Genomic DNA, 54463 nt, shown 5'->3' with positions numbered 1-54463 from the left:
ATTGCTGGAAGTACCGACTATAGGAGGGGATAATTATGAAAAGGTTGATGCTAAACTTACTCAAGACTTCGAGGATGTGGAATGGAATCCTTCTACACAAAAATCGGCGCTTCGTGCGAATGTGACCGGAATCCCGACAAAGGATCAGGTAAATATTCTGCGCTTTACCCCACTTGACAAGAGTAATTATGAATCGGTAGATTATTCAATGCCGGTTGGTGAAGTAAAAACGTTTTCTTTAAGTACCTCAAATACGGAGGTTACGAATGGAGGCTTGGTTATTAGCGATTATTCGGAAGTTCCGGAGAATACGGTTTTAAAGTTGCGAGCGGTAGCTCCTAGCGAGAATCAGCGTTTTGATTCTTGGAGTGATAATGTCTCAAGCGCCGATAGAAAGAAACCAGAGATCACGGTTACTTTGGCGGCTGATGCGACATACACCCCGAATTTTGTGGATAAACCTAAAATAACGGCGAATCCTTCAGATTTGGAGTTTGTTTATAATGGTTCCGTAAGGCTTGTGGAATTGAAAGACATTTTGAGCGGTAGTTATCCGACAGATGTAAATATTAAATATTCAAATACGGATGGATCGGTTGCTACCCCATTGAACGCAGGTACTTATCTTGTGACTGTAACACGTACCGGGGATGAGAACTGGCGATCTTTCGAGGCAACCAAGAAATTAGTGATAAAGAAAGCGAAGGTCGTAAAGGTAGTGGCTCCTACCGCATCTACGATCACGGAAGGTCAGTCCTTGTCGGAATCCCTATTATCCGGTGGTGTTGCGAAAGGTGCCGATGGGACTACCATATCCGGTAAATTTGAATGGGCTGACGCGTCAGCTATATTGAAACCCGGCAATAGCCAGAAAAAGGAAGTGATCTTCACGTCGTATGATCCGAATTATGAGGATGCGACTACGGAAGCGGAGGTTACGGTGAAAAGTTCGGATGCGTTAGTTGTCACGTTCGCTCAACCGGAAAATGGTTCTTTGAAAGTCTATATGTTGAAGGGTGAGGGCGAGAAGACCGAGATAACGAGTGGAACCGCTGTGGCGAAAGCGACTAAGCTAACCATTGAGGCGGAAGCCAATCCGGATTATGAATTGACCGTTATTCAAATAGGCGAAGAGAAGTATATGACTTCGCCTGTAGAGATTGAAGTCGATAAGTCCTTGGCTATTATGGCAGAGTTCAAGCCGGTTTCTACACCTCCGGGAACAGATGTGGCTGTTACGGGAGTTTCTTTGAATATCACGTCCAAGGCATTGGCCGTAGGTGAATCTTTTGCCTTGCAAGCGAAAGTTACCCCTAATAACGCCACGATGAAAACTGTCTCTTGGAGCAGCAGCGACGAGACGGTGGCTACTGTTGACGCGGATGGTGTCGTTACCGCGCTGAAGATCGGTACCTGCAAGATTACCGTGGCTACCGATGATGGAAACAAGACGGCGTCTTGTGTGGTAACTGTCTCCGGCACGGTAGGTATCGAGCAAATCATCAACGATCATCAAATCTATTGCGAGCGAGGTGCGATAACCGTTCATCCGGCCCGTCCAATCTCGATCCGTATCATAGCGGTGACTGGAGTTAGCCTGTATGGCGACTCAATTATCGGAACTACCCGCATCCCGGTATCGACAGGAATCTATCTGATAGAGATCAACGAGAATGGCAAGCGTATAACAGTGAAAGTAAACGTTCGCTAACAACCTTATTTTAAGAAACTAACCCTTGAGTCTTTAATGTTGGGGAAGGCCGCTAGGAATACTCAGTTCCGGCGGTCTTCTTTTTTATCCTATAAGCTTTACTTTATCTGTTTTTGTTCTGATATAATTAAATAAAACGTTATCTTTGTATCATAGAAAATTAAAACAGAAAGCCTTATGGAAAAAAATGAAGAAAAGAAAAAGGAAGAAAATGCCAAAACTAAAACAACTGTGGCGAAGACTGGAAAAAGAAAGGTAAGTAAGACATGGGAAGCAGCAATGAGGCTTAAAGGATCTTTGATTGTAAATGATCCTCAATTCTTATTGTAAGGCATGAGATATCTTATAGATACCAATATTTTCGTTTATTTATCTACGGATGTGGAATGCTTAAGTAAAGATGTCGCGGCTATTATCCAAGAACCGGAAACCCTTCTTTATATAAGTGCCGAGTCCATACGTGAGCTGATTGTCGCTTATCGAAATAAAGGACTGTGTTCTAAACGATGGAAGTCGGCAGAAGCGATGATCGTCGCCATAGAAAAGGAGTTTTATGTGAAAATATTGCCATTGAAAAAAGAACATATGCAAACGTATGCGCATATGGAGATCAATGAGGCGCAGGGACACAAAGATCCCTCAGACCACGTAATTATTGCGCATGCCATAACGGAACATCTACCGCTTATTTCAAGTGATACCCGTTTCGGATTCTATAGAAGTCAAGGGTTGGACTTGGTATTCAATCAGAAATAATCTATATATTGTATATGTACGAATAGCCTTTGTTAGAGTTGTAGAGGTTAAATATTCTAAAACCCTTTCGGCTTACTTATTTTATTCGTTCTTTTGCAAGAAAATTGGGAGGTGTGTTCTCTGTACGCATCTCCTTAATTTATTTAACGTTAATAAGTGAGAGTCTGATGGCTGAAAATAAAAAAGTTAGTTCTGTTTCTTTCTTTAACTCCCGGCTTACGTCTGTTATTAGTATCTCCTTGGTACTATTCTTGCTAGGACTCATTCTATTGATAGGGATGTTGGGTAATAAACTCTCCGTTTATGTGAAAGAGAACTTATCTTTCTCCATCGTGCTGAAAGATAACCAAAAAGAAACTGAAATAAAGAAAATGCAGAAGAGCTTGGATGCTCTTCCTTTTATAAAATCAACCGAGTATATATCGAAAGAGCAAGCCGCGAAAGAGTTGGAAGAAGAACTGGGCGAGAATCCGGAAACCTTCTTAGGCTTTAACCCTTTACAGGCCTCGATTGAGGTGAAACTGCATTCGGAGTACGCCAACCCCGATAGCCTCCAAGTGATAGAGAAGAAGATTAGAAACTATACGTCGGTCTCGGAGCTGCTTTACCGAAAGGATATGATGGAGATGGTCCATAATAATATGAAGCGGTTGGGCTTGATCCTGCTAACCTTGGCTGCGGTACTGATGATTATCTCGTTCGTGTTGATCAGTAATACGATCCGCCTGTTGATTTATTCCAAACGATTCTTAATTCATACGATGAAGCTAGTGGGGGCTACTTCCGGCTTTATACGTAGGCCTTTTGTGAAATATAACATAGTAAGTGGCATTTTCGCCTCTATCTTGGCAATATTGATGCTAACCGGAGCGTTATATTACTTGCAAAATGAATTGAAAGGTTTTATCCAGATATTGGATATGCAAACATTATTATTGGTTTATGTGGCAGTGTTTGCTTTAGGTATTGTCTTGTCCGTGATCGCGACCATTTTTGCCGTGAATAAATATTTGCGGATGGGGGTCGATAAGTTGTATTATATTTAATGTACGAATAATAAAGAGTTGAGAAAGATGGCTAAAAGAGATTTTGCTTTCGGAAAAGAGAATTTTATACTGATTGCGGTAGCGGTTGCCTGCATCGTGCTTGGTTTCATATTGATGAGTGGTGGAGGTTCCGGGGATAATACGTTCAATCCCGATATATTCAGCGCCCGCCGTATCGTGGTAGCTCCGGTGGTTACGGTTATCGGTTTCGTGATGATGATTTTTGGAATCTTGAAGAATAGCAAAGATAAAGAAGTAACAGAATGAGTTGGTTTGAGGCCTTGATACTGGGTATCGTACAGGGATTGACCGAATATCTGCCGGTGAGCAGTAGCGGTCATTTAGCGATTGGCTCAGCTTTGTTTGGTATAGAGGGAGAGGAGAATCTCGCGTTTACGATCGTCGTACATGTGGCGACCGTATTTAGTACGTTAGTGGTTTTATGGAAGGAAATCGATTGGATATTCCGTGGTTTGTTTAAATTTCAGATGAACGCGGAGACGAAGTATGTGATCAATATCTTGATTTCCATGATTCCGATCGGGATCGTTGGGGTATTCTTTAAAGATACGGTAGAACAAATCTTTGGATCGGGTTTATTGGTCGTTGGTTGTATGCTGCTATTGACGGCGGCTTTGCTGGCATTTTCGTATTATGCCAAACCACGCCAGAAAGAGTCGATCTCGATGAAAGACGCTTTTATTATCGGTCTGGCTCAGGCTTGCGCCGTGATGCCGGGTTTGTCACGTTCCGGATCAACGATCGCTACCGGTTTGTTATTGGGAAATAATAAGGCGAAACTAGCCCAGTTCTCTTTCTTGATGGTAATACCTCCGATCTTGGGAGAGGCTTTGTTGGATGTGATGAAGATGGTGAAAGGTGAAGATGTGGCCGGGAGCATTCCCGCGTTATCATTAGCGGTAGGTTTCGTGGCCGCTTTTGTTTCCGGTTGCGTGGCCTGTAAATGGATGATCAACATCGTGAAAAAGGGGAAACTGATTTATTTCGCTATCTATTGCGCGATCGCGGGATTGGTGACAATTGCTTGTACATTACTGAAATAAAGAATGGATTTTATAGCTGGAGAGATTTTATATTTTAATAAACCGCTAACGTGGACTTCTTTTGACCTAGTTAATAAATTTCGCTATAAGCTAAGTCGGAAACTGAAGGTAAAGAAGATTAAAGTTGGACATGCGGGGACACTGGATCCCTTGGCTACAGGTGTGATGATCGTTTGTACCGGAAGGGCTACGAAGCGGATCGATGAGTTTCAATATCAGACGAAGGAATATATCGCTACGTTGAAGTTGGGAGAGACTACCCCGTCTTTCGATTTGGAGAAAGAGATAGACGCCGTGTATCCCACGGAACATATAACCCGTGAGCTCGTGGAGGAGGTTTTAAAGACATTCGTGGGTACGATCCAACAGATTCCCCCGGTGTTCTCCGCTTGCAAAATCGAAGGTAAACGTGCTTATGAGCTAGCCCGGAAAGGAGAGGAGGTTGAACTAAAATCCAAGACATTGGTTATAGACGAACTGGAGTTGCTGGAGTGTGATTTGCCTGTTATAAAGATACGGGTGGTATGTAGCAAAGGTACCTATATTCGTGCGTTGGCTCGTGATATCGGGAAGGCCTTGGATTCTGGCGCTCATTTGATTGGATTGGAACGGACTCGCATCGGAGAGGTAACCTTGGATATGTGTATGTCTCCGGAGGAGATCGATGATTTCTTAGAGAAGAATGTGGTAAAAATAGAAGAAGAAAAATAAATAGAGTGCATTATGAAGCTTTCGAAATTCAAATTTAACTTACCGTCGGAATTAATCGCTTTACATCCGGCGAAGAACAGAGATGAGTCGAGGTTGATGGTCGTTCATCGTGATACAGGTGAGATCGAGCATCGCGAATTCAAGGATATTCTAGACTATTATGGAAAAGGTGACGTGTTTATCTTTAATAACACGAAAGTGTTCCCCGCTCGCTTGTACGGTAACAAGGAGAAAACAGGGGCGCGTATCGAGGTGTTCTTGTTGCGCGAGCTGAACGAGGACTTACGTTTGTGGGACGTATTGGTGGATCCGGCTCGTAAGATCCGTATCGGTAATAAGTTATACTTTGGCGAGGATGATTCCATGGTCGCGGAGGTAATTGATAATACGACTTCGCGTGGTCGTACGCTCCGTTTCTTATATGACGGGAACCACGACGAGTTTAAGAAGGCTTTGTATGCCTTGGGCGAGACTCCGCTGCCTAAGTATATCGAACGTGAGGTGGAACCGGAAGACGAGGATCGTTATCAGAATATTTTCGCCGCGGAAGAAGGTGCGGTTGTGGCTCCTGCCGCAGGATTGCATTTTAGCCGTGAGTTGATGAAACGCTTGGAGATCAAGGATTGCCAGTTCGCTTTCTTGACATTGCATTCGGGCTTGGGTAATTTCCGTGAGATCGACGTGGAAGATTTGACAAAGCATAAGATGGATTCTGAGCAAATGGTCGTAAATGCCGATGTAGTGGATATCGTGAACAAGGGAAAGGATGAGGGGCACAAGGTTTGTGCGGTTGGAACTTCCGTGATGCGTGCGATCGAGACGGCCGTAAGTACGGATGGTCATCTGAAAGAGTTCGAGGGCTGGACGAATAAGTTTATCTTCCCTCCGTATGATTTCAGCGTGGCTACCAGCATGGTGACAAATTTCCACATGCCGTTGTCTACATTATTGATGATGACAGCTTCTTTCGGTGGTTATGAGTTGATCATGGACGCTTACGATATCGCTTTGAAAGAGAAATATCGTTTCGGTGCTTACGGCGACGCTATGCTAATCCTTTAATCCGGTTTCTATGGCGACAGCTTACCTTGGATTAGGTACGAACGTAGGCAATAAACGAGGAAATTTGGTGACAGCGGCGGCGCTGTTGGCTGAAAGGGTGGGAGATGTTCTTGCCCTTTCTGATATGTATGAGACGGAGCCTTGGGGATTTGAATCGGACAACACTTTCTTGAACGCCGTGATCGTTATGACGACGGAACTTTCCCCTATGGAATTATTAGACGCTACCTGTTTGATCGAGATCGAGATGGGACGTATCGAAAAAAGTGACGGTGCGTATCATGACCGTATCATCGATATTGATCTGTTAATGGTGGATGAGCAAATCCTGCATACGGAGCGGCTGACGCTACCGCACCCTCTGATGCACAAACGGTCGTTTGTTATGGAACCGTTGGCAGAAGTAGCTCCGTTGGTGAAACATCCTGTGTTTGGCAAGACGATGCGTGAACTTTTATCCGAATTATAAGTTTTAATTATGAACTACGAGATTTGAGTTATGAATAAAGAAATTAATAAAGCGATGACGCAAGGGATCGTCTTCAAGAAAGCGAAAGGCGAAGCGGAAGATCCGAATGGTAAGAAAATCAAGTTCTCTGATTTTCTGAAAGGGACACATGGCTCTGATTCAGCGAAATGGAAGGCCGGTTTTAAATATAAAAAAGCCTTACGTAATTCCAAAAAGAAGAAATAATTTTCAATTTTCAACTTTCAATTCTCAATTATTGCGTATCTTTGCGAATGAATTGACGTGGATAGATTTGTATTGCTTGCAACCACGGGAAAAAATGCTAAAAACATATCCTTTTCGTTGCCGTCCGGCAGAAAAATCCTTCCAAGTTCAATTCAGTCATAGATTAGTAATCTTTTCAATTTAAAACGATGAGTTATTTATTCACCTCCGAATCGGTGTCTGAAGGGCACCCCGATAAAGTAGCCGATCAAATATCGGATGCTTTGCTGGATGAGTTCTTGGCGTACGACAAGAATTCGAAAGTTGCTTGCGAAACCCTTGTTACAACCGGACAGGTTGTCTTGGCTGGAGAAGTTAAATCAAGTGCGTATGTGGATGTGCAGGAAGTGGCACGTGGCGTGATCGAGAAGATTGGTTACACGAAAAGCGAGTACCAGTTTGAAGCGAAGTCATGTGGTGTGTTCTCTTCTATCCATGAGCAGAGTGGCGACATCAACCGTGGCGTAGAGCGTGCGGATCCCTATGAGCAGGGTGCCGGCGACCAAGGTATGATGTTCGGTTATGCTACTAATGAGACTGAGAATTACATGCCTTTGGCGTTGGACTTATCTCATAGTTTATTATGGGAATTGGCGAAGATCCGTAAGGAAGAACCGGATTTGATGCCTTATTTACGTCCGGACGCTAAGAGTCAGGTTACGATTGAATACGATGATAACGGTAAGCCATTGCGTATCGATACGATTGTGGTATCCACGCAGCATGATGAGTTTATCGGTCCGAAAGGTATTTCACAGAAGGAAGCGGATGAGGCTATGCAAAAGAGGATTGCCTTAGACGTGAAGAAGATATTGATACCTCGTGTGAAGGCTCAATATCCGGCTCATGTACAGGCTTTGTTTAATGATAATATCATTTATCACGTGAACCCGACCGGTAAGTTCGTGATCGGTGGTCCTCACGGTGATACCGGTTTGACCGGCCGTAAGATCATCGTGGATACATACGGTGGTAAAGGTGCTCATGGCGGTGGTGCTTTCTCTGGAAAGGACCCTTCTAAGGTAGATCGTTCGGCTGCTTATGCCGCTCGTCATATCGCTAAGAATATGGTTGCTGCCGGTGTGGCGGATGAGATGCTGGTACAGGTGTCTTATGCGATCGGTGTGGCTAAACCGATGAATATTTTCGTGAATACTTTTGGCCGTGCAAAGGTGAATATGACAGACGGAGAGATCGCCGCTAAGATCTGGGATATCTTCGATATGCGTCCGAAAGCGATCGAGGAGCGTTTGAAATTGCGTAACCCGATTTATTTCGAGACCGCTTCTTATGGTCATATGGGACGCAAACCCCAGACGGTGACGAAGACATTCTCTTCCCGTTATTTGCAGAAGCCGGTTACTTGTGATGTGGAGTTATTCACATGGGAGAAATTGGATTATGCAGATAAGATCAAGGACGTGTTTGGTCTATAAAAAATAAGTGGAAAAGGTAAGCTGGCTTAAATGGCGAAGTATGTTAAGATACTTTGCCATTTAAGTTAAGATACTTAGCCGATGAAGTTAAGATACTTTGCCAAGTATGTTAACTTACCCTTCCTCTTGGAGCATTTCTACTTCTTTTACTTTCCTGAACAGGTCGGACGCAAAGATGAAATCGTTCAACGCTTGGTTATTAGAGGTGATTACCTGCTCTTTTGTTCCTTGCCATTCCTTCACGCCTTCCTTAATAAAGATGATATTATCACCAATATTCATCACGGAGTTCATGTCGTGGGTATTGATAACGGTCGTCATATTGTACTCCACCGTAATGTCGTGAATCAAATCATCAATCAATAGAGAAGTCTTGGGGTCTAGTCCGGAGTTCGGCTCATCGCAGAACAGGTATTTAGGATTTAGGGAGATCGCTCTTGCGATGGCGGCACGTTTCATCATACCTCCACTGATCTCGGAAGGATATAGATGTCCGGCCTCGGACAGGTTTACACGTTCCAAACAGAATTCCGCACGTTTCCTGCGCTCTTTCGTTGAGTCTTTAGAGAACATATCTAAAGGAAACATTACGTTTTCCATTACCGTCATGCTGTCGAATAAAGCGGAACCTTGGAACAACATACCCATTTCCCGACGCAGCATATTTAACTCATGCTTGTTCATCGTGATCAAGTCTCTGCCGTCGTATAATATCTGTCCGGTATCAGGTTTCATTAACCCGATGATATTCTTGATCATTACCGTTTTACCCGAACCGCTTCGTCCGATGATCAGATTCGTCTTACCATCCTCGAACGTCGTACTTATATCTTTCAAGACGACACGTCCATCGAAAGACTTCGTTATATTCTTAACTTCGATCATTTTTAAGTAAGCATTAAATGGGTTAATATTACGTCGGCAAGTAAAATCATGATACTGCTCATGACCACGGCATTCGTACTTGCCTTACCTACCTCTAGGGCGCCTCCCTTTACGTTATAGCCAAAATAGGCGGCGATGGATGAGATGATGAACGCATATACTACGGATTTGATAATAGAATACCAAATGTAAAACTCGTTGAAGTAGAATTGCAAACCGTACTCGAACGAGGAAGGAGTCATTCCCGTACTCGTTGAGTAACTGGCGAATATGCCGCCCATGATACCGGTGAACATACTGAAGATAACCAATACCGGAATAAAGATCATCAAACCGAGCATTTTCGGAAGGATCAGGAAATTGGCGGAATTAACACCCATGATTTCCATGGCGTCTATCTGCTCGGTGACTCGCATGGTTCCGATCTCGGAGGCGATATTACTGCCTACTTTACCCGCTAGGATTAGTGCCATGATAGAGGAAGAGAATTCCAGCAAGATAATCTCACGGGTGGTATAGCCGATCGTAAACTTAGGAATCAAGGGGGAACTGATATTCAAGGAGATCTGGATGGCGATAACCGTACCGATAAAGACCGAGATGATTATGACAATCCAAAGAGAATCCACGCCTAGCTTGTATATCTCTTTGATCAATTGCTTAAAGAACATACTCCACCGGTCTGGAAGTGTTATACTCTTCATCATCAGTAGGGTATACTCACCCATTCTGTGTAATGCTTTATTCATTTTTATCTTGATAAATTTCTGATTTCAATTTGCAAAGATAGCGTAAAATCCACTAATAACCATATAACATCTTAGAAACAAGATTGGTTTTATTTGTAAATCCTATGATATTAAAGTTTGCCACATCCCTCTTTTTTAACTATATTTGCTTTCTTAAATACTAAAAAATACTTTTATGAAGCGAATTCTTTTAGGAGTGATCGGCTTGCTGTGTTTATGTGTGGCTTGCCAGCGGAAGGATCTTTCTTTTAAGCCGGGGGAAGTTTGGCCGGATGATAAAGGGGTACATATAAACGCTCATGGTGGCGGTATTCTACGGGTCGGGGATACTTATTATTGGTTTGGTGAGCATAAAACGGAGGGCTCGGCTGGAAATCTGGCTCAAGTAGGCGTTCATTGCTATTCGTCGAAAGATTTATATAATTGGAAAGACGAGGGAATCGCCTTATCGGTCGTGCCGGATGATACGACGAGCCATATTGCTAAGGGATGCGTGTTGGAGCGTCCGAAAGTGATTTATAATAAAAAGAATGATCAATATGTAATGTGGTTTCATTTAGAGCCGAGAGGTGCTGGCTATTCGGGAGCATTGAGTGGAGTGGCTGTCAGTAAAAACGTGGCGGGGCCTTACTCGTTCGTAAACGCTTTCCGTCCGAATGCCGGTTTTTGGCCGGTTAATGTACAGGAACTACATAAGCAACCTTGTACGCTTTCCGCAGATCTACGTTTTAGCGGTGGAGAGTTACCAGCCCATCCGGATAGCTTGAATTTATTGGGGCGTGACCAGATCTCCGGACAAATGGCTAGGGATATGAACCTTTTCGTGGATGACGATGGCATCGCTTATCATATTTATTCCTCGGAAGAGAATAGTACCTTGCATATATCGCAGCTGACCGATGATTATACGAGTTATTCCGGTAAGTACGCCCGTTTCTTCCCGGGGCGTTTCATGGAAGCTCCAGCCTTGTTCAAACAGAAGGGGAAATATTATTTGATTATGTCCGGCTGTACGGGCTGGGCTCCGAATGCGGGACGATCGGCGGTCGCTACCTCGATTTGGGGACCTTGGAAGGAATTGGAAAATCCGTTTAGGGGAGAGAACTCGGAGGTGTCGTTTTATTCTCAGAGCACGTACGTATTGCCTGTACCCGGCCATGCGGATCGCTTTATTTATATGGGAGATCGTTGGACTCCGGAGAACGCTATAGACGGACGTTATATCTGGCTTCCTATCCGATTCGAGGGGGAGCAACCCGTGATCGAGTGGCAATCTGAGTGGAGTTATTAAATTCTCTTATCGCTTTTTTGCGAATGTATGTGATGTAGATCTGCGGATTATCACGTACATTCGCGTTAAATTTTTAAGTAGCTTATGTCAGACGAACAACGAATGGTGCTCCGTACGGAGGACTTGGTAAAGAAATATAGGACTCGTACGGTCGTGAATCATGTATCGATTAACGTGAAACAAGGGGAGATCGTTGGTTTGCTTGGTCCGAACGGAGCGGGAAAGACGACCACCTTTTATATGACAGTAGGTTTGGTCACTCCTAACGAGGGTAAGATCTTCTTGAATGACATGGAGATTACGAAATTCCCGGTCTATAAGCGGGCTCGCAACGGCATTGGCTATCTGGCGCAAGAGGCTTCGATTTTCCGGAAAATGACGGTGGAAGATAATATCCGCTCGGTCTTGGAGATGACGGGACGTAGCGTTGAGTACCAAAAAGAGAAACTGGAAAGTTTGATTTCAGAGTTCGGTTTGAATAAGGTTCGTAAAAACTTGGGAGACCAGCTTTCGGGTGGAGAGCGGCGTCGTGCGGAAATTGCCCGCTGTCTGGCGATCGATCCGAAGTTCATTATGTTGGATGAGCCTTTCGCCGGTGTAGACCCGATCGCCGTACAAGATATCCAGACAATCGTGGCTCGCTTGAAACATAAGAATATCGGAATCTTGATTACCGACCACAATGTATACGAGACATTGAGTATTTGTGACCGGGCCTATCTTTTGTTCGAGGGAAAAGTCCTTTTCCAAGGAACCGCCGAACAACTAGCCGAGAACGAGATCGTGCGCGAGAAATATTTGGGAAAAGACTTCGTGCTGCGTAAGAAAGACTTATAGCAGCCGTTTCAATCGCCTGTTTACCAGTATGAACAGCAGGAAAGATAAGGCGGCGATAAGACAAAAGTCCAAAAGATGCTCGGCGGGAATATTGCCTGTGATAAACTCGTTATCCTTGAGACGACTGTCCGACATCCCTATTACGGCGAAAGCATTATTGACAAAGTGGGCGAACACCGGTATCCAGATGCTTTTGCTCCAATAGAGTAGATAGCCGAAATAGGCTCCGAGTATCATCCGGGGCAAGAATCCGTAAAATTGTAAATGGAAGGCGCTAAATAGTATGGCGGCGACCCATATGATCGTATGAGGGTTGGAGGTCCATTTCCCGATCACTCGTTGCAAGGCTCCTCTGAACAGGAACTCCTCGGTTATCCCGGCCGTAACGGCGATAACGATAAGGTTGGCCAGGATTACCCAAACGCTATCGCTGGATAACAGGATCGTCGTCAGTTGTTCGGCGAGGGTTTCTTGCGCCCGCATCCATTCCTCGATAGGAGCCATAAACGCGGGTAACTCCATCTGCTTGTTGAGCAATCCTAGCAAATTGATAACCGGAGAAAATAAGAACATGCAAACTAAGGTGAGAATCCAGATCCTGCCGTCTGTGATTTTCTTGACTGATAGATAATGGCGGGGATTGTCACTACATGTCCAAGCCATGGCGATAGATGGTAGCAAAAAGGTACAGATCGCCGAGATGAACTGAATGAGCCTCATTAAATTAGCGTCTTGGGTTATATCAGCCTGTAAACCGTGGGTCGCGAGTAATAAGCCCGTGGATATAATAGATGATAAAACGGCTCCAGCCAATAAGAATAGCAGGAGGATCAAAAGTTGGATTACCGCCGGACGGGTAGCATATATTCCTTTTATTCTCATAATGATTCATTCAAAGGGTAAATAATTGCCGCCAAATATAAACAAAAGAATAAAAACAGATCAAAATTTGCACGATTAAAAGAATAAGTCTAATTTTGCGACCTAAAATTCGATACGACTATTAATTAAATAAATCATTCAGAATGAACGTTTCGCTTAAAAACAATGATGCCGTAAGCGGTATCGTGAAATTAGAAATAGTGAAAGCTGACTATGCTGATCAGGTAGACAAGAGCCTGCGTAGCCTTCGTCAGAAAGCCAATGTACCGGGTTTCCGTAAGGGCATGGTTCCTATGGGCATGGTTAAAAAAATGTACGGAAAGCACGTGCTGGTAGAGGAGATAAACAAATTAGTTTCTGAGAATCTGTTCAAGTATATCCGTGAGAACGATTTGCATATCTTAGGCGAGCCGATGCCTAACGAGACAGAGCAAAAGCCGTTGGATTTCGATAAGGAAGAGGATTTCGAATTCTGTTTTGACGTGGCTTTGGCTCCGGAGATCAATATCGAGTTGAGCAAGAACGATAAACTTCCGTTCTATCAAGTCGCTATCGATGAAGAAATGCTAAATAACCAAGTAAACGCTTATCGCTCAAACTTCGGTTCTTACGACAAGGTAGACGAGGTTGAGGAAAAAGATATGGTAAAAGGTACGGTAGCCGAGCTTGAGAATGGTGCCCCGAAAGAAGGTGGTATCGTTGTGGAGGACGCTGTCTTGATGCCTATGTATATCAAGGATGAGGAAGAAAAAGCTAAGTTTATCGGTGCTAAAGTAAATGCCGTAGTGGTATTCAACCCGAATAAGGCTTATGAGGGTGCTGAGGCAGAGATCGCTTCTTTCTTGAAGATCGATAAGGAGAAAGTGGCTGAGACTACAGGCGACTTCAGCTTCGAGATCAAGGAGATCACCCGTCATAAAGATGCTGAGATGAACCAAGAGTTGTTCGACAAGGTATTTGGCGAGAACGTGGTTACTAGCGAGGAAGAGTTCAAGAACAAGATCAAGGAAGCTTTGGCTGAGCAATTCGCTCCTCAGAGTGACTTCAAGTTCTTGACAGACACTCGTGATATGTTGGTTGAGAGAGCTGGCGAGTTGAATTTCGCTGACGATTTATTGAAACGCTGGTTGCTTGCCGCTAACGAGAAGAATACGAAAGAGAAGATCGACGAGGACTTCCCTCAGATCCTTCAGGATTTGAAATATCAGTTGATCAAGGAGAACTTGGTTAAGAAGAACGGCTTGAAGGTTGAGGACGCTGACATCGAGAACTTCGCTAAACGTGTGGCTAAGGCTCAGTTCGCTCAATACGGCATGTTGTCTGTACCGGAAGATGTACTTGACAACTACGCTAAAGACATGTTGAAAAATAAGCAAACACTTCAGAACATCATCGACCGTGCGGTTGAGGAGAAATTGGCTGCTTGGTTGAAAGAGCAAGTGGAACTTGATGTTAAGGAGGTAACCGCTGACGAGTTCAACAAACTTTTTGAATAAAAAGATCTTTACTCGGCCTCTTAGGAGGTTGTTTTATATCAAAAAAGGGATTTCTCTCTAAAAATATCTTAGCGGATAGCGAAATAAATTGTTTCTTTCAGAAATTTATTTATAACTTTGTTTTTCCGTTAAGTCACAGAGGGAAATCCCTTTTTACGTCTTCTCGGTAAATAAAAGATAGGAGAAAATATGGAAGATTTTAGAAAGTATGCTACAAAGCATTTAGGTATGAGTGGTACGGCTCTGGATAGTTATATGAACATCTCCAGTAGCTATATCTCCCCGACAATTATAGAGGAACGACAGCTGAATGTCGCTCAAATGGATGTCTTCTCTCGGTTGATGATGGACCGTATTATTTTCTTGGGCACGCAAGTGGATGATTATACCGCTAACGTGATTCAAGCGCAGTTGTTGTATCTGGATTCCAGTGATCCCGGAAAGGACATCTCTATTTATATCAATTCGCCGGGTGGCTCTGTATATGCGGGCTACGGCATTTACGACACGATGCAGTTTATTTCCAGCGACGTATCTACGATTTGTACGGGTATGGCCGCCTCTATGGCGTCTGTCTTATTGGTGGCGGGAACCAAGGGAAAACGTTTCGGCTTGAAGCACTCCCGTGTAATGATCCATCAACCGCTTGGCGGCGTACAAGGACAGGCCTCAGACATCGAGATTACCGCTCGCGAGATCTTGAAGGTTAAGAAAGAACTGTACACCATAATCTCGGATCATTCAGGTAGACCCTATGAGGAGATCGAGCGCGATGGCGACCGTGATTTCTGGATGACTGCGGAGGAAGCGAAAAAGTATGGCATGATCGACGATGTTTTAACACGTAAATAACAAAAACAACAATAAGAAACTATGGCCAAAACAACAGGCGATACATGTACGTTTTGCGGCAGGAGTAGCCGTGATGTTAATTTGCTTATCAATGGGATCTCTGGTTGTATTTGCGATGATTGTGCCCGGCAGGCGTATGAGATCGTAAAGGAGCAGACAGGAGGTAAGAAAACTTCTTTTGGTTTGAAGCAGAAAGATCTGCCTAAACCGGAAGATATCAAGACTTTCTTGGATCAGTACGTGATCGGGCAGGATGACGCGAAGCGTTATCTGTCGGTATCGGTGTACAACCATTACAAGCGTTTACTTCAAAAGGTTACCGCCGACGATGTGGAGATTGAGAAATCTAATATTATCATGGTGGGCGCTACCGGTACGGGCAAGACTTTGTTAGCCCGTACGATCGCTAAGTTATTGCATGTCCCGTTCGCTATCGTGGACGCTACGGTACTTACCGAGGCAGGTTACGTGGGGGAGGATATCGAGAGTATCTTGACCCGGCTATTGCAAGCGGCGGATTATGATGTGGAGGCGGCCCAACGGGGTATTGTCTTCATCGATGAGATCGATAAGATCGCACGTAAGAGCGATAATCCGTCTATCACTCGGGATGTCAGCGGTGAGGGTGTACAGCAAGGTTTGCTGAAACTTCTAGAAGGATCGATCGTGAATGTGCCTCCTCAGGGGGGACGTAAGCATCCGGAGCAAAAGATGATTGCGGTGGATACGAAGAATATCCTGTTCGTTTGCGGTGGTGCTTTCGATGGAATCGAAAAGAAGATTGCTCAACGCTTAAATACCCGTGTGGTCGGTTATTCGGCTAGTTTGGGTACGGCTACCGTAGACCGGAATAATTTACTGAAATACATCACCCCGACTGATTTGAAGTCGTTTGGCTTGATCCCGGAGATTATCGGTCGTTTACCTATCCTCACGTATCTGAATCCGCTGGATCGTGATACGCTTCGTAGCATCTTGACCGAGCCGAAGAACTCCATTATCAAGCAATATGTCAAATTGTTCGAGATGGATGGCATTAAGCTGACGTTCGATGAGAAAGTCTATGAGTTTATCGTGGATAAGGCGCTTGAGTTTAAGCTGGGTGCCCGTGGGTTACGTTCAATCGTAGAAGCCGTGATGATGGACGCTATGTACAGTATGCCATCTCAAAAAGTAAAGGAACTCCATGTAACGTTGGAGTATGCGAAAGAGAAATTTGAAAAATCGGACGTGAACCGTTTACAGGTCGCGTAAACGTAGGCGGTTTACTATAAATAATACGAAGTATGGCAAAGAAGGATCATTTAACAGAAGAGCTAAATCGGCACTTTGGCTTCGGTACCTTTAAGGGGAACCAGAAGGCTATTATTGAGAACGTGCTGGCCGGGAAGGATACTTTTGTATTAATGCCGACGGGGGGAGGTAAATCCCTTTGTTATCAATTACCATCCATACTAATGGAAGGAACCGCGATCGTGATATCTCCGTTGATCGCTTTGATGAAGAATCAGGTGGACGCGATGCGGAATTTCAGTGAGGAAGATGGGGTCGCCCATTTTATCAATTCCTCTTTGAATAAGTCGGCTATCGACCAGGTGAAATCGGATATATTATCAGGACGTACCAAGTTGCTGTATGTAGCACCGGAGTCCTTGACCAAGGAAGAGAACGTGGATTTTCTGCGTCAGGTAAAGATCTCTTTCTATGCGGTGGACGAGGCGCATTGTATCTCGGAATGGGGACATGATTTCCGTCCGGAATATCGAAGAATCCGTCCGATTATCAATGAGATCGGTAAACGTCCGTTAATCGCTCTGACCGCTACCGCCACACCTAAGGTGCAGCACGATATCCAGAAGAATCTGGGTATGATAGACGCTACAGTCTTTAAATCATCCTTCAACCGCTCTAATTTGTATTATGAGGTTCGTCCGAAAGGAACGAATATAGACCGCGAGATCATTAAGTATATTAAAGCCAACGAGGGTAAATCGGGTATCGTATATTGTTTGAGCCGTAAAAAGGTGGAGGAATTTGCCGACATCTTGAAAGCCAACGGGATAAAGGCGTTGCCTTACCATGCGGGAATGGATTCGCAAGTACGTTCCGCCAATCAGGATGCCTTCCTGATGGAACAGGCGGATGTGATCGTGGCTACGATCGCTTTCGGTATGGGTATCGACAAGCCGGATGTCCGTTATGTGATTCATTACGATATCCCGAAGAGCCTAGAAGGTTATTACCAGGAAACCGGTCGTGCCGGTAGGGATGGCGGAGAAGGCCAATGTATCGCTTTCTATGCTTATAAGGACTTGCAAAAATTGGAGAAATTCATGCAAGGAAAGCCCGTGGCCGAACAGGAAATCGGCAAACAGTTGCTTTTAGAGACTGCGGCCTATGCCGAGACTTCCGTCTGCCGGAGAAAAGTGCTATTGCATTATTTCGGTGAGGAATACCTGGAAGATAATTGTGGTAATTGTGATAATTGTTTGAACCCAAAGAAGCAGGTGGAAGCGAAGGAATTGTTAAGTGCGGTACTGGAGGTTATCAGTACGTTGAAAGAAAAGTTTAAGGCAGATTATATCGTAAATATTTTGGTAGGTAACGAAACCTCCGAAATCCAAAATTACAAGCACAATGAATTAGAGGTCTTCGGTTCCGGACAGGACGAGGATGATAAAACTTGGAACGCCGTTATTCGCCAGGCTTTAATCGCTGGCTATTTAGCGAAGGATATTGAGAATTATGGTTTGCTGAAAATCACGGAAAAAGGTAAGGGGTTCATAAAGAAGCCGGTATCGTTCAAGATTACCGAGGACAATGAATTCGAGGAAGAGGAAGAGGAAGTTCCGGTTCGTGGGGGAGCCTCTTGTGCGGTAGACCCGGTTCTTTATTCCATGATGAAGGATTTGCGTAAGAAATTATCCAAGCGGTTGGAAGTTCCGCCTTTCGTGATTTTCCAAGATCCCTCTTTGGAGGCTATGGCTACTACTTATCCGATCACGTTGGACGAGTTGCAGAATATCCCGGGAGTGGGCGCTGGTAAGGCGAAACGTTATGGCAAGGAGTTCATTGAGTTGATCAAGAAACATGTAGAGGAGAACGAGATTGAGCGTCCGGAGGATTTGCGCGTACGTACGGTCGCTAATAAGTCCAAGTTGAAGGTCTCAATCATTCAGCGGATCGACCGTAAGGTGGCGCTGGACGAGATCGCGTTGACTAACGGACTTGAGTTCACCGAGCTTTTGGATGAGATCGAGGCGATCGTATATTCCGGTACACGTATCAATATCGATTATTTCTTGAATGATGTGATGGATGAGGATCATATCGAGGATATTTACGAGTATTTCAAGGATTCGGAGACCGACGGTCTGGAAGACGCCATCGAGGAATTAGGCGGTGACTATACGGAAGAGGAGATTCGCTTGGTCCGTATCAAGTTCTTGTCTGAAATGGCAAACTAATGGAAGGGTGGCCCGGTTCCACTCTAAAGAAAAAACAAATAAAGAAGCTTATTGTTCCTTCCGAAAGAGATTTATTTTTCCTTCGGAAGGAATTTTGTTTTCGTTCGGATGAAAGTTTATTTCCTTCCGAATCGAATTTTTAATTTCTCCCGTATCGATTTATTGCGTGAAAAGTCGTATATTTGCGCGCAATAATTTTTAAAGCATAAGTTCTATGTCATTTATTGCAGACAGGGTAGTTATGGATGGGTTAACGTTTGACGATGTATTGTTAATCCCAGCTTATTCGGAAGTTCTTCCTCGTAATGTCGATCTCACGACAAAGTTTTCACGTAATATCACATTGAATATACCGATGGTGTCGGCCGCTATGGATACGGTTACCGAGGCCAAGTTGGCTATCGCTATCGCCCGTGAGGGAGGTATTGGTGTGATTCATAAAAACATGACGATCGCCGAGCAGGCAAAGCAGGTCCAGACCGTTAAACGTGCGGAGAATGGAATGATCTATGATCCGGTGACTATCACGAAGGGCAAACGTGTGGCGGATGCCTTGGCAATGATGGCTGAATATAAGATTGGCGGTATTCCCGTGGTGGATGAAGGCGGGTATTTGGTTGGTATCGTGACGAACCGTGACTTGCGTTTCGAAAAGGATATGAACCGCTCTATCGATGAGGTGATGACGAAAGAGAATTTGGTCGTAACCGGACAATCTACGGATATGGAGGCCGCCGCTCAGATCCTTCAGGAACATAAGATCGAGAAGTTACCGGTGGTCGATAGCCATAATAAGTTGATCGGCTTGATTACCTATAAAGATATAACGAAAGCGAAAGATAAACCGAAGGCTTGCAAGGATTCGAAAGGTCGTTTGCGTGTAGCTGCCGGTGTAGGCGTTACGTTCAATACCTTCGAGCGTGTAGCCGCTTTGGTGGATGCCGGGGTGGATGCTTTGGTGATCGACACGGCACATGGTCACTCAAAAGGTGTGGTGGATGTCTTGAAACAGATTAAGGCGCAATATCCGCATATTGATTGTGTGGTCGGTAATATCGCTACGGGCGAGGCTGCTAAATATTTAGTGGAAGCCGGGGCGGACGCCGTGAAGGTAGGTATCGGTCCGGGTTCGATTTGTACAACTCGTGTGATCGCTGGTGTGGGTGTTCCCCAGTTGTCGGCTATTTACGATGTGGCGAAGGCGTTGGAAGGAACTGGTGTGCCTTTGATCGCCGACGGTGGCTTGCGTTACTCCGGTGATATCGTGAAGGCGATCGCCGCTGGTGGATCTTCCGTGATGATGGGATCTCTGTTGGCGGGTGTAGAGGAGTCGCCGGGCGATACGATTATCTTCAATGGTCGAAAGTTTAAGTCTTACCGTGGAATGGGGTCGTTGGAAGCTATGCAAAAGGGGTCCAAGGATCGGTATTTCCAAGATGTGGAGGATGACGTGAAGAAGCTGGTTCCGGAGGGAATCGCTGCCCGTGTTCCGTTTAAGGGTTCTTTGTATGAGGTCATTTACCAAATGGTAGGTGGTTTACGTGCGGGAATGGGTTATTGCGGGGCTCATAATATCGAGGAGTTGCATAAAGCTCGTTTTACTCGAATCACCAACGCTGGTGTGCAAGAGAGCCATCCGCATGACGTAGCGATTACGCAAGAGGCTCCGAATTATAGCCGCGGTGAATAGTAATACAAGTTTTACGTTTTATAAAAAACACTAATTTAATGGGATAGCATACTTTTCTTGTCGGCTCTCCGTTAGATTAGTGTTATTTTTGTAATGTATATTCGTGCTATGGTAAAAGAATTTTTGATGAAAAAGTTACTTATTTCATTAGGGGTATTCGCTTGTGTGACAGTTAACGCTCAAATCGCATCCGATTCGGTCGTTATGACGGTCGCTGGAAAACAAGTGCCTTTATCTGAATTTATTTTTATCGCGGAGAAGAATGGAGAGGTAGATTTATCGAGTACAAAGTCCGTCAAAAGCTATGTCGAGCTATTTAAAAATTTTAAGCTAAAAGTAGCGGAGGCGGAATCTTTAGGGATCGACCAGACATCCTCATTCAAAAGTGAGCTAGATGGATACCGGGCTCAGTTGATCGATAGCTATATGTCGGATAAGGAGGGTGAGAAAGCGGCTGCTCGTGCGGTATATGACCGGGGAGATCACTCGGTAGAGTTGACCCACATCTTATTCCGTTTGCCGGAGAAGACGGTCTCCAAAGATACGGTAGCTGTATATCAAGAAGCCATGCGAGTATACGAACGTCTCCAGAAAGGAGAGGATATGGAAACAGTCGGAAAAGCTTTGGCCGAGAAGGATAAGGAGCATGTCGCTTGCGAATATGTACGTTGCTTGCTCCCGATGCAATCCCTAAAAGTGTTTGAGGATGCCGCCTATTCCTTGCCGATTGGCGTGGTGTCTGAACCGGTTCGCACGAAATTAGGATTTCATTTGATAAAAGTCCATAGTCGTAAACCCAATCCGGGGCGGGTACATGTCGCTCATATCTTGATCGCCTTCCCGAAAGATTCCGCTATTCAGGACTCATCGGCTTTTCTGGCAAAAGCGCAAGCTATCTATAAGCAAGTACAAGAGGGTGCGGATTTCGGTGAGTTGGCGAAAGAGTATTCGGGGGATGCGGCTTCCGCTAAAAAAGGGGGGGTATTACCTTGGTTCGGGATCGGCGAGATGGTCCAGCCTTTTGAGCAAGCCGCTTTTGCGTTGAGCAAGCCGGGTGATTTATCCGGGGTGGTGGAAACTCGTTTTGGTTACCATATCATTAAGTTGATCGATAAGAAAGGACGCCCTTCGTTTGAGGAAGAGGAAAAAGCCTTGTCGAGACGTATGGGGCAGGGTGAACGTAACTTCGAGTTATATAAAGCTTTCGACGATCGTATGAAGAAAGAATACGGATACGTTTTCTATCCGGAAGCCTATGCGGAGCTGCAAGCGTTATGTAATGATTGTTTCCCCACGGACGAGGCGTTTTATGAGAAAGCGAAGGATATGAACAAGACGCTTATGCAATTGGATGGAAAGGATTTCCCGCAAGCGGAGTTCGCTTATTATATCCAACGTTGCCCGTTCTCGACAAAAACGTATGCGGGTGATTTTATGCAAGAGGTCTATGATTTGTTTATCCGCGATATCGTAACGACCGCCGAGCGTAAGAATCTGGAGACAAAACATCCGGAGATCCCTCATTTGATGCAGGAGTACCGGGATGGGATTCTGTTGTTTGAGGTCAGCAACCGGGAGATCTGGAGCAAACCCTCCGCCCAGCAGAAGGTGTTGGAAGCGAAGTGGATCGCGGATTTGAATAAAAAATATCCGGTGACTGTCAACTGGAAATTATTGAAGAAACTAAAGAAATAAAATAAAGATAGATATGAGGATAGTCTTCATGTTCCTAGCGTTCGTTGTGTTGTTGGGTGCCTGTAAAGGTTCTCAGCCAGCTGATACTACGGATGTCTTGGTTAGCGTGAAAGGACGTACCCTAAATCGTTCGGAGGTGAATAAGCTAATACCCCGGGGGATTTCCTCCGCAGATAGTCTGTTGCTGGCCGAGAGCTTTACCAAGAAATGGGTAAAGGATGTATTGGTGTACGATGTGGCTTTGCGTAACTTGGGGGATGAGAAAGAGGAGGTCGATAAATTGGTAGAGGAGTACAGGCGTTCCTTGGTTCGTTACCGTTATCAGGAACGATTGGTGGAGGAGAAGCTGAAAACTGATATCCGGGAAAGTGATAAATTAAACTATTACGAGGAAAACCAGAAAAAGTTTATCTTGGATAAAGGCTTGATCAAGGGATTATTCTTGAAAATCCCGGTTGATGCCCCGGGACTTACCGACGTCAAAAAGTGGTACAAATCCACAGATGTGGCCTCTTTAGAAAAAATTGAGAAATATAGTGTGCAAAATGCCACGATTTATGAGTACTTTTACGACAAATGGGTTGATTTCGATGAGGTAATGGATAATATACCGATCCATGTGTCGAATCCGAATGCGTTTTTGAAGGCGAATAAGTATGTTGAGGTGGCGGATAGCAGTTATTGTTATCTGTTGAATATCAAGGAATATTTGCCTTCCGGCAGTGTGGAGCCATATGATTATGCCAGTCCGCACGTCACGGAAATGCTGGTCAACCAACGAAAAGTTGAATTCTTGAAAAAATTTGAAGACGAGTTATATAACGATGCGATCCGGAGCGGTGACGTGGAATTCCATTCCGAGCCGTGATCTCTAATTTTATAAATGGGTAGACATGATGAAAAAGATTTTAAGTGTATTCTTTCTTGCCTGTTGTTCTTGCATTGTAATGGCGCAAGACAATGTGATCGATGAAATTGTGTGGGTGGTAGGAGATGACGCTATTTTACGTTCGGATATTGAGACGCAGCGTTTGTATAATCAAAACGAGGGGGTCCGTTTGGATGGTGACCCGTATTGCGTGATCCCGGAGCAGATGGCGATACAGAAACTATATCTGAATCAAGCTAAGATCGATAGTATTACCGTGAACGAGAACCAAGTGATCCAGAGCGTGGATCAATGGATGAACATGGCTGTGAACCAAATCGGGTCTCGCGAGAAATTGGAGGAATATTTCGGTAAGAAATTTTCCCAGATCAAGGATGAGCGTAAGGAGATGGTGCGGGAGCAGCAGGTAGTGAAACAGATGCAGCATCAATTGATCGGCGAGATCAAGCTGACACCTTCCGAGGTGCGTAAATATTTCAGCCAGTTGTCTCAGGATAGCCTGCCGAACATCCCTACGACTGTAGAGGTGCAAATCGTTACCTTGGAACCGAAGATTCCGTTTGAGGAAACAGACGCTATCAAGGCCCGCTTACGTGATTTCACGGAGCAAGTTAATTCCGGTAAGATGGAATTCTCTACGTTGGCTCGTTTGTACTCGGAAGATCCGGGTTCGGCGTCTCGAGGAGGGGAGTTAGGTTTCATGAGCAAGACACAGCTGTTGCCGGAGTTCGCGAACGTTGCGTTCAACTTGAAAGACCCGAAACGTGTCTCCCAGATCGTACAGACGGAGTATGGTTACCATATCATCCAATTGATCGAGAAGCGTGGAGACCGTATCAACTGCCGCCATATCTTATTGAAACCGAAGGTTTCCGATAAGGAGTTGGCGGATGCTACCACTCGTCTGGATTCATTGTACAATGATTTGCAGGCGAATAAGTTCACGTTTGAGGAAGCCGCTACATTCGTCTCTTATGACAAGGATACACGTAATAATAAGGGTTTGATGGTAAACCAAGATTACGAGAGCAGCAATATGGGAACCCCTAAGTTCGAGATGCAAGAACTTCCGCAGGAAATCGGTAAGGTGGTATATGGCATGAAAGTCGGAGAGATCTCCAAGCCATTTACCATGTTGACGAACAAGCAGAAAGAGGTAGTAGCTATTGTTAAGCTGAAAGCTCGGACGGAAGGACATAAGGCGAATTTGGCCGATGACTTCCAAGCTTTGAAAGCGATCGTAGAGGCTAAGAAACGTGAGGAATTATTGAACGACTGGATCACGAAGAAACAAAAATCAACCTACGTGCGTATTAGTGACGGTTGGAGGAATTGTGATTTCAAATATCCGGGTTGGATTAAGGAATGAGACTAATTAACAGGTTATTTCTAGCGCTCTTATCGTGTGCTTTATCGGTTGGCGTATTTGCGCAAACGCAAGATAGCACGGTGGTAGCCGCCAAAGATAGTGTCGCTCCCAAGAAGACGAAGGTCTTTTTGGAGCATGCGAATACGCTTTCGTTCGATAAGGAGAGGAACGCCGAGGCTCAAGTACTGAATGGTGATGTTTGTTTTCGCCATGATAGTTCGTATATGTATTGCGATAGCGCATATTTCTTTGAGCAGACCAATTCCTTGGAAGCGTTTAGTAATGTCCGGATGGAACAAGGGGATACCTTGTTCGTGTATGGAAATTACCTGTTTTACGATGGAAATACCCAGATCGCTTATTTGCGGGAGAATGTCCGCATGGAGAATGGGCAGGTTACCCTGTTTACGGATAGCTTGAACTATGAGCGAATCCCGGATATCGGATATTATTTCGACGGAGGTCTGATTGTCGATTCCTTGAATCAGCTCTCTTCTTTTTACGGGCAATATTCGCCTAGTACGAAATTGGCTATCTTCAATGATAGCGTCCGTTTGGAGAATGAGCAATTCACGTTGTATTCCGATACCTTGCATTATAATACGGACTCGAAGATCGCCACGATCCTCGGACCATCCATTATCGTGTCGGATAGCGGCACGATCTATTCTTCCAGAGGTTGGTACGATACCGTGAATAATACCTCTTTGCTATTGGATCGTTCTCAGGTGGTTTCCGGCGACCGTATCTTGACGGGCGACTCTATCGCCTACAACCGGGAACTGGGTTTTGGGGAAGCGTTCGGTAATATGAGTCTGCAAGACACGGCGCAGCATGTCATGCTGGAAGGCCAATATGGCTTTTACAATGAGAAGACCGAGTATGCTTTCGCTACGGATAGCGCCCGTTTCTTGGAATTCAGCCAAGGGGATACATTGTTTCTGCATGGTGATACCTTGAAGATGACTACGGTGGACTCCCTTTACCGGGAAGTAAAAGCTTATTATGGCGTCCGTTTCTATCGGACGGATATGCAAGGTGTTTGCGATTCGATGCAGTTTAATACAAGAGACTCTATATTATATATGTATACGGACCCTATCGTTTGGAATGAACAGTATCAGATCTATGGGGATACGATCTTGATATTTATGAATGATAGCTCGATTGATTTCGCTCACGTGAAGCAATTCGCTTTCGCGATACAGCAAATCGATTCTACCGCGTTCAATCAATTAAAGGGAAATGACTTGAAGGCTTATTTCGAGGGACAGGTCGTGAATCAGATCGATGTGTCGGGTAACGCCGAATCGATTTTCTTCCCATTGGAGAAGGACGGTTCGATGGTCGGCATGAACGAGACCAAGAGCGGTTTCCTTACGATCTGGCTAAAAGACAATAAGTTGGATAAACTGAAAATCTGGCCGACTCCAACAGGTATGATGACCCCTATTCCTGATTTGAAGCCCGACCAGAAATACTTGAAAGACTTTTATTGGTTTGATTATATCCGTCCGAAAGATAAGGATGATATTTATCAGGTCGTGAAAAGAAAAGCTCAAGATGCTCCGAAAAGAAGCAATAAATTCGTACATTAGCGTCGTATTCATAATTAATAGGTAAAGCTATGGCACTTTTCTCGTTTTATAACATGCGTAAACCGCGTCAATATGATCATAAGCCTATTTATTGGGACCCCCATAAGGAAGCCTTGGAGGAACGTATAAGTAAGGTCAAACGTGAAATGGGTGTAGAGGAATCGTTGGAGGAATATAAGCCGCATATCAAGGGAACCTTCATTGAAGGTACCTCGCATCTGAAGAAAAGCGTGGGGCGAGGCGAGGATTCACGGGCTCGTAGGTATAAGAATGTGAAACTGGCGGTGGCCTTGGCGGTCTTGGCTGCTTTCTTTTGGTATTTGTTCTGGTAATGAGCGATATCATTCATTTACTTCCGGACCATATCGCGAACCAAATCGCGGCGGGAGAGGTGATTCAACGTCCGGCCTCTGTCGTTAAAGAGTTGGTCGAGAATGCGGTGGACGCTGGCGCTTCCAATATCCAAGTGAACATTAAGGATGCGGGTAAGACATTGATACAGGTGATCGATGACGGGAAAGGTATGTCCGAGACGGATGCTCGCATGGCTTTTGAGCGGCACGCTACTTCTAAGATTTCTACGGCCGAGGATTTATTCTCTTTGCATACGATGGGTTTCCGAGGTGAGGCATTGGCCTCTATCGCCGCTGTCGCCCATATAGAGTTGCGTACCCGGGCTAGAGGGACCGAGCTTGGCACTTGCCTATCCATCGCGGGTTCCAATTTGGAGAGTATCGAGCCGGAGGCTTGTAACGAGGGAAGTATCTTCTCGGTAAAGAATCTTTTCTTTAATGTTCCCGCCCGCCGGAAATTCTTGAAGTCGAATGAGACGGAATTCCGGAATATCATCAATGAGTTCGAGCGAATCGCCTTGGTGAATCCGCAGGTGGGTATGTCTCTTTATCATAATGACGCGGAGATATTCAATCTGCCCGAGTCGGGGTTACGTCAGCGCATCATTAATATATATGGTAAGAGTTTAAACCAGAAGTTGCTCTCTCTGGATGCCCAAAGTTCCATGGTGACTATTTCCGGTTTCGTGGGGCGTCCGGACTCGGCGAAGAAGCGAGGGGCATTGCAGTTCTTTTTTGTGAATGGTCGTTATATGAAGCATCCTTATTTCCATAAGGCGATCATGCAGGCCTATGAGCAATTGATTCCTGCCGGGGATATGCCGAATTATTTTGTTTATTTCACGTTGGATCCCTCCTCGATCGATGTCAATATCCATCCGACAAAGACGGAGATTAAGTTTGAGAACGAGCAACCGATCTGGCAGATCTTGATGGCCGCTACCCGGGAGGCGTTGGCTAAATCGAGTGCTATCCCTACGATTGATTTCGACGTGGAGGATGCGATCGATATTCCTGTTTACAACCCGGTCAAGAAAAGTGAGCCTAGTACTTATAAGGCCCCGAAAGTGCAAGTGGATTCCAGTTATAATCCGTTTGACACTACTTCCTATAAAAAACCGGAATTCGATTGGTCTAAATTATATCAAGGGTTTGAGAACGATCGAGTGGCTGCCCAACTGGAGTCCGAGAGTTTCGAGGATGCCCCGATCGAGGAATTGCCGGCCGAGGCTTCGAACCCGGAAAACCTGTTTACGGAGGTAAGCAATCCTTGCTATCAATATAAAGGGCGATATATCGTGACATCCTTGAAATCGGGTCTGGCGATTATTGACCAGCATCGTGCGCATGTGCGTATCTTGTTTGACCAATACCTGTCGAATATCCGTCAGCAGCAAGGTGTATCCCAACAAGTCTTATTCCCGGAGATCGTAGAGTTTACCGCTGCCGAGGCGGCTGTACTGCCTTCCTTATTGGAGGATTTGCGCTTCGTCGGCTTTGATCTGAGCAATCTGGGAAATGACAATTACGCGATCAATGGCCTGCCCGCTGGTATAGAGAACCTTGATCCGGTGAACTTGGTAAAGGATATCGTGGACCGGGCGATCGAGACCGGATGCGAGGTGCATGAGAAGATCTGCGAAGCCATCGCCTTGTCTTTAGCGAAAGCCGCCGCTATCCGTCCCGGCAAATCCTTATCCTCGGAAGAGATGGATCATCTGATCGCCTCCCTATTCTCTTGTCCGGACTCGAATCTGACCCCGGATGGAAAGACGATTATCTCCATGCTGACAGATGAGGAGCTGGAGAGAAGATTTAAGTGCTAGGGATGATTTCGATGACATAGGTTTCACTGGCCGCATTTGCTTGTGCTACAGCTAAATCCTGTGAAACGTGTGAAGGGTGAGCGGCACTACTTGATAAAGATTGCCATAGCGGGTGTGTTTACGCTCTATATGGAGGGCGGTCAGTACCTTTCCGAAATTGCTTGCCGTGCTACTGCGCATGGCTGCTGGGTTCTTTTCCTTTAATATCTGGAAAATGGAGGCAGCTGATAGTGGATGTACATTTAGGTCTCCCGGACATGCGGCCCGGAAGCAGGCGTGGAACACATCTTCCTCGATCGGACGTTTATAGAAAGCCTCATTCGATCGCATGATCGCCTCCTCCTCTGCGGAGGTGAACCAATGGCGCTCTCCTTTTTGTAACTCGTTTTTCAGCTGGGCGTAGATTTGATCATGCTCGATACCTTCGCAATTAATCTTGCTTTGCACCTCCACGCATAGGAAACGGCGGCTTCCCGTGGGGTCGCTTAATAGGTTCTTCTGGTTCGTAGTGCCAATAAATGAGGCTAGGCGGGGTAGGGGATGGAAATGCTTGGCGTGTGCCTTGCGTACGTTCATCCCGGCCATCTGCATCCAATTTTTCAGCAAAGCCATTTTACGGTCGGGCAACCGGTCGAACTCATCGAGGTTGATGAGTCCGAACCCATCCATTGCGAGGCCAAGGCGAGCATCCAGCGATGAAACCCCTCCACCCACAACGGTTCTGAGGAGACCCGTCGTGCCAGATCGCTTACTCGGTCTTTCCCGTCCCATTCGGGTAACCGCTCCATATATTGCCGGAAAGGATGATACTCTTTTACTTCTTTTGAATATACGAAACGATTCACGTCCCGATCCCAGCAATCGATCCCCGTCCGTCTTGCCTCCATGCAAATGCTATTTAGATCACGTTACGTCACCGGATAGAAGCGATCCGTTTCCAATTGTTTGTATCGATATTCAGTCTCCTCGCTCAACAAGTTGAAGCGGAATTCGATCCGTTCTTGGAGGAAAGTCTCCAGACTCTTTTGAAGGATAGAGTTGCTGTCGCTCGATCGTTTCGCTTTACTTTCGTTTGGGTGTGGTACGGTGATCGACCTGTCCGGTTTTAAGAAGCGAAGCCATAATTGGCCTAAAAAATCCAATACAGTTTTCATGACGCTATGTTTTAGAGGTTGTTTTTACTGTTTCATTTTGCGAATATAAGCTGTTAACTTGCGGTTTTCCAAATGTTTATATTGTCATTTGAAATAAAAGTAATCTGTGCGAAATACTAGGGAAAACTATTGTTTAAGTGGTATGGATGTAGTACCTTTGTTAAGTGCTTATAATCTTTTCACCTATGTGAAAAGAACGTATCACAATCATGAAACGATCGTTTCACATAGGTGAAAAGATCATATCACCCTTGTGAAATGACTAATAGCATACGATGTTCTTATGAATAACCTTTTAATCTCATACTAGATATATGGCAGCAAAATATGACTTTTACAAGACTCCGGTATCGAAGGATAGCATGAAGCGTCCTCGTTTTCACGCACGTATCGTATCATCCGGCACGATCGATACGGATGATCTGGCCAAACGTATCCATGGTCGATGTACCGTCACGCCGGCAGACGTAGCTGCCGTGCTTATCTCTTTAAGCGAGGTGACAGCGGAATATTTGCGTGAAGGAAAACGTGTACATATCGATGGGTTGGGGTATTTGCAAGTCACGTTGCAATGCCCTGCCGTACAATCCACGCACGAGATACGTGCGGAGTCCATCCGTTTCAAGTCCGTGGCTTTCCGTCCCGAGGTAGAGCTGAAAGATAGCTTGAAGACGATGACGCTGGAACGAGCCAAGTACAAATCCCATTCCCGCCAATTGGAGCCTGATCGTATCGACCAATTGCTCGCAAGCTATTTTGCCGAGCATGAATATATGACCCGTGTTGCTTTCCAGCGGCTTTGCGGACTGACGAGTAGTACGGCCAGCCGCCGTCTGCATCAATTTGTCGAGGCGGGTAAATTGCGTGATATCGGCACCCGCCACCAGTCGCTTTACGTGCCGGTGAGGTAAATCGTCGATCCGATCCCATTGCTTTCACAGGCATCACAGGAACTCGTTTGATTTAAGGGGATTGAGTTTGTGTGAAGCCCGTGACGCATGAAACTTATCGGTAAATAGAGAGAGTAAATGTTAAATATTAATAAATACAACAAGAGCCTACCTTGCCAAACGGGAACAAATATGTACCTTTGCACCGTTTTTAGTGCGGAGTATACGAAAAAAACAGGTACAACTTATTGATTGTCCGAAAATAATGTGTAACTTTGCGGCTCGAAATAGGAAAAGATTAGATAAATAATAATAACACATTCAAAGTTTAAAAAAAGAAAGAAATGCCTACAATTCAGCAATTAGTTAGAAAAGGAAGGGAAACTTTGGTGGAGAAGGGTAAATCACCCGCATTGGACGCTTGTCCTCAAAGACGTGGCGTTTGCGTACGTGTTTACACTACGACTCCGAAGAAACCTAACTCTGCAATGCGTAAAGTAGCGAGAGTACGTTTGACAAATGGTAAGGAAGTTAACTCCTATATCCCGGGAGAAGGACACAACTTGCAAGAGCACTCTATCGTATTGGTACGTGGTGGTCGTGTAAAGGACCTTCCGGGTGTGCGTTATCACATCGTACGTGGTACGTTGGATACAGCGGGTGTTAACGGCCGTACGCAAAGACGTTCCAAATATGGAGCTAAGCGTCCGAAACCGGGTCAAGCAGCAGCTGCCGCAAAAGGTAAGAAGAAGTAATTAATTACATGCCTTCAAACTGAGATTTAAATTTAAGTATTAAAACAGGTTTGAGTTATTTGGATAGGCTATAAGGTTGAGTAAATGGTTCAGCGGAACCGTTGAAGACAAATTAAAGGCAACCAACGACAAGAACAAATTTTTGAAAACAAAATGAGAAAAGCAAAACCAAAGAAAAGACAGATCCTTCCGGATCCTGTTTTCGGTGATGTAAAGGTTACGAGATTCGTTAACCATTTGATGTATGATGGCAAGAAAAATACTGCCTTCGAAATTTTCTATTCCGCTTTGGAAACCGTTAAGGGCAAATTGCCTAACGAGGAAAAGTCCGCTCTCGAAATTTGGAAAGCTGCGCTTGATAACATTACTCCTCAAGTCGAAGTTAAGTCACGCCGTGTAGGTGGTGCTACATTCCAAGTCCCTACTGAAATCCGCCCGGATCGTAAAGAGTCAATTTCTATGAAGAACCTTATTATCTTCGCACGTAAACGTGGAGGTAAGACTATGGCTGACAAGTTGTCTGCAGAGATTGTAGATGCTTTCAATAACCAAGGTGGCGCATTCAAAAGAAAAGAAGATATGCACCGTATGGCTGAGGCTAACCGTGCGTTCGCTCACTTCAGATTTTAATTTTTTAAGGCAATAAAAAGAATATGGCAAACAACGATAAGCAATTGATGTTCACTAGGAACATCGGTATCATGGCTCACATTGACGCTGGTAAGACAACGACTTCTGAACGTATCTTGTTTTACACAGGTTTGACACACAAGATCGGTGAGACTCATGATGGTACTGCTACAATGGACTGGATGGCGCAGGAGCAGGAGCGTGGTATCACGATTACTTCCGCTGCTACGACTACATTCTGGAACTATTTGGGCAACCGTTATAAAATCAACTTGATTGACACTCCGGGACACGTTGACTTCACGGTTGAGGTTGAACGTTCTCTTCGTGTATTGGATGGTGCTGTTGCTACATTCTGTGCCGTAGGTGGTGTTGAGCCCCAGTCTGAGACTGTATGGCGTCAGGCTGATAAATATAATGTACCTCGTATCGGTTACGTTAACAAGATGGACCGCTCGGGTGCTAACTATTATGAGGTAGTACGCCAATTGAAGGACGTATTAGGAGCTAATCCTTGTCCGATCCAGATCCCTATCGGAGCTGAGGAGACTTTCAAGGGTGTTGTCGACTTGATCAAGATGAAGGCTATCTTCTGGCACGATGAGACTATGGGTGCCGAGTATAGCGTAGAGGAGATCCCGGCAGACTTGCAAGCTGAGGCTGAGGAGTGGCGCGACAAGATGCTTGAGGCTTTGGCTGAGTGCGACGACGCTATCATGGAGAAATACTTCGATGATCCTTCTACGATCACGGAAGAGGAGATCATGGTTGCTATCCGCAAGGGTACGTTGGCTATGCAGATCAACCCGATGACTTGTGGTTCTTCTTTCAAGAACAAAGGTGTACAGACTTTATTGGATGCAGTTTGCGCGTTTTTGCCTTCTCCTGAAGATACTCCGGCTATCGAGGGTACGGATCCTTCAGATCCTGATAAAATAATCACTCGTAAACCTTTGTTCGAGGAGCCATTGACGGCGTTGGCATTTAAGATCGCTACCGACCCGTATGTAGGTCGTTTGTGCTTCTTCCGTGTATACGCAGGTTCTATCAACGCTGGTTCTTATGTGTTGAACACTCGTTCCGGAAAGAAAGAGCGTATCTCCCGTTTGTTCCAGATGCACTCTAACAAGCAGAACCCGATGGAGGTGATTGGTTGTGGTGATATCGGAGCAGGTGTTGGTTTCAAGGATATCCGTACAGGTGATACGCTTTGCGACGAAAACCATCCGATCACATTGGAGTCTATGGAATTCCCGGAACCGGTTATCGGTATCGCAGTAGAGCCTAAGACTCAGAAAGACATGGATAAGTTGGGTATGGGCTTGGCTAAGTTGGCCGAGGAGGATCCTACTTTCCGCGTACAGACAAACGAGGAGACAGGTCAGACCGTTATTAGCGGTATGGGTGAGCTTCACTTGGATATCATCATCGACCGTTTGCGTCGTGAGTTCAAGGTTGAATGTAACCAAGGCCGTCCGCAGGTTACTTATAAGGAGGCTATCACGCAGCCGGTTGAGCTTCGCGAGGTTTACAAAAAGCAATCTGGAGGTCGTGGTAAGTTCGCAGATATCATCGTTCGTATGGAGCCGGCAGACGAGAGCTTCGAGGGTACTTTGCAATTCATCGATGAGGTGAAGGGTGGTAACATTCCTAAGGAATTCATCCCGTCCGTACAGAAAGGTTTCGAGAAGGCTATGAAGAACGGTGTGTTGGCAGGTTATCCGCTTGACAAGTTGAAAGTGACTTTGATCGATGGTTCTTTCCACCCGGTAGACTCAGACCAGTTGTCATTCGAGATCGCCGCTATCCAAGCGTTCAAGAACGCTTCCGCCAAGGCAGGTCCTGTATTGATGGAGCCGATCATGCAGATGGAGGTTGTTACTCCAGAAGAGAGCATGGGTGACGTTATCGGTGACTTGAACAAGCGTCGTGGACAAGTTGAGGGTATGGAGACTAGCCGTACGGGAGCCCGTATCGTGAAGGCTAAGGTTCCATTGGCTGAGACATTCGGTTATGTGACAGCTTTGCGTACGATTACTTCAGGTCGCGCTACATCTTCAATGCAGTTCTCACACTACGCTCAAGTATCCTCTTCTATCGCTAAGCAAGTATTGACAGAGGTGCAAGGTCGCGTTGATTTGATCAAATAATATTTAGAAACATATAATAAATATGAGCCAAAAGATCAGAATTAAATTGAAGTCTTACGATTATTCTCTGGTAGACAAGTCTGCCGAGAAGATCGTAAAGACGGTAAAGGCTACAGGTGCTATCGTTAGCGGTCCTATACCTCTTCCTACGCACAAACGTATCTTTACAGTGAACCGCTCTACTTTCGTTAACAAGAAATCTCGTGAGCAGTTCGAACTCTCTTCTTATAAGAGATTAATCGATATCTATAGCTCAACTGCGAAGACAGTTGACGCTTTGATGAAGCTAGAATTACCTAGCGGTGTAGAAGTAGAAATTAAAGTGTAAGTTTTTAACAATTAGTGAAATGCCAGGATTATTAGGAAAAAAAATCGGAATGACATCCGTTTTCAGTGCCGAGGGAAAAAATCTTCCATGCACTGTTATCGAAGTGGGTCCTTGTGTGGTTACACAGATCAAGACTTTGGAGAAAGATGGCTATGAAGCTGTACAGTTGGGTTTCCAAGAGAAGAAAGAGAAGCACACGACACAGCCTGAGATGGGTCACTTCAAGAAAGCCGGTGTAGCACCTCAAAGACACTTGGCCGAGTTCAAGAATTTCGAAACTGAGTACAAGTTGGGTGACGTGATCACTGTAGACTTCTTGGAAGACGCAGGTTTCGTGGATGTAGTGGGTACATCAAAGGGTAAAGGTTTCCAAGGTGTAGTAAAACGTCATGGTTTTGGTGGTGTAGGTCAGACTACTCACGGTCAGCATAACCGTGCTCGTAAGCCGGGTTCTATCGGTGCTTGTTCTTACCCCGCAAAGGTATTTAAGGGCATGCGAATGGGCGGCCAGATGGGTAACGAACGTGTAACCGTTCAGAATCTTCAAGTGATCAAGGTAATGCCGGAACACAACCTTTTATTGGTAAAGGGATCTGTTCCAGGAGCAAAAGGTTCAATCTTATTAATTGAAAAGTAATGGAACTGAGCGTATTTAATATTAAAGGTGAAGATACCGGAAGAAAGGTAACTTTGAACGATGCGATCTTCGGCATTGAACCCAACGATCATGCTATTTACTTGGACGTAAAGCAGTATTTGGCAAATCAACGTCAGGGAACGCATAAGTCTAAAGAGAGAAGCGAAGTATCTGGTAGTACACGTAAGCTGATCCGTCAGAAAGGTGGTGGTGGCGCACGTCGTGGTGATATCAACTCTCCGGTGTTGGTTGGTGGTGGCCGTGTATTCGGTCCGAAGCCTCGTGATTATGAGTTCAAGCTGAACAAGAAAGTAAAATCTTTGGCTCGTAAGTCAGCATTGAGCTACAAGGCAAAGAACAATGCGATTGTTGTCGTAGAGGATTTCACAATGGAAGCTCCTAAGACTAAAGAATTTATAACAATTGCTAAAAACTTGAAAGTGGCTGATAAAAAGTTACTTATGGTTTTACCGGAGAAGAATAATTTAGTATATTTGTCCGCTCGAAATTTAGAGAAGGCAAGTGTAATAACTGCTTCTGAACTAAATACATACGCTGTGTTAAACGCTGTTAATTTGGTTTTAACGGAAAGTTCAGTCGCTGTTGTTGAACAAAATTTTAAAGCATAAGGAGTAGAATAATGGGAATTATTATTAAGCCTATAGTAACTGAGAAACAAACAGCGATCACAGAGAAATTTCCGAATCGCTATGGTTTTCGTGTTTCTCCTGATGCCAACAAATTGGAGATAAAGAAAGCTGTAGAGGACATGTACAGTGTTACAGTAGTTGATGTTAACACCATCAACTACTCTGGAAAGCGTAAAAGCCGTTATACAAAATCAGGTATCATCAACGGCAAGCAAGCTGCTTTCAAGAAAGCGATCGTAACGTTGAAAGAAGGAGAAACAATTGATTTCTTTAGTAATATCTAAAAAGAGAAATGGGAATACGTAAATTAAAGCCCACGACACCGGGGCAGAGACACAAAGTTATTGGTGCATTTGATAAAATCACTGCAAGTACACCAGAGAAGTCTCTTGTAGTAGGTAAGAAGAGTACAGGTGGACGTAACAACACTGGTAAGATGACAATGCGTTATATCGGTGGCGGTCACAAACAAAAGTACAGAATTATCGATTTCAAGAGAAACAAAGATGGCATTCCTGCGACAGTAAAGTCTATCGAGTATGATCCTAACCGTTCATCTCGTATCGCTTTGTTGTATTACGCTGACGGAGCAAAGAGCTATATCATCGCTCCGAACGGATTGGAAGTTGGCCAAACAGTGGTTTCAGGTAGCGACGCCGCTCCTGAGGTAGGTAATACTTTGCCTATGGCAAATATTCCCGTTGGTACTATTATTCACAATATTGAGCTTCGTCCTGGACAGGGTGCCAAAATGGTACGTTCCGCAGGTGCATTCGCTCAGCTGACTTCAAAGGAAGGCGCTTATGCGATTATTAAGATGCCTTCTGGTGAAACTAGAAAGATTCTTGCGGCTTGTAAGGCTACAATTGGCGCAGTTGGCAACTCAGACCATGCTCTTGAAAAATCAGGTAAGGCCGGTCGCTCTAGATGGTTAGGTCGTCGTCCTCGTAACCGTGGTGTTGTTATGAACCCGGTTGATCACCCAATGGGTGGTGGTGAAGGTCGTTCTTCCGGAGGTCATCCTAGATCCCGTAATGGCTTATATGCTAAGGGCTTGAAGACTAGAGCTCCTAAGAAGCATTCTTCAAAGTATATTATTGAAAGAAGAAAGAAATAATCTGATTAATTAAGTAAACTATGAGTCGTTCGCTAAAAAAAGGCCCGTATATTAATGTAAAGCTTGAGAAGAAAGTTCTGGCAATGAATGAGTCAGGAAAGAAAGCCGTAGTTAAGACATGGGCAAGAGCTTCAATGATTTCGCCTGATTTCGTAGGCCATACTATTGCAGTTCATAATGGAAATAAATTTATTCCTGTTTTCGTAACCGAGAATATGGTAGGTCACAAGTTGGGAGAGTTCTCACCGACACGTACTTTCCGCGGTCACGCCGGTAACAAGAAGAAATAATATCGGTAGTAACAGGAATTCAGGAATCTGAAAATAAAAAGAATCGAATAAAATGGGTGCTAGAAAAAGAATATCAGCTGAAGCAAGAAAAGAAGCCCAAAAGACCATGTATTTCGCGAAGTTGAACAATGTTCCTACCTCTCCTCGTAAGATGCGTTTGGTAGCAGACATGATTCGCGGTATGGAAGTATTCCGTGCGCTTGGTGTTTTGAAGTTTTCTAACAAGGAAGCTGCAGCAAGAGTAGAAAAATTGCTTCGTTCAGCAATCGCAAACTGGGAACAGAAAAATGAACGTAAAGCAGAAGCAGGAGAGTTATGCGTATCTTCAATCAGCGTTGATTGCGCTACTACGTTGAAGAGAATGCGTCCGGCTCCTCAAGGAAGAGGTTACAGAATTCGTAAACGCTCGAACCACGTAACTCTGTTTGTTGATACACTTAGTAAAAACGATAGTCAAAATTAATTTGTAGATGGGACAAAAGGTTAATCCGATTAGTAATCGTTTAGGAATTATCCGTGGTTGGGATTCCAATTGGTATGGCGGTAAGAATTACGGGGATACTTTGCTGGAAGATAGCAAAATCCGTAAATATTTGAATGCCCGTCTTGCAAAAGCTAGTGTATCTCGTATCGTTATTGAACGTACGCTTAAGTTGATCACGATCACTGTTTGTACGTCGCGTCCGGGTATCATCATCGGTAAAGGTGGTCAGGAAGTTGATAAGTTGAAGGAAGAGTTGAAGAAGATCACTGATAAAGAAGTGCAGATCAACATCTTCGAGGTGAAGAGACCTGAATTGGACGCTGTTATCGTAGCAAACAACATCGCACGTCAGCTTGAAGGTAAAATCGCATATCGTCGCGCGGTAAAGATGGCTATCGCCTCTACCATGAGAATGGGCGCCGAGGGTATAAAGATTCAAATCTCTGGTCGTTTGAATGGTGCTGAAATGGCTCGTTCGGAAATGTATAAGGAAGGAAGAACTCCGTTGCACACTCTTAGAGCAGATATCGACTATGCTTTGGCTGAGGCCTTGACAAAAGTTGGTTTGCTGGGTGTTAAGGTTTGGATCTGCCGTGGTGAGGTTTATGGCAAGCGCGATCTTGCTCCTTCTTTCACTGCTGCCAAGGAGACAGGCCGTAGAAACGACAATGCCGGTGGCAACAGAGACAAGAACTTCAAGAGAAAAAGAGCTAATCGTTAAACGTTAGAATTTAAGTAGAGATGTTACAACCAAAGAAAACCAAGTTCAGAAGACAGCAGAAAGGTCGCATGAAGGGCGAAGCTCAACGTGGCAACCAGCTGGCCTTCGGTTCTTTTGGAATAAAGTCATTAGAGAATAAATGGATTACCGGTCGTCAGATCGAGGCTGCCCGTATCGCCGTTACACGTTATATGCAACGTCAGGGTCAGGTTTGGGTTCGTATCTTCCCGGATAAGCCAATCACGAAGAAGCCTGCAGAGGTTCGTATGGGTAAAGGTAAAGGTAATCCCGAGGGATTTGTTGCGCCTGTTACTCCGGGTCGTCTGATTTTCGAGATCGAAGGCGTTCCCTTTGATATCGCTAAGGAAGCGTTGCGCCTTGCCGCACAAAAACTTCCGGTTACAACCAAGTTTGTTGTGAGACGTGATTATGACATGCAAAATCAAAATGCGTAATTGTTATGAAGATTGCAGAAATTAGAGAACTAAGCACGAAAGAGTTGCTAGAGAGAGTAGATGCAGAGGTTGCGGCCTATGATCAGAAGAAGATTAACCATAGCATCTCGCCTATGGATAATCCTTCTCAGATTAAACAGCAACGCAGATTGATTGCGCGCATGAAAACAGAATTGCGCCAGAGAGAACTTAACAACAAATAATTGAGCCTGATGGAAACTAGAAATTTAAGAAAAGAAAGAACGGGCGTGGTAACGAGCAACAAGATGGATAAAAGCATCACGGTTGCCATTAAATGGAAGGAAAAACACCCCATTTATGGAAAGTTCGTTAGTAAGACGAAGAAATATCATGCTCACGACGAAAATAACGAATGCAACATTGGCGATACCGTAAAGATTATGGAGACTCGTCCTTTGAGCAAGACTAAAAGATGGAGATTAGTTCAAATAATCGAAAGGGCTAAGTAAGATGATACAACAAGAATCAAGACTAGTAGTAGCAGATAACAGTGGAGCTAAGGAAGCTTTGTGTATCCGTGTTTTGGGCGGTACGAGAAAGCGTTATGCCACTGTAGGTGATGTGATCGTAGTAGCAATCAAAAGCGTAATCCCAGCTAGCGACGTTAAGAAGGGTGCTGTTTCTAAGGCTATCATCGTTCGTACTAAGAAAGAGATCCGCCGTCCGGATGGTTCTTATATCCGTTTCGATGATAACGCTTGCGTATTATTGAATGCCGGTGGCGATATCCGTGGTAGCCGTATCTTCGGTCCGGTTGCCAGAGAGCTTCGTGCAACAAACATGAAAATTGTATCACTTGCACCTGAAGTGCTTTAATCTCGTAAAATTTAAAGTAATGAGTAAATTACATATCAAAAAAGGCGATATAGTATTTGTTAATGCCGGCGAGGACAAAGGTAAGACAGGTCGTGTTTTACAGGTACTTGTAAAAGATAATCGTGCGATTGTCGAAGGTATTAATGTGGTATCAAAGCATACCAAGCCTAATGCGAAGAATCCTCAAGGAGGAATCGAAAAGAAGGAAGCTCCTATTCATCTTTCTAACCTTAACGTGGTTGACCCGAAATCTGGTAAAGCTACACGTATCGGCCGTAAGTTGAATGAGAAGGGTGCTTTAGTGCGTTATTCTAAAAAATCAGGGGAGGAAATTAAGTAATGAGCAATACTGCCAGTCTTAAGAAAGAATACCAAGACAGAATTGTTCCTGCCTTAACGAAGGAGTTCGGTTACAAATCCGTGATGCAGGTACCTGTTTTGAAGAAAATCGTGATTAATCAGGGATTAGGTATGGCTACGGCTGACAAGAAGATCATCGATATCGCTATCAGCGAGTTGTCTACGATCACCGGTCAAAAAGCTGTCGCTACCGTATCTAAAAAGGATATCTCTAACTTTAAGTTGCGTAAGAAGATGCCGATCGGTGTGATGGTGACATTACGTCGTGAGCAGATGTACGAGTTCTTGGAGAGACTTGTTCGTGTCGCTCTTCCTCGTATCCGCGACTTCAAGGGAATTGAGAGTAAGTTAGACGGAAGAGGCAATTATACACTCGGTATTCAGGAACAAATCATTTTTCCTGAAATAAATATCGATAATATTACCAAAATATTGGGAATGAATATTACCTTTGTGACCTCTGCGAAAACAGACGAAGAAGGTTATGCTCTTTTGAGAGAATTTGGATTGCCTTTTAAAAACGGAAAAAAAGACTAAGTAGTTATGGCTAAGGAATCAATGAAGGCCCGTGAGGTTAAAAGAGCAAAGCTTGTTGCTAAGTATGCCGCTAAAAGAGCTCAGCTTAAGGCAGAAGGTAACTATGAGGCTTTGCAGGCTTTACCTAAAAATGCTTCTCCTGTACGTTTGCACAACCGTTGCAAGATTACAGGACGTCCGAAAGGGTATGTACGCCAGTTCGGTATTTCTCGTATCCAATTGCGTGAAATGGCATCTAATGGTTTAATCCCGGGTGTAAAGAAAGCAAGTTGGTAAGAGTTTTTTTAGTTTAAATATTGTCCGGGTGGCCGGATCAATTTAATTAATTATTTATATGACAGATCCTATTGCAGATTATTTGACAAGATTGCGTAACGCAATCAAAGCGAAGCACAGAGTTGTTGAGGTGCCGGCGTCAAATTTAAAGAAAGAGATCACTAAGATCCTTTTCGACAAGGGCTACATTCTTAATTTTAAGTTTGTAGAGGATGGTCCTCAAGGTACGATCAAGATCGCCTTGAAGTATGACCTAGTAAACAAAGTTAATGCGATTAAGAAACTTGAGAGAGTTTCTACGCCCGGTTTGCGTAAGTACACTGGTTACAAAGAAATGCCGAGAGTATTGAATGGTTTAGGTATTGCTGTTCTTTCTACTTCTAAAGGTGTGATGACTGACAAAGAGGCCCGCGATCTGAAGATCGGTGGCGAGGTATTATGTTACGTTTATTAATTAGGAGGGAAGAAGAATGTCAAGAATAGGAAAATTACCAATTCATGTACCGGCTGGTGTTACAGTTACAATTAAGGATAATGTAGTAACAGTTAAAGGCCCTAAAGGTGAACTTGTACAGGAAGTGAATCCTGATATTAACGTTACTTTGGAAGACGGAGTTATCCATTTAACAAGACCTACTGATGATAAGAATCATCGTGCGTTACACGGTTTGTATCGCTCTTTGATCAACAACATGGTTGTTGGCTGCTCAGAGGGATATAAGAAGGAGCTTGAGTTAGTAGGTGTTGGTTACCGTGTTTCAAATACAGGTCAGTTATTGGATCTTTCTTTAGGTTATACTCACAATATCTATTTGCAGTTGCCGAAGGAAGTGAAAGTTGAGACGAAGTCTGAGAGAAATAAGAACCCTCTTATTATCCTTGAATCGGCTGACAAACAATTATTAGGTCAGATTTGTGCGAAGATCCGTTCATTCAGAATGCCTGAACCGTATAAAGGTAAGGGTATTAAGTTCGTGGGTGAAGAGATTCGCAGAAAGTCTGGTAAGTCAGCAGGTAAGTAATCTACGTAAACTGAAATTATCATGACAACGAAGCTAGAAAGAAGATTAAAAATAAAAGCAGGCGTACGCGGCAAAATCTCAGGAACTACTGAGCGTCCGCGCCTGACTGTGTTTAGAAGCAACAAGCAAATCTACGCACAGGTGATAGATGATACTACAGGCAAGACTTTAGCCGCTGCTTCATCTTTGAAATTAGATGTTAAGGCTCCGAAAAAGGAGATCGCTGCTAAGGTTGGTGAATTAATCGCTAAAGGCGCTCAGGAAGCTGGCGTTCAGACAGTGGTTTTCGACCGTAATGGTTACCTGTATCACGGGAGAATTAAAGAATTAGCAGATGCTGCACGTAACGGCGGCCTTAAATTTTAATGAAGATGGCAAATAATAGAGTTAAATCGACCAACGACTTAGAGTTGAAGGACAGACTGGTTGCAATCAACCGTGTAACTAAGGTTACAAAAGGTGGACGTACATTCAGTTTTGCTGCTATCGTTGTAGTAGGAAACGAGGATGGTATCGTTGGCTGGGGATTAGGTAAAGCCGGTGAGGTAACGACAGCTATCGCTAAAGGTGTAGAAGCAGCTAAGAAGAACTTGATCAAGGTTCCGGTACACAAAGGTACGATCCCTCACGAACAATTAGCTAAATTCGGTGGTGCTCAAGTGTTGATTAGACCGGCATCTCACGGTACCGGTGTTAAGGCTGGTGGTGCTATGCGTGCCGTATTGGAGAGCGTAGGTATTACAGACGTTTTGGCAAAATCTAAAGGTTCTTCCAACCCTCATAACTTGGTGAAAGCTACTATCGCTGCGCTAGGTGAGTTGAGAAGCCCGTTCGATGTTGCTCAGAACAGAGGTGTTGCTGTTGAAAAAGTATTTAGAGGTTAATTAGGGAGGATAAGTTTATGGCAACTATTAAAGTAAAGCAAGTTAAAAGTAGAATTAAATGCCCGAAAGACCAAAAGAGAACGCTTGACGCACTAGGGCTGAGAAAGATGAACCAGATTGTAGAGCATGAAGCTAATCCGGCGATCTTAGGTATGGTTGAGAAAGTGAAACATTTGGTTTCTGTAGAAAAGTAATAATTGGTTGAAAAAATAAATTATACGATATGAATTTATCAAATTTAAAACCGGCTGAAGGATCTACCAAGACCAGAAAAAGAATCGGACGTGGTCCGGGTTCAGGATTAGGCGGAACTTCAACAAGAGGTCATAAAGGTGCCAAGTCTAGATCTGGCTACAAGAACAAGATTGGTTTCGAAGGTGGTCAGATGCCTATTCAAAGACGTTTGCCTAAATTCGGTTTCAAGAATATTAACCGTGTAGAATATAAAGCTATTAATATCGATACTTTGCAACAAATGGCAGAGGCTAAGCAATTGACTAAGATTGGTATTAATGAATTGATGGAGGCTGGTTTCATCTCTTCTTCTCAAGTGGTTAAAATTCTTGGTAACGGTAGCTTGACCGCTAAGTTAGAGGTTGAGGCTCACGCTTTCTCTAAGAGCGCAGAGGCAGCTATCCAAGCCGCAGGTGGAACAGTCGTTAAACTCTAAGTCATGAGAGCTGTTGAAACAATCAAGAATATCTGGAAGATTGAGGATCTGAGAAATCGGATCCTCACCACTCTTTTATTGGTGGCTATATACCGTTTTGGTACGTATGTAGTGCTTCCGGGTATCGATCCCAAAGCGTTGACCGCTTTACAGGAGCAGACAAGAGGCGGATTGCTTGCACTGTTGGATATGTTCTCAGGTGGAGCCTTTTCTAACGCATCTATTTTTGCGTTGGGAATCATGCCATATATCTCCGCTTCAATTGTTATGCAGTTGTTAGCCATCGCAGTTCCTTCTTTCCAAAAATTGCAGAGAGAGGGTGAGAGTGGCCGTAGAAAAATCAATCAGTGGACTCGTTACTTGACGATAGCGATCTTGTTATTCCAAGGTCCTACTTACTTGGTGAATTTAAGCGTTCAGCTTAAGGCTGCCGGCGCTGCTTTACCGGGTGGTATTTGGTTCACGATCTCATCTACGATCATTTTGGCTGCGGGAAGTATGTTTATCTTATGGCTAGGTGAAAGAATTACAGATAAAGGTGTTGGAAATGGTATTTCATTTATCATTTTAGTTGGTATTATAGCCCGTCTGCCGCACTCTTTGTTCCAAGAATTCGTTTCTAGAACAAGTGAGAAAACCGGTGGTCTGGTTATGTTCTTATTTGAGATGTTGTTCCTTTTGCTTGTTATCGCTGGTGCGATCTTATTGGTACAAGGTACTCGTAAGGTCCCCGTGCAATATGCGAAAAGGATTATCGGTAATAAACAATATGGTGGCGCGCGTCAGTATATCCCTTTGAAGGTGAATGCCGCTAACGTAATGCCTATCATCTTCGCTCAGGCGATCATGTTTATTCCTATCTCAATTGTAGGTTTCTCTAGTACGGGAGAGCAGAGCGGTTTTTGGGCTGCTTTCATGGATAATACGGGTTTTTGGTACAACTTCGTGTTTGCGGTGTTGATTATCCTGTTTACGTATTTCTATACGGCTATCACGATCAATCCGACCCAGATGTCAGATGATTTGAAGAGAAACAATGGTTTTATTCCGGGTGTGAAACCGGGTAAGAATACCAAAGACTATCTGGATACCATTATGGACCGTATTACTTTGCCGGGTGCTTTTTTCCTTGCGTTGGTTGCTATCATGCCCGCTTTCGCTAGAATTGCCGGTGTAAGTATGGAGTTCTCCCAATTCTTTGGTGGTACATCTTTGTTGATTTTGGTTGGTGTGGTGTTGGATACATTGCAGCAAGTTGAAAGTCATTTGCTAATGCGTCATTATGACGGTTTGTTGAAGTCAGGAAGAATTAAAGGCCGTACAGGCTCTGTTGCCGCTTATTAATAGAATGATCTATTTAAAGACAGATGAAGAGATTGAGTTGATGCGTGAGGCTAATCAACTGGTGGGTAAGACACTTGGCGAGGTCGCTAAGCGTATTGCTCCCGGAGTCTCCACACTTCAACTTGATAAGATTGCGGAAGAGTTCATTAGAGATAATGGTGCTGTTCCGGCTTTTTTGGGATATGGTGGTTTCCCTAATTCAATATGTGCCTCAGTGAATGATCAGGTGGTGCATGGTATTCCTTCTTCTAAGATGATCTTGAAAGAGGGTGACGTGATCTCTGTGGATTGTGGGACGATATTGAATGGTTTTGTCGGTGACTCCGCTTACACTTTCTGTGTAGGTGAGGTTGCGCCGGAAGTGAAGAAATTGTTGAAAGCGACGAAGGATTCACTTTATTTAGGTATCCAATGTGCTGTTGAAGGTCACCGTTTGGGTGATATCAGTAATGCGATTCAGACTTATTGCGAGTCTCAAGGTTACTCCGTCGTAAGAGAGCTGGTGGGACATGGTATAGGTCGGAAAATGCATGAGGAACCGGAAGTGCCTAATTATGGCAGACGTGGATGCGGACCGTTATTGCGTAACGGAATGTGTATCTGCATCGAGCCGATGATCAACATGGGAAGCAAGAACGTTGCATTTGAGAAAGACGGATGGACGGTTCGCACAAAGGACAGAAAGCCTTCTGCTCATTTCGAGCATTGTATCGCTATACGTCCGGATGGTCCCCAGATCTTATCTTCATTTAAGTTTTTAGAGGAAGTTCTAGGAGAAAACGCAATTTAATTGGATTTATATGGCTAAACAATCAGCAATAGAGAAAGATGGAGTAATTGTAGAAGCATTGTCAAACGCGATGTTTCGTGTAGAATTGGAGAACGGACATGAAATTACCGCTCATATCTCAGGAAAGATGCGTATGCATTACATTAAGATCCTTCCGGGGGATAAGGTAAGAGTAGAAATGTCTCCGTATGATCTATCGAAAGGTAGAATTGCTTTTAGATACAAATAAAATTAAACACGATATGAAAGTAAGAGCATCTTTAAAGAAGCGTACACCTGAGTGCAAGATAGTAAGAAGAAAGGGTCGCTTATACGTAATTAACAAGAAAAATCCTAAGTATAAACAACGTCAAGGATAATTTATTATTTTTGCAAAATAATCTAAGTAAGTAATATGGCTATAAGAATAGTTGGTGTAGACTTGCCACAAAATAAAAGAGGAGAAATCGCTTTGACTTATATCTATGGTATTGGTCGTAGCGCTGCAAAATCCGTATTAGATAAGGCTGGGGTTGATCGTGATATCAAAGTTAAGGATTGGACAGACGATCAAGCCGCAAAAGTTCGTGAAGTCATTGGCGCTGAGTACAAGGTTGAAGGTGACCTTCGTTCAGAAGTTCAGTTGAACATCAAGCGTCTGATGGATATTGGTTGCTACAGAGGTGTTCGTCACCGTGTTGGTCTGCCTTTGAGAGGCCAAAGCACAAAGAACAACGCTCGTACTCGTAAGGGTAAGAAGAAAACTGTTGCAAATAAGAAAAAAGCTACTAAATAATAAGAGTTAATATGGCAAAGAAAACAGTCGCAGCAAAGAAGAGAAACGTAAAAGTTGACGCTTACGGTCAAGCTCATATTCATTCTTCTTTTAACAACATTATTGTGTCTTTAGCGAATAGCGAAGGACAAGTAATCAGCTGGTCTTCCGCTGGTAAGATGGGATTCAGAAGCTCTAAGAAGAATACTCCTTATGCAGCTCAGATGGCAGCACAGGATTGCGCTAAAGTAGCTTATGATCTTGGTTTAAGAAAGGTGAAAGTATTCGTTAAGGGTCCGGGTAACGGTCGTGAGTCCGCTATCAGAACGATCCATGGCGCAGGTATCGAGGTAACAGAAATCGTTGATGTTACACCGCTTCCTCATAACGGATGTCGTCCTCCGAAAAAGAGAAGAGTATAATTAATTATAGTTTCTTAAACATTGAATCCGGAATTGTGAATAGATTGCATATTGACCTTATCCTCTCTGTAATCGCGGCTGCACGGTTCCAGATTCAAACAGAACATTTAAAAAAATAAAAAAATGGCAAGATATACTGGACCAAGAACAAGAATTGCCCGTAAGTTTGGTGAGGCAATATTCGGTGCGGATAAAGTTCTTTCTAAGAAGAACTATCCTCCTGGACAACATGGTAACTCCAGAAAAAGAAAGACTTCTGAATACGGTATCCAGCTTCGTGAGAAGCAAAAAGCAAAATACACTTATGGCGTATTGGAGAAGCAATTTAGAAACTTATTCGAAAAAGCTTCACGCTCTAAAGGTATTACCGGTGAGGTGCTTCTTCAATTGTTAGAAGGCCGTCTTGACAATATGGTTTATCGTTTGGGTATGGCCCCGACAAGAGCCGCAGCTCGTCAGTTGGTTTCTCATCGTCACATTACAGTAGACGGAAGTGTTGTAAACATTCCTTCTTACTCTGTAAAACCCGGTCAGGTTATTGGTGTTAGAGAAAAATCTAAATCCATGGAGGTTATTGCCGACGCATTGTCAGGCTTCAACCACAGCAAGTATCCTTGGATTGAGTGGGATCAGTCTTCAATGAGCGGAAAATTACTGCATCTGCCGGAAAGAACTGACATTCCTGAAAACATTAAAGAGCAGTTGATCGTAGAATTGTATTCTAAATAATAATTGATTTCCATGGCGATATTAGCATTTCAAAAACCCGATAAAGTATTAATGTTGGAAGCGGACAATTTCTTCGGAAAGTTTGAATTTCGTCCGTTGGAACCCGGCTATGGTATTACAATAGGTAATGCTTTACGTCGTATTCTCCTGTCGTCACTTGAAGGTTTTGCTATTACATCCATTAAGATCGACGGGGTTGACCATGAATTTGGTACAATCCCGGGTGTTATCGAGGATGTAACAAACATTATCTTGAATCTGAAGCAAGTTCGTTTCAAGCATATCGTAGACGACATCGAGAATGAAAAAGTGAGTATTACTGTTTCGGGTTCGGAAGTGTTCAAAGCCGGTGATATTGGTAAGCAACTGACTGGATTCGAGATATTGAATCCAGATTTGGTTATTTGCCGCTTGGATCCGACCGCAAGTTTCCAGATTGAATTGACTATTAATAAAGGTCGCGGTTATGTACCCGCAGATGAGAACAGAGACCCGAACGCAGATATGCATGTGATCGCTATCGACTCTATCTTCACTCCGATACGTAACGTAAAATATTCAATCGAGAACTTCCGTGTTGAACAGAAGACGGACTACGAGAAGTTGGTTCTTGAAATAGCCACAGATGGTTCTATTCATCCGAAGGAAGCGTTGAAGGAAGCAGCGAAGATTCTGATTCATCATTTCATGTTGTTCTCAGATGAAAAGATTGCGATCGAGACAGCGGATACTGAAGGCAATGAAGAGTTCGATGAAGAAGTACTTCATATGCGTCAGTTGCTTAAGAGCAAGCTGGCTGATATGGACCTTTCCGTTCGTGCATTGAATTGCTTAAAGGCCGCAGATGTTGAAACATTAGGTGAGTTGGTTAAGTTCAATAAGAATGATTTGTTGAAATTCCGTAACTTCGGTAAGAAGTCGCTCACTGAACTTGATGAACTGCTTGAGAGCTTGAACCTTTCATTCGGTATGGATATCACAAAATATAAATTAGATAAAGAGTAAGTAAACGATGAGACATAATAAGAAATTCAATCATTTAGGTCGTACAAATACTCACCGTGACGCAATGCTTTCGAATATGGCTTGTTCTTTGATCAAGCATAAGAGAATCTTTACTACGACAGCAAAGGCAAAAGCGCTACGTAAGTATGTAGAACCACTTATCACGAAGTCTAAGGAGGATACAACTCACTCTAGACGTGTGGTATTTAGCAATTTGCAAGACAAATTTGCTGTAACAGAGTTGTTCAAGGAAATTGCTCAGAAGATCGGTGATCGTCCGGGTGGTTATACCAGAATCATCAAGACTGGTAACCGTTTAGGTGACAACGCAGCTATGTGCTTTATTGAGTTAGTAGACTATAACGAAAATATGTTGAAGGATACAGCCGCTAAGAAAGCTCCTAAAACAAGACGTTCTCGTAAAAAAGCAACAGCAGCGGTTACTGAGGCTCCTGCAGCTGAAGCAGCTAGCGAGGAAAAAGCAGCTGAATAAGCAAGTTTTTTACAATCATATAAGAAAAGCGATTCGTATCACACGGATCGCTTTTTTTGTTTATTAGCGAATTGATAAATTTGATGAGTTATAAGGAACATTCCTTGCTTGGCTATTGTTATATTTGTGAAAAAGAAAAGTAAGACATCATTGAACAACTAATAAAACAAATATAGTAATATGGAAATTGTAAAAGTAGTAGGTAGAGAGATCCTTGATTCACGTGGCAACCCGACAGTAGAAGTAGATGTACATTTGACTTCCGGCGCATTCGGTCGTGCGGCTGTACCTTCTGGCGCCTCTACCGGCGAGAACGAGGCTATCGAGTTACGTGATGGCGATAAAAATCGTTACGGTGGTAAAGGTGTTCTTCGTGCCGTGGATAATGTAAATAAGGTAATCGCTCCCGCCATTTTAGGTATGAGCGCCTTGAATCAAAGAGAGATAGACCATAAGTTGCTGGATTTGGATGGTACAAAGACAAAATCAAATCTAGGAGCTAACGCTATGTTAGGTGTATCGCTTGCCGTAGCGAAGGCAGCGGCTAATTATCTGGATCTGCCTTTATATCGTTATATCGGAGGAACAAATACTTATGTGTTGCCGGTTCCTATGATGAACATTATCAATGGAGGTTCTCACTCCGACGCTCCGATCGCCTTTCAAGAATTCATGATCCGTCCGGTAGGTGCGAAGAGTTTCCGTGAGGGGCTTCGTATGGGCGCAGAGGTTTTCCATGCGTTGAAGAAAGTATTGCACGATCGTGGCTTGAGCACGGCTGTAGGTGATGAGGGCGGTTTCGCTCCGGCATTGAATGGTACGGAAGATGCCTTGAATTCTATTATGGCCGCTATCAAAGCCGCTGGATATGAGCCGGGCAAGGATGTGACGATAGCCATGGATTGCGCTGCTTCCGAGTTTTATCACGATGGTGTGTATGATTATACGAAATTCGAGGGTGAGAAAGGCGCTAAGCGTAACGCCCAGCAACAAGTCGCTTATCTGAGTGAGTTGGTGAATAAATACCCGATTGATTCTATCGAGGATGGTATGGACGAGAATGACTGGGCCGGTTGGCAAATGCTAACCTCCACGCTAGGCGGAAAATGCCAGTTGGTAGGTGATGACCTGTTCGTTACAAACGTAGAGTTCTTGAAGAAAGGTATCGAGAAGGGTTGCGCGAACTCCATCTTGATCAAGGTAAATCAGATCGGTACATTGAGCGAGACATTAGACGCTATCGAGATGGCCCACCGTAATGGCTACACATCCGTGACTTCCCACCGTTCCGGTGAGACAGAGGACGCTACGATCGCAGATATCGCCGTAGCTACCAACAGCGGACAGATCAAGACCGGCTCATTGAGCCGCTCCGATCGTATGGCGAAATACAACCAGTTGCTTCGTATCGAGGAGGAATTGGGTTCCTTAGCTGTTTATGGTTATAAGACTTATAAGAAGTGAAAAAACGGGGCAAGCCTACTAATCGATAGCCGGCCTGCCCCTAACATTTAATGATTATAAATCTATTGCCCTAAATAAGAGAGTGAATGTTGTATCTCTTCTCTAGAGACCGAGAAGTTCCTGTTCCCGGCCAATTTATTTAATACGAGTGTGCCTATGTTTTCTGCGCTTTCCTTATCCGGGAACGCAATTACCGTATCAATAGAGGGAATGGTGGGTTGGTAAATCAACACCTTTCCGTTCATCCTAATCTGGTACCCCCAGCCATCCCCCGATTGAAACGTTTGCAACTCCAGTTGCCGCCCGGGAGAAGACCCCATTTCTTCACCCCGGAAAAAAGATAAATAAAACAGTAATACCGGCAGTACCACTAGGCCCGGTACGAACCAAGCCCGTCCTTTCTTAGTACTCATCATCGTCATATTCATTCGGGTGAAGTTCCCAAATATCATCAAATTGAGTGATACCACTTTTGCCGGATACTACGAATCCTTTCTCGCCAGAGGAGAAAGATGCTGTCGCCGTACGGGCAGTTCCCTTGAATTTAGCCACGTTTTCCCATAGATCGGTGGCCGGATAATATTTCCAAGTGTCGCTACGTAGGCTTCCGCTCTCACCGCAAGTCAGATAAGCGGCTCCATCAATCACGAAAGCAACCCCGTTCGTACGTGTGATCGTATAATCATCGTCATAATCCTCGTCCGAGGAATCCGATATATCCCTAAGTTGGGTCCATGATTCCGTGCTGGGATCGAATTTCCAGAAATCGTCTACATATTCGCCGTTATTTTGTCCGCAACATACATAAGCGATTCCATTTATCACGAAGCTGGTAGCGCCCTGACGCTTTGTCCCGCCGATACTGATCGTTTGCGTCCAGCTATTTGCCGCCGGATTAAAGGCATAAAAGTCTTTTAGGTAATTCCCGTCGTATCCGCATCCGATATACGCTTTACCGTTTACCCCGAAGGCTACGGCTCCATATCGGCCCGAGCCGGGGAAATCCGCTTTCTGTGCCCACGTATTGGTGGTCGGGTTAAATTCCCAGAAGTCATTCAAGTAATTGGTACCGTCGTATCCGGTTCCCAGATATCCCTTTTCATCTACCGCCATAGCTACGGCCGAATTGCGGGCGGTTCCGGGAAAGTCCGCCTTTTGCGTCCAAGTATCTCGTTCCATATCATATTCCCAACAATCCGATAAACGATTTTTTCCGTCGTTTCCGCAAATCAGATATCCTTTGTTACCGATCGTGAAAGAGGAGGCGTAATTTCGCGCCAATCCGTCCATGTCAGAGACACGGTACCACTTACCGATCAAATCATCGTCATCATCATCACTGCAAGCGCTGATGATGACAGGAAGAAAAGCGATCAAGAATACAAGAATCCTTTTGTGTATCATTCTAACTACGTGTTTTGTTTTTACGGAAGCAAAAGAACGAGGGTTTTACGAGACCCACAAATTAAATCGGTAAACATACGGTTTTTATCGGTGAATAAGCCGGATTTATAGGTTAGGGCCTCGAATGGTTTTGAAATCGGTTTCATCTTCAGTATCGGGCCGTTTACAGAGGAAACCGGTGGGTTCATGGGTTTATCTTGCCGGGTTTTGCGCTAAATACGTTCTTTGCCATCGGATTGATAAAAGATTATTCGCTTATTAAATAAGAAGTATGGTTAGAACATTCTTTGCTTTGGGGTGCTTGATGCTCTGTCTGGGACTGTTTTCCTGTTATGACGAGAACGGTACGTATGGCAGCGATCTGGTGGACTCCGCTTTCCGTAACGTTCGTATAGATACCAGCACGGTCGTAGTGACCTCGGTATTGATCGACTCGTTGGAGACATCCGGTAAGAACGTCGCTTTGGTAGGCCGGTACAAACATTCATTATGGGGAGTCGTCTCGTCGCATAGCTTTATCGCTTATGAGAGACCGAGCTATGGGACTGATCCGGACGAGACGGTCGTACTGGACTCGCTAGTCCTGTCTCTCGCTTTCGATGGTCGCTTTGTAGGAGACACGACCCTCCAACAAACCCTCTCGATTTATCAGCTAACGGAGAAGATTGTCTTAAACGATAACGGGTACTTATATAATAATAGCAGTGTCTCTTACGCTCCCGAGGCTTTGGCGGTCTGCTCATTTAAACCGAAGCCGAAGGGCGGGGAGAAACTGGAAGTCCGTCTACCCGATGCGCTAGGGCAAGACCTCTTGTCCCGTTTTCACACGCAGGATCAAGCGGTGTCCGAGGATCGCTTTGAGGACTATTTCAAGGGGGTGGCGATCGTGCCGGACTTGGCGGGAAGCGAGTCTCTGCTGACTTTCACGGTAGCCGATTCCTCCGCCGCTTTAGTCCTGCATTATCATTTATCCGATGAGCTTTCCACGGAGAAGGAATTATGGTTCTTCCCAAATACGGATACCCAGTTCAATCATATCGACCATGACCGTAGTGGAACGGATATGGCAGGATATCCGATGAAAGGAGTGGAGATACCTTCGGCTGAGCTTAGTAACCGGGGCGTATTATTCGGAGGCTTGGGTTGGTATACCCGTCTGGAATTCCCGTATTTGAATAATCTGATGCAACAAGGCACGCAAGTGGAGATCGAGAGCGCTTTACTTAAGATTTATCCCGAGCAAGGCACTTATTCGGATTACAATACCTTGCCGGACAGCCTCTACCTTTATATCGCCGATGAGAATAATGTGGTGACGGATGCCGTGACCGATTATCTCGGTTCCGAGGTTCAACGAGGTACGCTATCGGAAGACAATACGTTTAACGAGAACACCTATTATTATTTCGACGTGACTCAATTCATGCAAGAGGAGCTAGGTGCCTTTGGCATGTATAAACATAATCTTCAGTTGGTTTTTAATAGTGATGATTACACCGGCACGTTCAAGAACTTGACGTTTAACGATCAGGGAGGACGTAACCCGGTCACCCTACAACTCATTTATAAGGTCTATGAAAGTTACTAGATACCTTCTTTACCCTTGCCTCTTGATGGCGGCAAGCGCATCTGCGCAGAATGCGATGACTTCCTCACCTTACTCGATGTTTGGACTGGGTGAGATGGCTTCCGGTTTATATGGTCAAAATACCTCGATGGCGGGTGTCACTGTCGGCATGCGGGAAGGGATGCTGATGAATATAGAGAATCCTGCCGGATTGACGGCGTTGGATAGTTGTAAGTTGTTCTCTGAGGCATCTGCCTTCGTGAAGAATGAGCGATACCGCTCAGACGGGAGCTCTAGCAACGCATTCACCGGAAATTTCTCCGCTTTCTCATTGGGAGGGCGTATTATGCGACGGTGGTATATGTCCGCCGGGGTAACTCCTTATAGTTTTGTTGGGTATTATTTTAAGTCCTCGCAAGAGTTGGAAGGATCTCCCGGAACCTTTGTAACCAGTACGTTTTCGGGGACAGGCGGACTTTCCAAGGCTTTCCTCTCCCAAGGTTTTTCATTGACCAAGCATCTATCAGTCGGTATGAATCTTAATTTTATCTTCGGAAATATGACACAGAATGAGATACAAAGTGCGATGACAGTGTCAAGGGAGATGTCCGGCCGCTCTTTTTACGCCGATTTCGGTTTACAATATCATCGTCCGATCGCCCGGGAAACCTTTCTAACGGTCGGCGCCATTTACGGTTATAAGCAACGGATCTCATTGAAAAATACGGTGACGGTGACGGGAAGCAGCACGGAAACCCCCTATAACCAGAAAAGGGTGACACAATATCTACCTCAATATATAGGCATCGGTAGCTCATTGGCGCATAAAAAATGGACGTATGCGTTGGACTATCTATTCCGGCAATACGGGGTATTGAACTCGAGCGATAGCCGGGTAAAGTTCCGGGATTCGCATGAGCTGCGCTTGGGCGTATGCTATTTCCCGAATGGATTTAGCTCCAGCAGTTATTGGAAACGGATGTCTTATAAAGCGGGTGTTTCTGTTTCCACGCCTTACCTGCGGTTGAAAGGACAATCCGGCGGGGCGTATCGGGTAAGCGTCGGCTTGGGATTACCCGTCCTGAATGGCCGTATCAATACGGCGTTTTATTACGATCGTCTCCAATTGCAAGGGAATGCGTTGCGAAGAGATATCATGGGCTTTACGGTGACCTATACATTAAGCGAGAAGTTCTGTCTTATGCTGATATAGGTAGACACATTCAATAACAATAAAATGTGTAAT

The 54463-nt window shown here is 44.4% G+C and carries 69 protein-coding genes (1 of these 69 cut by a window edge); 61 read left to right on the top strand and 8 right to left on the bottom strand.

Features of this window, described 5'->3' with window-relative positions:
- The 11 genes from DWY79_RS18880 to metK all read left to right on the top strand — a co-directional run.
- A protein-coding gene (locus DWY79_RS18880; RefSeq protein ID WP_122370045.1) for an Ig-like domain-containing protein crosses the window boundary here: on the top strand, positions 1-1711 show its end. 3635 nt of this gene lie to the left of the window's left edge; only the last 1711 of its 5346 coding nucleotides appear in the window; its start codon lies off the left edge, out of view; its stop codon occupies positions 1709-1711.
- A 177-nt stretch (positions 1712-1888) separates the two neighbouring features.
- Entirely contained in the window at positions 1889-2041 is a 153-nt protein-coding gene (locus tag DWY79_RS22830; RefSeq protein WP_008773777.1) for a hypothetical protein, read from the top strand.
- A 3-nt stretch (positions 2042-2044) separates the two neighbouring features.
- The gene (locus DWY79_RS18875; RefSeq protein ID WP_122370043.1) at positions 2045-2467 is read left to right on the top strand and encodes a type II toxin-antitoxin system VapC family toxin; all 423 of its coding nucleotides are present in this window, start codon (positions 2045-2047) and stop codon (positions 2465-2467) included.
- A gap of 167 nt (positions 2468-2634) precedes the next feature.
- Positions 2635-3513: an ABC transporter permease gene (locus DWY79_RS18870; protein ID WP_005853905.1), complete on the top strand. Its 879-nt coding sequence runs from the start codon at positions 2635-2637 to the stop codon at positions 3511-3513.
- 27 nt (positions 3514-3540) lie between these two features.
- Positions 3541-3780: a DUF3098 domain-containing protein gene (locus DWY79_RS18865; RefSeq protein WP_005853907.1), complete on the top strand. Its 240-nt coding sequence runs from the start codon at positions 3541-3543 to the stop codon at positions 3778-3780.
- Positions 3777-4577: an undecaprenyl-diphosphate phosphatase gene (locus tag DWY79_RS18860; protein WP_005867094.1), complete on the top strand. Its 801-nt coding sequence runs from the start codon at positions 3777-3779 to the stop codon at positions 4575-4577. The genes DWY79_RS18865 and DWY79_RS18860 overlap by 4 nt, the downstream gene beginning before the upstream one ends.
- 3 nt (positions 4578-4580) lie before the next feature.
- Positions 4581-5288, top strand: a complete 708-nt coding sequence (gene truB, locus DWY79_RS18855; RefSeq protein ID WP_005867095.1) for a tRNA pseudouridine(55) synthase TruB — start codon at positions 4581-4583, stop codon at positions 5286-5288.
- 12 nt (positions 5289-5300) lie between these two features.
- A complete protein-coding gene (gene queA, locus DWY79_RS18850; RefSeq protein ID WP_005853911.1) occupies positions 5301-6350 on the top strand; it encodes a tRNA preQ1(34) S-adenosylmethionine ribosyltransferase-isomerase QueA in 1050 nt (349 codons plus the stop codon).
- 10 nt (positions 6351-6360) lie between these two features.
- Positions 6361-6819, top strand: coding sequence for a 2-amino-4-hydroxy-6-hydroxymethyldihydropteridine diphosphokinase (folK, locus tag DWY79_RS18845; RefSeq protein WP_122370040.1), 459 nt, complete (start codon positions 6361-6363; stop codon positions 6817-6819).
- Positions 6820-6849: 30 nt separating this feature from the next.
- Positions 6850-7044, top strand: a complete 195-nt coding sequence (locus DWY79_RS18840) for a hypothetical protein (RefSeq protein WP_041525585.1) — start codon at positions 6850-6852, stop codon at positions 7042-7044.
- Positions 7045-7232: 188 nt separating this feature from the next.
- Entirely contained in the window at positions 7233-8519 is a 1287-nt protein-coding gene (metK, locus tag DWY79_RS18835) for a methionine adenosyltransferase (protein ID WP_005867099.1), read from the top strand.
- 114 nt (positions 8520-8633) lie between these two features.
- Here metK and DWY79_RS18830 read toward each other — a convergent pair whose 3' ends face one another.
- Both DWY79_RS18830 and DWY79_RS18825 read right to left on the bottom strand, forming a co-directional pair.
- Positions 8634-9404, bottom strand: a complete 771-nt coding sequence (locus tag DWY79_RS18830) for an ABC transporter ATP-binding protein (protein WP_005853918.1) — start codon at positions 9402-9404, stop codon at positions 8634-8636.
- 2 nt (positions 9405-9406) lie between these two features.
- Positions 9407-10153, bottom strand: a complete 747-nt coding sequence (locus DWY79_RS18825; protein ID WP_008773770.1) for an ABC transporter permease — start codon at positions 10151-10153, stop codon at positions 9407-9409.
- A 175-nt stretch (positions 10154-10328) separates the two neighbouring features.
- Between DWY79_RS18825 and DWY79_RS18820 the strand changes: the two genes are divergently transcribed.
- Together DWY79_RS18820 and lptB are read left to right on the top strand one after the other, a co-directional pair.
- Positions 10329-11444 (top strand): glycoside hydrolase family 43 protein, encoded by a 1116-nt coding sequence (locus DWY79_RS18820; protein WP_121961090.1) that lies wholly within the window; start codon positions 10329-10331, stop codon positions 11442-11444.
- An 84-nt stretch (positions 11445-11528) separates the two neighbouring features.
- Positions 11529-12281, top strand: a complete 753-nt coding sequence (lptB, locus tag DWY79_RS18815) for an LPS export ABC transporter ATP-binding protein (RefSeq protein WP_005853924.1) — start codon at positions 11529-11531, stop codon at positions 12279-12281.
- On the opposite strand, the gene DWY79_RS18810 is transcribed toward lptB, so the two are convergent.
- Positions 12276-13163 carry a CPBP family intramembrane glutamic endopeptidase gene (locus tag DWY79_RS18810; protein ID WP_005867102.1) on the bottom strand — a complete coding sequence of 296 codons (888 nt, stop codon included), beginning with the start codon at positions 13161-13163 and terminating at the stop codon, positions 12276-12278. The genes lptB and DWY79_RS18810 overlap by 6 nt on opposite strands.
- A gap of 143 nt (positions 13164-13306) precedes the next feature.
- Between DWY79_RS18810 and tig the strand changes: the two genes are divergently transcribed.
- The 11 genes from tig to mutL all read left to right on the top strand — a co-directional run bounded on the left by tig (position 13307) and on the right by mutL (position 28398).
- On the top strand, positions 13307-14659 hold the full coding sequence (gene tig, locus DWY79_RS18805) for a trigger factor (protein WP_005853929.1): 1353 nt from the start codon (positions 13307-13309) through the stop codon (positions 14657-14659).
- 189 nt (positions 14660-14848) lie between these two features.
- Positions 14849-15511 (top strand): ATP-dependent Clp endopeptidase proteolytic subunit ClpP, encoded by a 663-nt coding sequence (clpP, locus tag DWY79_RS18800; protein WP_005853931.1) that lies wholly within the window; start codon positions 14849-14851, stop codon positions 15509-15511.
- A gap of 21 nt (positions 15512-15532) precedes the next feature.
- Positions 15533-16765: an ATP-dependent Clp protease ATP-binding subunit ClpX gene (clpX, locus tag DWY79_RS18795; protein WP_122370038.1), complete on the top strand. Its 1233-nt coding sequence runs from the start codon at positions 15533-15535 to the stop codon at positions 16763-16765.
- Positions 16766-16797: 32 nt separating this feature from the next.
- The gene (recQ, locus tag DWY79_RS18790; protein WP_122370036.1) at positions 16798-18978 is read left to right on the top strand and encodes a DNA helicase RecQ; all 2181 of its coding nucleotides are present in this window, start codon (positions 16798-16800) and stop codon (positions 18976-18978) included.
- Positions 18979-19192: 214 nt separating this feature from the next.
- The gene (gene guaB / locus DWY79_RS18785) at positions 19193-20668 is read left to right on the top strand and encodes an IMP dehydrogenase (RefSeq protein ID WP_005853938.1); all 1476 of its coding nucleotides are present in this window, start codon (positions 19193-19195) and stop codon (positions 20666-20668) included.
- Positions 20669-20776: 108 nt separating this feature from the next.
- Positions 20777-22363: a peptidylprolyl isomerase gene (locus tag DWY79_RS18780; RefSeq protein WP_121961095.1), complete on the top strand. Its 1587-nt coding sequence runs from the start codon at positions 20777-20779 to the stop codon at positions 22361-22363.
- Positions 22364-22376: 13 nt separating this feature from the next.
- Positions 22377-23231, top strand: a complete 855-nt coding sequence (locus DWY79_RS18775; RefSeq protein ID WP_005867108.1) for a hypothetical protein — start codon at positions 22377-22379, stop codon at positions 23229-23231.
- 25 nt (positions 23232-23256) lie between these two features.
- Entirely contained in the window at positions 23257-24621 is a 1365-nt protein-coding gene (locus tag DWY79_RS18770; RefSeq protein WP_122370034.1) for a peptidylprolyl isomerase, read from the top strand.
- Positions 24618-26219, top strand: coding sequence for an OstA-like protein (locus DWY79_RS18765; RefSeq protein ID WP_122370032.1), 1602 nt, complete (start codon positions 24618-24620; stop codon positions 26217-26219). Before DWY79_RS18770 ends, DWY79_RS18765 begins: the two co-directional genes overlap by 4 nt.
- 29 nt (positions 26220-26248) lie before the next feature.
- The gene (locus DWY79_RS18760) at positions 26249-26551 is read left to right on the top strand and encodes a hypothetical protein (RefSeq protein ID WP_122370030.1); all 303 of its coding nucleotides are present in this window, start codon (positions 26249-26251) and stop codon (positions 26549-26551) included.
- Entirely contained in the window at positions 26551-28398 is a 1848-nt protein-coding gene (mutL, locus tag DWY79_RS18755) for a DNA mismatch repair endonuclease MutL (protein ID WP_122370028.1), read from the top strand. Before DWY79_RS18760 ends, mutL begins: the two co-directional genes overlap by 1 nt.
- Before the next feature lie 51 nt (positions 28399-28449).
- On the opposite strand, the gene DWY79_RS23140 is transcribed toward mutL, so the two are convergent.
- From DWY79_RS23140 to DWY79_RS23130, 3 genes are read right to left on the bottom strand one after another with little or no spacing between them, the layout of a single operon-like run.
- Positions 28450-29067 (bottom strand): DUF3874 domain-containing protein, encoded by a 618-nt coding sequence (locus DWY79_RS23140; protein WP_229105707.1) that lies wholly within the window; start codon positions 29065-29067, stop codon positions 28450-28452.
- Positions 28998-29285: a hypothetical protein gene (locus tag DWY79_RS23135; protein WP_233564011.1), complete on the bottom strand. Its 288-nt coding sequence runs from the start codon at positions 29283-29285 to the stop codon at positions 28998-29000. The genes DWY79_RS23140 and DWY79_RS23135 overlap by 70 nt, the downstream gene beginning before the upstream one ends.
- Positions 29286-29306: 21 nt before the next feature.
- Positions 29307-29552: a hypothetical protein gene (locus DWY79_RS23130; protein WP_233564010.1), complete on the bottom strand. Its 246-nt coding sequence runs from the start codon at positions 29550-29552 to the stop codon at positions 29307-29309.
- A 314-nt stretch (positions 29553-29866) separates the two neighbouring features.
- Between DWY79_RS23130 and DWY79_RS18745 the strand changes: the two genes are divergently transcribed.
- From DWY79_RS18745 to eno, 35 genes are all read left to right on the top strand, one after another.
- A complete protein-coding gene (locus DWY79_RS18745) occupies positions 29867-30463 on the top strand; it encodes an HU family DNA-binding protein (RefSeq protein WP_036618427.1) in 597 nt (198 codons plus the stop codon).
- 323 nt (positions 30464-30786) lie between these two features.
- Entirely contained in the window at positions 30787-31197 is a 411-nt protein-coding gene (gene rpsL / locus DWY79_RS18740) for a 30S ribosomal protein S12 (protein WP_005853956.1), read from the top strand.
- A 153-nt stretch (positions 31198-31350) separates the two neighbouring features.
- Positions 31351-31827 (top strand): 30S ribosomal protein S7, encoded by a 477-nt coding sequence (gene rpsG, locus DWY79_RS18735; RefSeq protein WP_005853957.1) that lies wholly within the window; start codon positions 31351-31353, stop codon positions 31825-31827.
- A gap of 23 nt (positions 31828-31850) precedes the next feature.
- Positions 31851-33977 (top strand): elongation factor G, encoded by a 2127-nt coding sequence (fusA, locus tag DWY79_RS18730; RefSeq protein WP_005853959.1) that lies wholly within the window; start codon positions 31851-31853, stop codon positions 33975-33977.
- Between the two features lie 22 nt (positions 33978-33999).
- On the top strand, positions 34000-34305 hold the full coding sequence (gene rpsJ / locus DWY79_RS18725) for a 30S ribosomal protein S10 (RefSeq protein ID WP_005853961.1): 306 nt from the start codon (positions 34000-34002) through the stop codon (positions 34303-34305).
- Positions 34306-34324: 19 nt separating this feature from the next.
- Positions 34325-34942 (top strand): 50S ribosomal protein L3, encoded by a 618-nt coding sequence (gene rplC, locus DWY79_RS18720; protein ID WP_005853963.1) that lies wholly within the window; start codon positions 34325-34327, stop codon positions 34940-34942.
- Positions 34942-35571, top strand: coding sequence for a 50S ribosomal protein L4 (rplD, locus tag DWY79_RS18715; protein ID WP_005853966.1), 630 nt, complete (start codon positions 34942-34944; stop codon positions 35569-35571). The genes rplC and rplD overlap by 1 nt, the downstream gene beginning before the upstream one ends.
- Before the next feature lie 11 nt (positions 35572-35582).
- Positions 35583-35876: a 50S ribosomal protein L23 gene (rplW, locus tag DWY79_RS18710; RefSeq protein WP_005853968.1), complete on the top strand. Its 294-nt coding sequence runs from the start codon at positions 35583-35585 to the stop codon at positions 35874-35876.
- Between the two features lie 8 nt (positions 35877-35884).
- Complete coding sequence (rplB, locus tag DWY79_RS18705) at positions 35885-36709, top strand: 50S ribosomal protein L2 (RefSeq protein WP_005853970.1); 825 nt, start codon at positions 35885-35887, stop codon at positions 36707-36709.
- 20 nt (positions 36710-36729) lie between these two features.
- A complete protein-coding gene (gene rpsS, locus DWY79_RS18700; RefSeq protein ID WP_005634738.1) occupies positions 36730-36999 on the top strand; it encodes a 30S ribosomal protein S19 in 270 nt (89 codons plus the stop codon).
- A gap of 52 nt (positions 37000-37051) precedes the next feature.
- A complete protein-coding gene (gene rplV, locus DWY79_RS18695) occupies positions 37052-37462 on the top strand; it encodes a 50S ribosomal protein L22 (RefSeq protein WP_005853972.1) in 411 nt (136 codons plus the stop codon).
- Between the two features lie 7 nt (positions 37463-37469).
- Complete coding sequence (rpsC, locus tag DWY79_RS18690; RefSeq protein WP_005853974.1) at positions 37470-38204, top strand: 30S ribosomal protein S3; 735 nt, start codon at positions 37470-37472, stop codon at positions 38202-38204.
- 20 nt (positions 38205-38224) lie between these two features.
- Positions 38225-38659 (top strand): 50S ribosomal protein L16, encoded by a 435-nt coding sequence (gene rplP, locus DWY79_RS18685; RefSeq protein WP_005853976.1) that lies wholly within the window; start codon positions 38225-38227, stop codon positions 38657-38659.
- Between the two features lie 5 nt (positions 38660-38664).
- On the top strand, positions 38665-38862 hold the full coding sequence (rpmC, locus tag DWY79_RS18680; protein WP_005853979.1) for a 50S ribosomal protein L29: 198 nt from the start codon (positions 38665-38667) through the stop codon (positions 38860-38862).
- Between the two features lie 9 nt (positions 38863-38871).
- Positions 38872-39129: a 30S ribosomal protein S17 gene (gene rpsQ, locus DWY79_RS18675; RefSeq protein ID WP_008773759.1), complete on the top strand. Its 258-nt coding sequence runs from the start codon at positions 38872-38874 to the stop codon at positions 39127-39129.
- A gap of 1 nt (position 39130) precedes the next feature.
- On the top strand, positions 39131-39496 hold the full coding sequence (gene rplN / locus DWY79_RS18670) for a 50S ribosomal protein L14 (protein ID WP_005853982.1): 366 nt from the start codon (positions 39131-39133) through the stop codon (positions 39494-39496).
- A gap of 19 nt (positions 39497-39515) precedes the next feature.
- Positions 39516-39836, top strand: a complete 321-nt coding sequence (gene rplX / locus DWY79_RS18665) for a 50S ribosomal protein L24 (protein ID WP_005853984.1) — start codon at positions 39516-39518, stop codon at positions 39834-39836.
- On the top strand, positions 39836-40393 hold the full coding sequence (rplE, locus tag DWY79_RS18660; protein WP_005853986.1) for a 50S ribosomal protein L5: 558 nt from the start codon (positions 39836-39838) through the stop codon (positions 40391-40393). Before rplX ends, rplE begins: the two co-directional genes overlap by 1 nt.
- A 6-nt stretch (positions 40394-40399) precedes the next feature.
- Positions 40400-40669 carry a 30S ribosomal protein S14 gene (gene rpsN / locus DWY79_RS18655; RefSeq protein ID WP_005853988.1) on the top strand — a complete coding sequence of 90 codons (270 nt, stop codon included), beginning with the start codon at positions 40400-40402 and terminating at the stop codon, positions 40667-40669.
- Positions 40670-40727: 58 nt separating this feature from the next.
- Complete coding sequence (gene rpsH / locus DWY79_RS18650; protein ID WP_005634758.1) at positions 40728-41123, top strand: 30S ribosomal protein S8; 396 nt, start codon at positions 40728-40730, stop codon at positions 41121-41123.
- Positions 41124-41139: 16 nt separating this feature from the next.
- Positions 41140-41691, top strand: coding sequence for a 50S ribosomal protein L6 (gene rplF / locus DWY79_RS18645; RefSeq protein ID WP_005853990.1), 552 nt, complete (start codon positions 41140-41142; stop codon positions 41689-41691).
- 21 nt (positions 41692-41712) lie between these two features.
- Complete coding sequence (gene rplR, locus DWY79_RS18640) at positions 41713-42057, top strand: 50S ribosomal protein L18 (RefSeq protein WP_005853992.1); 345 nt, start codon at positions 41713-41715, stop codon at positions 42055-42057.
- Positions 42057-42575: a 30S ribosomal protein S5 gene (gene rpsE, locus DWY79_RS18635; protein WP_008773758.1), complete on the top strand. Its 519-nt coding sequence runs from the start codon at positions 42057-42059 to the stop codon at positions 42573-42575. Before rplR ends, rpsE begins: the two co-directional genes overlap by 1 nt.
- 17 nt (positions 42576-42592) lie before the next feature.
- Positions 42593-42769, top strand: a complete 177-nt coding sequence (rpmD, locus tag DWY79_RS18630; protein ID WP_005853996.1) for a 50S ribosomal protein L30 — start codon at positions 42593-42595, stop codon at positions 42767-42769.
- Positions 42770-42798: 29 nt separating this feature from the next.
- Complete coding sequence (rplO, locus tag DWY79_RS18625; protein WP_005853999.1) at positions 42799-43245, top strand: 50S ribosomal protein L15; 447 nt, start codon at positions 42799-42801, stop codon at positions 43243-43245.
- A gap of 3 nt (positions 43246-43248) precedes the next feature.
- The gene (gene secY, locus DWY79_RS18620; RefSeq protein ID WP_005854004.1) at positions 43249-44589 is read left to right on the top strand and encodes a preprotein translocase subunit SecY; all 1341 of its coding nucleotides are present in this window, start codon (positions 43249-43251) and stop codon (positions 44587-44589) included.
- 4 nt (positions 44590-44593) lie between these two features.
- Positions 44594-45379 (top strand): type I methionyl aminopeptidase, encoded by a 786-nt coding sequence (map, locus tag DWY79_RS18615; RefSeq protein WP_122370026.1) that lies wholly within the window; start codon positions 44594-44596, stop codon positions 45377-45379.
- A gap of 10 nt (positions 45380-45389) precedes the next feature.
- Positions 45390-45608 (top strand): translation initiation factor IF-1, encoded by a 219-nt coding sequence (infA, locus tag DWY79_RS18610; protein WP_005854007.1) that lies wholly within the window; start codon positions 45390-45392, stop codon positions 45606-45608.
- A gap of 13 nt (positions 45609-45621) precedes the next feature.
- Positions 45622-45738 (top strand): type B 50S ribosomal protein L36, encoded by a 117-nt coding sequence (gene ykgO / locus DWY79_RS18605; RefSeq protein ID WP_005645768.1) that lies wholly within the window; start codon positions 45622-45624, stop codon positions 45736-45738.
- A 35-nt stretch (positions 45739-45773) separates the two neighbouring features.
- A complete protein-coding gene (gene rpsM / locus DWY79_RS18600; RefSeq protein ID WP_008779937.1) occupies positions 45774-46154 on the top strand; it encodes a 30S ribosomal protein S13 in 381 nt (126 codons plus the stop codon).
- Positions 46155-46165: 11 nt separating this feature from the next.
- A complete protein-coding gene (gene rpsK / locus DWY79_RS18595) occupies positions 46166-46555 on the top strand; it encodes a 30S ribosomal protein S11 (RefSeq protein ID WP_005634781.1) in 390 nt (129 codons plus the stop codon).
- A gap of 123 nt (positions 46556-46678) precedes the next feature.
- Entirely contained in the window at positions 46679-47284 is a 606-nt protein-coding gene (rpsD, locus tag DWY79_RS18590; protein WP_005867123.1) for a 30S ribosomal protein S4, read from the top strand.
- A 12-nt stretch (positions 47285-47296) separates the two neighbouring features.
- Complete coding sequence (locus tag DWY79_RS18585; RefSeq protein WP_005867125.1) at positions 47297-48289, top strand: DNA-directed RNA polymerase subunit alpha; 993 nt, start codon at positions 47297-47299, stop codon at positions 48287-48289.
- 7 nt (positions 48290-48296) lie between these two features.
- Positions 48297-48782 (top strand): 50S ribosomal protein L17, encoded by a 486-nt coding sequence (gene rplQ, locus DWY79_RS18580; protein ID WP_005867127.1) that lies wholly within the window; start codon positions 48297-48299, stop codon positions 48780-48782.
- 180 nt (positions 48783-48962) lie between these two features.
- A complete protein-coding gene (gene eno / locus DWY79_RS18575) occupies positions 48963-50246 on the top strand; it encodes a phosphopyruvate hydratase (protein WP_122370024.1) in 1284 nt (427 codons plus the stop codon).
- Between the two features lie 62 nt (positions 50247-50308).
- Here the strand turns inward: eno and DWY79_RS18570 are convergent, their stop codons facing one another.
- Together DWY79_RS18570 and DWY79_RS18565 are read right to left on the bottom strand one after the other, a co-directional pair.
- Positions 50309-50662 (bottom strand): DUF4907 domain-containing protein, encoded by a 354-nt coding sequence (locus DWY79_RS18570; protein WP_008778715.1) that lies wholly within the window; start codon positions 50660-50662, stop codon positions 50309-50311.
- Positions 50649-51650, bottom strand: coding sequence for a kelch repeat-containing protein (locus tag DWY79_RS18565; protein ID WP_121961720.1), 1002 nt, complete (start codon positions 51648-51650; stop codon positions 50649-50651). The genes DWY79_RS18570 and DWY79_RS18565 overlap by 14 nt, the downstream gene beginning before the upstream one ends.
- 271 nt (positions 51651-51921) lie before the next feature.
- On the opposite strand from DWY79_RS18565, the gene DWY79_RS18560 reads away from it, so the two are divergent.
- Entirely contained in the window at positions 51922-53238 is a 1317-nt protein-coding gene (locus DWY79_RS18560; protein ID WP_122145360.1) for a DUF4270 family protein, read from the top strand.
- Complete coding sequence (locus DWY79_RS18555; RefSeq protein ID WP_122370022.1) at positions 53225-54430, top strand: hypothetical protein; 1206 nt, start codon at positions 53225-53227, stop codon at positions 54428-54430. Before DWY79_RS18560 ends, DWY79_RS18555 begins: the two co-directional genes overlap by 14 nt.
- The last annotated feature ends 33 nt before the right edge of the window (positions 54431-54463 follow it).

The sequence above is a fragment of the Parabacteroides sp. AF27-14 genome (genome assembly GCF_003635425.1).
GTDB lineage: Bacteria > Bacteroidota > Bacteroidia > Bacteroidales > Tannerellaceae > Parabacteroides > Parabacteroides distasonis.
Note: the sequence above shows the minus strand (reverse complement) of the source record. Positions and strands in the feature narration are given on the sequence as shown.

What these genes read in the sequence shown, in the direction of transcription:
- rpsG (WP_005853957.1), top strand. Translation starts at nt 31,351, where the DNA reads ATGAGAAAAGCAAAACCAAAGAAAAGACAGATCCTTCCGGATCCTGTT.
- DWY79_RS18775 (WP_005867108.1), top strand. Translation starts at nt 22,377, where the DNA reads ATGAGGATAGTCTTCATGTTCCTAGCGTTCGTTGTGTTGTTGGGTGCC.
- map (WP_122370026.1), top strand. Translation starts at nt 44,594, where the DNA reads ATGATCTATTTAAAGACAGATGAAGAGATTGAGTTGATGCGTGAGGCT.
- queA (WP_005853911.1), top strand. Translation starts at nt 5,301, where the DNA reads ATGAAGCTTTCGAAATTCAAATTTAACTTACCGTCGGAATTAATCGCT.
- DWY79_RS23135 (WP_233564011.1), bottom strand. Translation starts at nt 29,285, where the DNA reads ATGGAGGCAAGACGGACGGGGATCGATTGCTGGGATCGGGACGTGAAT.
- eno (WP_122370024.1), top strand. Translation starts at nt 48,963, where the DNA reads ATGGAAATTGTAAAAGTAGTAGGTAGAGAGATCCTTGATTCACGTGGC.
- rplD (WP_005853966.1), top strand. Translation starts at nt 34,942, where the DNA reads ATGGAACTGAGCGTATTTAATATTAAAGGTGAAGATACCGGAAGAAAG.
- rpsK (WP_005634781.1), top strand. Translation starts at nt 46,166, where the DNA reads ATGGCAAAGAAAACAGTCGCAGCAAAGAAGAGAAACGTAAAAGTTGAC.
- secY (WP_005854004.1), top strand. Translation starts at nt 43,249, where the DNA reads ATGAGAGCTGTTGAAACAATCAAGAATATCTGGAAGATTGAGGATCTG.
- recQ (WP_122370036.1), top strand. Translation starts at nt 16,798, where the DNA reads ATGGCAAAGAAGGATCATTTAACAGAAGAGCTAAATCGGCACTTTGGC.
- DWY79_RS18820 (WP_121961090.1), top strand. Translation starts at nt 10,329, where the DNA reads ATGAAGCGAATTCTTTTAGGAGTGATCGGCTTGCTGTGTTTATGTGTG.
- rpsC (WP_005853974.1), top strand. Translation starts at nt 37,470, where the DNA reads ATGGGACAAAAGGTTAATCCGATTAGTAATCGTTTAGGAATTATCCGT.
- clpX (WP_122370038.1), top strand. Translation starts at nt 15,533, where the DNA reads ATGGCCAAAACAACAGGCGATACATGTACGTTTTGCGGCAGGAGTAGC.
- rplB (WP_005853970.1), top strand. Translation starts at nt 35,885, where the DNA reads ATGGGAATACGTAAATTAAAGCCCACGACACCGGGGCAGAGACACAAA.
- tig (WP_005853929.1), top strand. Translation starts at nt 13,307, where the DNA reads ATGAACGTTTCGCTTAAAAACAATGATGCCGTAAGCGGTATCGTGAAA.
- metK (WP_005867099.1), top strand. Translation starts at nt 7,233, where the DNA reads ATGAGTTATTTATTCACCTCCGAATCGGTGTCTGAAGGGCACCCCGAT.
- DWY79_RS18770 (WP_122370034.1), top strand. Translation starts at nt 23,257, where the DNA reads ATGATGAAAAAGATTTTAAGTGTATTCTTTCTTGCCTGTTGTTCTTGC.
- DWY79_RS18570 (WP_008778715.1), bottom strand. Translation starts at nt 50,662, where the DNA reads ATGATGAGTACTAAGAAAGGACGGGCTTGGTTCGTACCGGGCCTAGTG.
- DWY79_RS18840 (WP_041525585.1), top strand. Translation starts at nt 6,850, where the DNA reads ATGAATAAAGAAATTAATAAAGCGATGACGCAAGGGATCGTCTTCAAG.
- DWY79_RS18810 (WP_005867102.1), bottom strand. Translation starts at nt 13,163, where the DNA reads ATGAGAATAAAAGGAATATATGCTACCCGTCCGGCGGTAATCCAACTT.
- fusA (WP_005853959.1), top strand. Translation starts at nt 31,851, where the DNA reads ATGGCAAACAACGATAAGCAATTGATGTTCACTAGGAACATCGGTATC.
- DWY79_RS18780 (WP_121961095.1), top strand. Translation starts at nt 20,777, where the DNA reads ATGGTAAAAGAATTTTTGATGAAAAAGTTACTTATTTCATTAGGGGTA.
- infA (WP_005854007.1), top strand. Translation starts at nt 45,390, where the DNA reads ATGGCTAAACAATCAGCAATAGAGAAAGATGGAGTAATTGTAGAAGCA.
- DWY79_RS18565 (WP_121961720.1), bottom strand. Translation starts at nt 51,650, where the DNA reads ATGATACACAAAAGGATTCTTGTATTCTTGATCGCTTTTCTTCCTGTC.
- DWY79_RS18870 (WP_005853905.1), top strand. Translation starts at nt 2,635, where the DNA reads ATGGCTGAAAATAAAAAAGTTAGTTCTGTTTCTTTCTTTAACTCCCGG.
- rplC (WP_005853963.1), top strand. Translation starts at nt 34,325, where the DNA reads ATGCCAGGATTATTAGGAAAAAAAATCGGAATGACATCCGTTTTCAGT.
- rplO (WP_005853999.1), top strand. Translation starts at nt 42,799, where the DNA reads ATGAATTTATCAAATTTAAAACCGGCTGAAGGATCTACCAAGACCAGA.
- rpmD (WP_005853996.1), top strand. Translation starts at nt 42,593, where the DNA reads ATGGCAACTATTAAAGTAAAGCAAGTTAAAAGTAGAATTAAATGCCCG.
- rplP (WP_005853976.1), top strand. Translation starts at nt 38,225, where the DNA reads ATGTTACAACCAAAGAAAACCAAGTTCAGAAGACAGCAGAAAGGTCGC.
- DWY79_RS18865 (WP_005853907.1), top strand. Translation starts at nt 3,541, where the DNA reads ATGGCTAAAAGAGATTTTGCTTTCGGAAAAGAGAATTTTATACTGATT.
- rplV (WP_005853972.1), top strand. Translation starts at nt 37,052, where the DNA reads ATGGGTGCTAGAAAAAGAATATCAGCTGAAGCAAGAAAAGAAGCCCAA.
- rpmC (WP_005853979.1), top strand. Translation starts at nt 38,665, where the DNA reads ATGAAGATTGCAGAAATTAGAGAACTAAGCACGAAAGAGTTGCTAGAG.
- rpsS (WP_005634738.1), top strand. Translation starts at nt 36,730, where the DNA reads ATGAGTCGTTCGCTAAAAAAAGGCCCGTATATTAATGTAAAGCTTGAG.
- guaB (WP_005853938.1), top strand. Translation starts at nt 19,193, where the DNA reads ATGTCATTTATTGCAGACAGGGTAGTTATGGATGGGTTAACGTTTGAC.
- DWY79_RS22830 (WP_008773777.1), top strand. Translation starts at nt 1,889, where the DNA reads ATGGAAAAAAATGAAGAAAAGAAAAAGGAAGAAAATGCCAAAACTAAA.
- lptB (WP_005853924.1), top strand. Translation starts at nt 11,529, where the DNA reads ATGTCAGACGAACAACGAATGGTGCTCCGTACGGAGGACTTGGTAAAG.
- DWY79_RS18760 (WP_122370030.1), top strand. Translation starts at nt 26,249, where the DNA reads ATGGCACTTTTCTCGTTTTATAACATGCGTAAACCGCGTCAATATGAT.
- rpsQ (WP_008773759.1), top strand. Translation starts at nt 38,872, where the DNA reads ATGGAAACTAGAAATTTAAGAAAAGAAAGAACGGGCGTGGTAACGAGC.
- rpsL (WP_005853956.1), top strand. Translation starts at nt 30,787, where the DNA reads ATGCCTACAATTCAGCAATTAGTTAGAAAAGGAAGGGAAACTTTGGTG.
- DWY79_RS18555 (WP_122370022.1), top strand. Translation starts at nt 53,225, where the DNA reads ATGAAAGTTACTAGATACCTTCTTTACCCTTGCCTCTTGATGGCGGCA.
- rplF (WP_005853990.1), top strand. Translation starts at nt 41,140, where the DNA reads ATGTCAAGAATAGGAAAATTACCAATTCATGTACCGGCTGGTGTTACA.
- rpsN (WP_005853988.1), top strand. Translation starts at nt 40,400, where the DNA reads ATGGCTAAGGAATCAATGAAGGCCCGTGAGGTTAAAAGAGCAAAGCTT.
- rplQ (WP_005867127.1), top strand. Translation starts at nt 48,297, where the DNA reads ATGAGACATAATAAGAAATTCAATCATTTAGGTCGTACAAATACTCAC.
- rplW (WP_005853968.1), top strand. Translation starts at nt 35,583, where the DNA reads ATGGGAATTATTATTAAGCCTATAGTAACTGAGAAACAAACAGCGATC.
- rpsH (WP_005634758.1), top strand. Translation starts at nt 40,728, where the DNA reads ATGACAGATCCTATTGCAGATTATTTGACAAGATTGCGTAACGCAATC.
- DWY79_RS23140 (WP_229105707.1), bottom strand. Translation starts at nt 29,067, where the DNA reads ATGGATGGGTTCGGACTCATCAACCTCGATGAGTTCGACCGGTTGCCC.
- DWY79_RS18745 (WP_036618427.1), top strand. Translation starts at nt 29,867, where the DNA reads ATGGCAGCAAAATATGACTTTTACAAGACTCCGGTATCGAAGGATAGC.
- DWY79_RS18765 (WP_122370032.1), top strand. Translation starts at nt 24,618, where the DNA reads ATGAGACTAATTAACAGGTTATTTCTAGCGCTCTTATCGTGTGCTTTA.
- rplR (WP_005853992.1), top strand. Translation starts at nt 41,713, where the DNA reads ATGACAACGAAGCTAGAAAGAAGATTAAAAATAAAAGCAGGCGTACGC.
- rpsE (WP_008773758.1), top strand. Translation starts at nt 42,057, where the DNA reads ATGAAGATGGCAAATAATAGAGTTAAATCGACCAACGACTTAGAGTTG.
- folK (WP_122370040.1), top strand. Translation starts at nt 6,361, where the DNA reads ATGGCGACAGCTTACCTTGGATTAGGTACGAACGTAGGCAATAAACGA.
- rpsJ (WP_005853961.1), top strand. Translation starts at nt 34,000, where the DNA reads ATGAGCCAAAAGATCAGAATTAAATTGAAGTCTTACGATTATTCTCTG.
- DWY79_RS18825 (WP_008773770.1), bottom strand. Translation starts at nt 10,153, where the DNA reads ATGAATAAAGCATTACACAGAATGGGTGAGTATACCCTACTGATGATG.
- DWY79_RS18830 (WP_005853918.1), bottom strand. Translation starts at nt 9,404, where the DNA reads ATGATCGAAGTTAAGAATATAACGAAGTCTTTCGATGGACGTGTCGTC.
- DWY79_RS18560 (WP_122145360.1), top strand. Translation starts at nt 51,922, where the DNA reads ATGGTTAGAACATTCTTTGCTTTGGGGTGCTTGATGCTCTGTCTGGGA.
- rplN (WP_005853982.1), top strand. Translation starts at nt 39,131, where the DNA reads ATGATACAACAAGAATCAAGACTAGTAGTAGCAGATAACAGTGGAGCT.
- rpsD (WP_005867123.1), top strand. Translation starts at nt 46,679, where the DNA reads ATGGCAAGATATACTGGACCAAGAACAAGAATTGCCCGTAAGTTTGGT.
- rplE (WP_005853986.1), top strand. Translation starts at nt 39,836, where the DNA reads ATGAGCAATACTGCCAGTCTTAAGAAAGAATACCAAGACAGAATTGTT.
- DWY79_RS23130 (WP_233564010.1), bottom strand. Translation starts at nt 29,552, where the DNA reads ATGAAAACTGTATTGGATTTTTTAGGCCAATTATGGCTTCGCTTCTTA.
- DWY79_RS18875 (WP_122370043.1), top strand. Translation starts at nt 2,045, where the DNA reads ATGAGATATCTTATAGATACCAATATTTTCGTTTATTTATCTACGGAT.
- ykgO (WP_005645768.1), top strand. Translation starts at nt 45,622, where the DNA reads ATGAAAGTAAGAGCATCTTTAAAGAAGCGTACACCTGAGTGCAAGATA.
- DWY79_RS18860 (WP_005867094.1), top strand. Translation starts at nt 3,777, where the DNA reads ATGAGTTGGTTTGAGGCCTTGATACTGGGTATCGTACAGGGATTGACC.
- mutL (WP_122370028.1), top strand. Translation starts at nt 26,551, where the DNA reads ATGAGCGATATCATTCATTTACTTCCGGACCATATCGCGAACCAAATC.
- DWY79_RS18585 (WP_005867125.1), top strand. Translation starts at nt 47,297, where the DNA reads ATGGCGATATTAGCATTTCAAAAACCCGATAAAGTATTAATGTTGGAA.
- clpP (WP_005853931.1), top strand. Translation starts at nt 14,849, where the DNA reads ATGGAAGATTTTAGAAAGTATGCTACAAAGCATTTAGGTATGAGTGGT.
- rplX (WP_005853984.1), top strand. Translation starts at nt 39,516, where the DNA reads ATGAGTAAATTACATATCAAAAAAGGCGATATAGTATTTGTTAATGCC.
- rpsM (WP_008779937.1), top strand. Translation starts at nt 45,774, where the DNA reads ATGGCTATAAGAATAGTTGGTGTAGACTTGCCACAAAATAAAAGAGGA.
- truB (WP_005867095.1), top strand. Translation starts at nt 4,581, where the DNA reads ATGGATTTTATAGCTGGAGAGATTTTATATTTTAATAAACCGCTAACG.